The organism is Anaerotruncus sp. 1XD42-93, from assembly GCF_009917605.1.
In the GTDB taxonomy this organism is placed as follows: Bacteria; Bacillota; Clostridia; order Oscillospirales; family Ruminococcaceae; genus Anaerotruncus.
On record NZ_QZEG01000007.1, the window covers coordinates 1 to 57,671 of the forward strand.

At 54.7% G+C, this 57,671-nt stretch carries 48 protein-coding genes and 1 riboswitch (1 of these 49 running past the window's edge); of the genes, 25 read left to right on the forward strand and 23 right to left on the reverse strand.

The features are described from left to right. Positions 1-347: 347 nt before the first annotated feature. The 5 genes from metG to D5269_RS04390 all read right to left on the reverse strand — a co-directional run bounded on the left by metG (position 348) and on the right by D5269_RS04390 (position 8,271). A complete protein-coding gene (metG, locus tag D5269_RS04370; protein WP_120483773.1) occupies positions 348-2,336 on the reverse strand; it encodes a methionine--tRNA ligase in 1,989 nt (662 codons plus the stop codon). An 86-nt stretch (positions 2,337-2,422) separates the two neighbouring features. Further along, a complete protein-coding gene (gene rimI / locus D5269_RS04375; RefSeq protein WP_243150716.1) occupies positions 2,423-2,884 on the reverse strand; it encodes a ribosomal protein S18-alanine N-acetyltransferase in 462 nt (153 codons plus the stop codon). Positions 2,885-2,923: 39 nt separating this feature from the next. Beyond that, positions 2,924-5,500 (reverse strand): DNA polymerase I, encoded by a 2,577-nt coding sequence (polA, locus tag D5269_RS04380; RefSeq protein WP_120483774.1) that lies wholly within the window; start codon positions 5,498-5,500, stop codon positions 2,924-2,926. Positions 5,501-5,953: 453 nt separating this feature from the next. Next, positions 5,954-7,555 carry an ABC-F family ATP-binding cassette domain-containing protein gene (locus tag D5269_RS04385; protein WP_120483776.1) on the reverse strand — a complete coding sequence of 534 codons (1,602 nt, stop codon included), beginning with the start codon at positions 7,553-7,555 and terminating at the stop codon, positions 5,954-5,956. Positions 7,556-7,797: 242 nt separating this feature from the next. Beyond that, positions 7,798-8,271 carry a metallophosphoesterase gene (locus D5269_RS04390; RefSeq protein WP_016314984.1) on the reverse strand — a complete coding sequence of 158 codons (474 nt, stop codon included), beginning with the start codon at positions 8,269-8,271 and terminating at the stop codon, positions 7,798-7,800. A gap of 127 nt (positions 8,272-8,398) precedes the next feature. Between D5269_RS04390 and D5269_RS04395 the strand changes: the two genes are divergently transcribed. From D5269_RS04395 to D5269_RS04405, 3 genes are read left to right on the forward strand one after another with little or no spacing between them, the layout of a single operon-like run. Further along, entirely contained in the window at positions 8,399-8,650 is a 252-nt protein-coding gene (locus D5269_RS04395) for a hypothetical protein (RefSeq protein ID WP_016314983.1), read from the forward strand. A gap of 25 nt (positions 8,651-8,675) precedes the next feature. Further along, the gene (locus D5269_RS04400) at positions 8,676-9,164 is read left to right on the forward strand and encodes a hypothetical protein (protein WP_120483777.1); all 489 of its coding nucleotides are present in this window, start codon (positions 8,676-8,678) and stop codon (positions 9,162-9,164) included. Further along, positions 9,161-9,592: a hypothetical protein gene (locus tag D5269_RS04405; RefSeq protein ID WP_120483778.1), complete on the forward strand. Its 432-nt coding sequence runs from the start codon at positions 9,161-9,163 to the stop codon at positions 9,590-9,592. Before D5269_RS04400 ends, D5269_RS04405 begins: the two co-directional genes overlap by 4 nt. A 192-nt stretch (positions 9,593-9,784) precedes the next feature. Here the strand turns inward: D5269_RS04405 and D5269_RS04410 are convergent, their stop codons facing one another. Then, positions 9,785-10,081, reverse strand: coding sequence for a hypothetical protein (locus D5269_RS04410; protein WP_166545137.1), 297 nt, complete (start codon positions 10,079-10,081; stop codon positions 9,785-9,787). A gap of 12 nt (positions 10,082-10,093) precedes the next feature. On the opposite strand from D5269_RS04410, the gene D5269_RS04415 reads away from it, so the two are divergent. The 14 genes from D5269_RS04415 to rfbC all read left to right on the forward strand — a co-directional run bounded on the left by D5269_RS04415 (position 10,094) and on the right by rfbC (position 26,941). Further along, complete coding sequence (locus D5269_RS04415; protein WP_347707285.1) at positions 10,094-11,608, forward strand: flagellin; 1,515 nt, start codon at positions 10,094-10,096, stop codon at positions 11,606-11,608. Between the two features lie 152 nt (positions 11,609-11,760). After that, positions 11,761-13,647: a glycosyltransferase family 2 protein gene (locus D5269_RS04420; RefSeq protein ID WP_166545138.1), complete on the forward strand. Its 1,887-nt coding sequence runs from the start codon at positions 11,761-11,763 to the stop codon at positions 13,645-13,647. After that, positions 13,644-14,423 (forward strand): glucose-1-phosphate cytidylyltransferase, encoded by a 780-nt coding sequence (gene rfbF / locus D5269_RS04425; RefSeq protein WP_016314978.1) that lies wholly within the window; start codon positions 13,644-13,646, stop codon positions 14,421-14,423. Before D5269_RS04420 ends, rfbF begins: the two co-directional genes overlap by 4 nt. 15 nt (positions 14,424-14,438) lie before the next feature. After that, entirely contained in the window at positions 14,439-15,515 is a 1,077-nt protein-coding gene (locus D5269_RS04430; RefSeq protein WP_016314977.1) for an NAD-dependent epimerase/dehydratase family protein, read from the forward strand. Beyond that, a complete protein-coding gene (locus D5269_RS04435; RefSeq protein ID WP_016314976.1) occupies positions 15,512-16,750 on the forward strand; it encodes a nucleotide sugar dehydrogenase in 1,239 nt (412 codons plus the stop codon). The genes D5269_RS04430 and D5269_RS04435 overlap by 4 nt, the downstream gene beginning before the upstream one ends. A 19-nt stretch (positions 16,751-16,769) precedes the next feature. Then, positions 16,770-18,083 (forward strand): glycosyltransferase, encoded by a 1,314-nt coding sequence (locus D5269_RS04440; RefSeq protein ID WP_120483782.1) that lies wholly within the window; start codon positions 16,770-16,772, stop codon positions 18,081-18,083. A 43-nt stretch (positions 18,084-18,126) separates the two neighbouring features. Then, a complete protein-coding gene (locus D5269_RS04445) occupies positions 18,127-19,542 on the forward strand; it encodes a glycosyltransferase family 2 protein (RefSeq protein ID WP_166545139.1) in 1,416 nt (471 codons plus the stop codon). Positions 19,543-19,568: 26 nt separating this feature from the next. Beyond that, a complete protein-coding gene (locus D5269_RS04450; RefSeq protein ID WP_158604853.1) occupies positions 19,569-20,513 on the forward strand; it encodes a glycosyltransferase family 2 protein in 945 nt (314 codons plus the stop codon). Between the two features lie 11 nt (positions 20,514-20,524). After that, a complete protein-coding gene (locus D5269_RS04455) occupies positions 20,525-21,682 on the forward strand; it encodes an FkbM family methyltransferase (RefSeq protein WP_158604854.1) in 1,158 nt (385 codons plus the stop codon). Between the two features lie 118 nt (positions 21,683-21,800). Continuing rightward, positions 21,801-22,961 (forward strand): FkbM family methyltransferase, encoded by a 1,161-nt coding sequence (locus D5269_RS04460; RefSeq protein ID WP_120483786.1) that lies wholly within the window; start codon positions 21,801-21,803, stop codon positions 22,959-22,961. A 14-nt stretch (positions 22,962-22,975) separates the two neighbouring features. After that, on the forward strand, positions 22,976-24,361 hold the full coding sequence (locus tag D5269_RS04465; RefSeq protein ID WP_120483787.1) for a radical SAM protein: 1,386 nt from the start codon (positions 22,976-22,978) through the stop codon (positions 24,359-24,361). Further along, positions 24,358-25,428: a CDP-glucose 4,6-dehydratase gene (rfbG, locus tag D5269_RS04470; RefSeq protein ID WP_120483788.1), complete on the forward strand. Its 1,071-nt coding sequence runs from the start codon at positions 24,358-24,360 to the stop codon at positions 25,426-25,428. The genes D5269_RS04465 and rfbG overlap by 4 nt, the downstream gene beginning before the upstream one ends. A 2-nt stretch (positions 25,429-25,430) precedes the next feature. Next, entirely contained in the window at positions 25,431-26,366 is a 936-nt protein-coding gene (locus D5269_RS04475) for an NAD(P)-dependent oxidoreductase (RefSeq protein WP_158604856.1), read from the forward strand. After that, the gene (gene rfbC, locus D5269_RS04480; RefSeq protein ID WP_016314968.1) at positions 26,363-26,941 is read left to right on the forward strand and encodes a dTDP-4-dehydrorhamnose 3,5-epimerase; all 579 of its coding nucleotides are present in this window, start codon (positions 26,363-26,365) and stop codon (positions 26,939-26,941) included. The genes D5269_RS04475 and rfbC overlap by 4 nt, the downstream gene beginning before the upstream one ends. Before the next feature lie 105 nt (positions 26,942-27,046). Here the strand turns inward: rfbC and D5269_RS04485 are convergent, their stop codons facing one another. The 8 genes from D5269_RS04485 to D5269_RS04520 form a co-directional block, all read right to left on the reverse strand. Next, on the reverse strand, positions 27,047-28,003 hold the full coding sequence (locus D5269_RS04485) for a DUF975 family protein (protein ID WP_016314967.1): 957 nt from the start codon (positions 28,001-28,003) through the stop codon (positions 27,047-27,049). Between the two features lie 138 nt (positions 28,004-28,141). After that, entirely contained in the window at positions 28,142-29,914 is a 1,773-nt protein-coding gene (locus D5269_RS04490; RefSeq protein ID WP_120483790.1) for an aminopeptidase P family protein, read from the reverse strand. 72 nt (positions 29,915-29,986) lie between these two features. Next, a complete protein-coding gene (locus tag D5269_RS04495; RefSeq protein ID WP_243126626.1) occupies positions 29,987-31,453 on the reverse strand; it encodes an ABC transporter permease in 1,467 nt (488 codons plus the stop codon). Continuing rightward, positions 31,446-32,546, reverse strand: a complete 1,101-nt coding sequence (locus tag D5269_RS04500; protein WP_120483792.1) for an ABC transporter permease — start codon at positions 32,544-32,546, stop codon at positions 31,446-31,448. The genes D5269_RS04495 and D5269_RS04500 overlap by 8 nt, the downstream gene beginning before the upstream one ends. Then, positions 32,539-34,152: a sugar ABC transporter ATP-binding protein gene (locus D5269_RS04505; protein WP_120483793.1), complete on the reverse strand. Its 1,614-nt coding sequence runs from the start codon at positions 34,150-34,152 to the stop codon at positions 32,539-32,541. The genes D5269_RS04500 and D5269_RS04505 overlap by 8 nt, the downstream gene beginning before the upstream one ends. Before the next feature lie 215 nt (positions 34,153-34,367). After that, positions 34,368-35,591: a DUF3798 domain-containing protein gene (locus tag D5269_RS04510; protein ID WP_120483795.1), complete on the reverse strand. Its 1,224-nt coding sequence runs from the start codon at positions 35,589-35,591 to the stop codon at positions 34,368-34,370. A 95-nt stretch (positions 35,592-35,686) separates the two neighbouring features. Then, the gene (locus D5269_RS04515; protein ID WP_016314961.1) at positions 35,687-36,784 is read right to left on the reverse strand and encodes a M20/M25/M40 family metallo-hydrolase; all 1,098 of its coding nucleotides are present in this window, start codon (positions 36,782-36,784) and stop codon (positions 35,687-35,689) included. A 316-nt stretch (positions 36,785-37,100) separates the two neighbouring features. After that, on the reverse strand, positions 37,101-37,478 hold the full coding sequence (locus D5269_RS04520; protein ID WP_016314960.1) for an MmcQ/YjbR family DNA-binding protein: 378 nt from the start codon (positions 37,476-37,478) through the stop codon (positions 37,101-37,103). Positions 37,479-37,723: 245 nt separating this feature from the next. Here D5269_RS04520 and D5269_RS04525 point away from each other — a divergent pair, with 245 nt between their 5' ends. Then, positions 37,724-38,779: an FIST N-terminal domain-containing protein gene (locus tag D5269_RS04525; protein ID WP_120483796.1), complete on the forward strand. Its 1,056-nt coding sequence runs from the start codon at positions 37,724-37,726 to the stop codon at positions 38,777-38,779. 13 nt (positions 38,780-38,792) lie between these two features. Beyond that, entirely contained in the window at positions 38,793-39,731 is a 939-nt protein-coding gene (locus D5269_RS04530; protein WP_016314958.1) for a methyl-accepting chemotaxis protein, read from the forward strand. A 149-nt stretch (positions 39,732-39,880) separates the two neighbouring features. Here the strand turns inward: D5269_RS04530 and glyA are convergent, their stop codons facing one another. The 9 genes from glyA to D5269_RS04575 form a co-directional block, all read right to left on the reverse strand. Next, a complete protein-coding gene (gene glyA, locus D5269_RS04535) occupies positions 39,881-41,131 on the reverse strand; it encodes a serine hydroxymethyltransferase (RefSeq protein WP_016314957.1) in 1,251 nt (416 codons plus the stop codon). Positions 41,132-41,240: 109 nt separating this feature from the next. Then, positions 41,241-42,638 carry a dihydrolipoyl dehydrogenase gene (gene lpdA / locus D5269_RS04540; RefSeq protein ID WP_120483837.1) on the reverse strand — a complete coding sequence of 466 codons (1,398 nt, stop codon included), beginning with the start codon at positions 42,636-42,638 and terminating at the stop codon, positions 41,241-41,243. A gap of 176 nt (positions 42,639-42,814) precedes the next feature. Beyond that, positions 42,815-43,816, reverse strand: coding sequence for a lipoate--protein ligase (locus tag D5269_RS04545; RefSeq protein ID WP_120483797.1), 1,002 nt, complete (start codon positions 43,814-43,816; stop codon positions 42,815-42,817). 249 nt (positions 43,817-44,065) lie between these two features. Next, positions 44,066-45,502, reverse strand: a complete 1,437-nt coding sequence (gene gcvPB, locus D5269_RS04550) for an aminomethyl-transferring glycine dehydrogenase subunit GcvPB (protein WP_120483798.1) — start codon at positions 45,500-45,502, stop codon at positions 44,066-44,068. After that, entirely contained in the window at positions 45,493-46,815 is a 1,323-nt protein-coding gene (gcvPA, locus tag D5269_RS04555; protein ID WP_120483799.1) for an aminomethyl-transferring glycine dehydrogenase subunit GcvPA, read from the reverse strand. The genes gcvPB and gcvPA overlap by 10 nt, the downstream gene beginning before the upstream one ends. 4 nt (positions 46,816-46,819) lie before the next feature. Beyond that, positions 46,820-47,197: a glycine cleavage system protein GcvH gene (gene gcvH, locus D5269_RS04560; protein ID WP_120483800.1), complete on the reverse strand. Its 378-nt coding sequence runs from the start codon at positions 47,195-47,197 to the stop codon at positions 46,820-46,822. 52 nt (positions 47,198-47,249) lie between these two features. Beyond that, the gene (gene gcvT, locus D5269_RS04565; protein ID WP_120483838.1) at positions 47,250-48,335 is read right to left on the reverse strand and encodes a glycine cleavage system aminomethyltransferase GcvT; all 1,086 of its coding nucleotides are present in this window, start codon (positions 48,333-48,335) and stop codon (positions 47,250-47,252) included. A 163-nt stretch (positions 48,336-48,498) separates the two neighbouring features. Beyond that, positions 48,499-48,584: riboswitch (glycine riboswitch) on the reverse strand. Between the two features lie 142 nt (positions 48,585-48,726). Continuing rightward, complete coding sequence (gene yiaK, locus D5269_RS04570) at positions 48,727-49,737, reverse strand: 3-dehydro-L-gulonate 2-dehydrogenase (RefSeq protein WP_120483801.1); 1,011 nt, start codon at positions 49,735-49,737, stop codon at positions 48,727-48,729. Between the two features lie 247 nt (positions 49,738-49,984). After that, the gene (locus D5269_RS04575; protein WP_120483802.1) at positions 49,985-50,971 is read right to left on the reverse strand and encodes a LacI family DNA-binding transcriptional regulator; all 987 of its coding nucleotides are present in this window, start codon (positions 50,969-50,971) and stop codon (positions 49,985-49,987) included. 263 nt (positions 50,972-51,234) lie between these two features. On the opposite strand from D5269_RS04575, the gene cas3 reads away from it, so the two are divergent. The 6 genes from cas3 to cas1c all read left to right on the forward strand — a co-directional run. Beyond that, complete coding sequence (gene cas3 / locus D5269_RS04580; RefSeq protein ID WP_120483803.1) at positions 51,235-53,394, forward strand: CRISPR-associated helicase Cas3'; 2,160 nt, start codon at positions 51,235-51,237, stop codon at positions 53,392-53,394. 14 nt (positions 53,395-53,408) lie between these two features. Continuing rightward, positions 53,409-54,062 (forward strand): type I-C CRISPR-associated protein Cas5c, encoded by a 654-nt coding sequence (cas5c, locus tag D5269_RS04585; RefSeq protein WP_016314947.1) that lies wholly within the window; start codon positions 53,409-53,411, stop codon positions 54,060-54,062. Next, on the forward strand, positions 54,059-55,849 hold the full coding sequence (gene cas8c / locus D5269_RS04590; RefSeq protein WP_120483804.1) for a type I-C CRISPR-associated protein Cas8c/Csd1: 1,791 nt from the start codon (positions 54,059-54,061) through the stop codon (positions 55,847-55,849). The genes cas5c and cas8c overlap by 4 nt, the downstream gene beginning before the upstream one ends. Continuing rightward, on the forward strand, positions 55,846-56,736 hold the full coding sequence (cas7c, locus tag D5269_RS04595; RefSeq protein ID WP_016314945.1) for a type I-C CRISPR-associated protein Cas7/Csd2: 891 nt from the start codon (positions 55,846-55,848) through the stop codon (positions 56,734-56,736). The genes cas8c and cas7c overlap by 4 nt, the downstream gene beginning before the upstream one ends. 1 nt (position 56,737) lies before the next feature. Continuing rightward, the gene (gene cas4, locus D5269_RS04600; protein WP_120483805.1) at positions 56,738-57,388 is read left to right on the forward strand and encodes a CRISPR-associated protein Cas4; all 651 of its coding nucleotides are present in this window, start codon (positions 56,738-56,740) and stop codon (positions 57,386-57,388) included. Positions 57,389-57,568: 180 nt separating this feature from the next. After that, a protein-coding gene (gene cas1c / locus D5269_RS04605) for a type I-C CRISPR-associated endonuclease Cas1c (RefSeq protein ID WP_120483806.1) crosses the window boundary here: on the forward strand, positions 57,569-57,671 show its 5' end (the start). It continues 929 nt past the right edge of the window; 103 of the gene's 1,032 nt are visible here — the first part of the coding sequence; its start codon is at positions 57,569-57,571; its stop codon lies off the right edge, out of view.

Below are 57,671 nucleotides of genomic sequence, written 5' to 3' on the forward strand. Positions count from 1 at the left end.
AAGCGCGGCATACGCCGCGACGCCCCCTCAGTTTGCCTTACGGGCGAGGGGTCGGTGACCCCTCCCCGTAGACCCCTCCCTTCCGGGCCGGGTGCCGCTTTTTCCCAAAACTAAAGTTTTACTCGATTTTTTTCAAAAAATCGCGGTTTCCAAAGGCAGCGCCTTTGGCCGCGCTCCGCAGAGCGCGGAACACTTTATCCTGTGAAGCGCTTTTTTCGGGTGAATTGCCGCGAAGCGGCAAGAGGGGGCTTTTTGCAAGAGAAAAAGCCCCCTGCAAAAAATTTGAAATAGGATTCTCCTCAGGAGTAACAGACTCCGGGGATGGCATGAGCCATCCCCGGAGTTCATTACCGAACTACCGAACCGCAGGGGACCGAAGCATCCACAAAGATCACTTTGACCTCGTTCTCCCCTGCGTCTGCCGCAAGGATCATCCCGTTAGACTCGACCCCACGCAGTTTGGCAGGCTTCAGATTCGCCACGACAATCACTTTTTTACCCATCAGCTCATCCGGCTCATACCATGGATGAATCCCCGAAACCACCTGCCGGGGAGTTCCTGAACCATCATCCAGCTGGAGCCGGAGCAGTTTGTCCGCCTTGGGCACCGGCTCACAGGCGGTCACCTTCGCCACCCGCAGCTGCACCTTGGCAAAGTCGTCGATTGTAATGAGCGATGCCACCCCTTCGGCCGGATGGGGCTGCTCCTTTTTCGCCGGAACAGATTTTTTCTCCTCTTTCGGCGCTTTCTCCGCTGCCTTTTCTTTGGAGGCTTCCAGCGCGGCAAGCTCTTTGGCCACGTCGATCCGCGGGAACAGTCCTTCGCCCTTGTGGACGGCCACATCCGCGGGTAGCAGACCATAGGTCCCCGCCGACTCATAATTTGTGATTCCTGCATCCGCACCGATCTGCTCGAAGATTTTCGGCGCAGTGGAAGGCATAAACGGGGTGAGCAGGATGCCCGCGATCCGGACACACTCGAGCAGATTGTAAAGCACCGACGCGAGCCGTGGGCGGTTGGCCTCGTCCTTGGCGAGCACCCAGGGCGCGGTTTCATCAATATACTTGTTGGTGCGGGACACCAGCTTGAAAATCTCGATCAGTGCGTTCTGGAACGCAAATGCTTCCATCTGGGTTTCATAATTCTGTTTGAGGGATTTTGCAATCGCGATCACCTCATCGTCGAGCGGTTCCGCATGACGCTCGGCGGGCAAGGTCCCATCAAAATATTTCCCAACCATCGCAGCCGAACGGGAAACCAGATTTCCCAGGTCGTTGGCAAGGTCGGCGTTGATCCGGGTAATCAGGCTTTCATTGGAGAACAGTCCGTCCGAGCCGAACGGGAACTCCCGCAACAGGAAATAGCGGATCGCGTCCACCCCGTACCGCTCAACCAGCACCACCGGATCGACCACATTGCCCTTGGATTTGGACATTTTGCCCCCCTCGAGCAGCAGCCATCCATGCCCATAGACCTTTTTCGGCAGCGGCAGATCGAGTGCCATCAGCATCGCCGGCCAGATGATCGTGTGGAACCGCATGATCTCCTTGCCGACAAAGTGCACATCGGCGGGCCAGTACTTCTCAAAATCGTGGTACTGCTCATTGCCATAGCCGAGCGCAGTGATATAGTTGGAGAGTGCGTCCACCCAGACATAGACAACATGCTTCGGATCAAAAGTGACCGGAATCCCCCATTTAAAAGAGGTGCGGGAGACGCACAGGTCTTCCAGACCCGGCTTGATGAAGTTGTTCACCATCTCGTTCAGGCGGCTCTGCGGCTCCATAAAGAGCGGGTTTTCTTCGTAGAGTTTGACCAGCCGGTCGGCAAATGCAGACAGCTTGAAGAAGTACGCTTCCTCTTCCGCATCGATAACCTCCCGCCCGCAGTCGGGGCATTTCCCGTCCTTGAGCTGGCTCTCGGTCCAGAACGACTCGCAGGGGGTGCAGTATTTACCCTTGTAGGAGCCTTTATAAATATAACCCTTGTCGTAAAGCGTTTTGAAGATTTTCTGCACCGACTCCTGATGGTAGCTGTCGGTCGTGCGGATAAACCGGTCGTTCGAAATGTTCAGCAGCTTCCAAAGCTCCTTGATGCCCGCAACCACCTGATCTACATACTGCTGTGGGGTGACGCCGGCAGCTTCTGCCTTCTGTTCGATCTTCTGCCCATGCTCGTCGGTACCGGTGAGGAACAGGACGTCAAACCCCTGCATCCTTTTATAGCGCGCCATGACATCTGTTGCAACGGTGCAGTAGCTATGCCCGATGTGCAGCTTGTCCGACGGATAATAGATCGGTGTTGTAATATAAAATGTTTTTCCCTGACCATTCATCTGGAAAGTCCTCCTTAGCAGGCTTTTTGAACGCCGCTGAAATAGAATAATTTAGTATACCATAGTTTTCCGAAAAAGAACATACCCTATCGCGCGGAATCTGCCGAATTTCCCGACAGGAACAGGGTCATCAGTACCGCGTCCTCCTGCGGCGCTGTGTAAAACCCTTTCCGCCTGCCGACCTCCTGAAACCCGAGCTTTCGATAGAATGAAATCGCGGCAAGGTTTCCTTCCCGCACCTCCAGTGTTACAAACGAGAGCCCGTGTATCTGCGCATCTTCCAGAAGGGTCCGCAGCAGGGCGGTCGCCACGCCCTGACGACGGAACGCCGCATCCACCGCCACATTCGCGATATATCCTTCGTCCAGCACTCGATGCATCCCGGCATATCCGGCCAGCCGCCCCCCTTCGGATGCGGCCCAGAAAGCCGCGCGCGGGTTTTCCAGTTCCTGCGCCAAGGTGCGTTCGCTCCACGGCTCGGAAAAGCACTGCCGTTCGAGCGCGGCAACAGCCGGAACCTGTCCGGCCTCCATCCGGGCGATCTCCATCCTATCCCCCTCTTTCACATCAGCTCTCCGAAAAAAACGCTATTTCGCATCCAGCCAGTTGTCGCCCACGTTGGTATCCGCCTCGAGCGGCACCTTGAGCTGGATCGCATGTTCCATCTCCTCCTTGAGGATGATCGTAGCCAGTGTGATCTCTTCCTCAGGCGCCTCGACCAACAGTTCGTCGTGCACCTGAAGGATCAGCCGGGCGCGCATCTGCTCCTTTTTCAGCCGCTCAAACACCCGGATCATCGCGATTTTGATGATGTCCGCCGCGGTTCCCTGAATGGGTGTGTTCATCGCGACCCGCTCCCCAAATGCCTGCGTCACCTTATTGGACGCGGCCAGCTCGGGCAGATACCGCCTCCGTCCAAACAGCGTTTTGACGTAGCCGGTTTCCCGCGCGGAGCGGATCGTCTCTTCCATATAGCGTTTTACCCCGGCGTAGGTTTCCAGGTATCCTTTGATATACCGGTCGGCCTCGGCGACCGTCACCCCGATGTCCTGCGAGAGGGAGAACGCCCCGATTCCATAAACAATGCCAAAATTGACCGCCTTGGCCCGTGAACGCATCTCGGGCGTGACCATCAGTTCGGGAAGCCCCATCACCTGCGCAGCGGTGCGGGTATGGATGTCCTCCCCACTGCGGAATGCTTCGATCATCTGTGGGTCGCCCGAGATATCCGCCAGCACCCGCAGCTCGATCTGCGAATAGTCCGCGTCGATCAGCCGCCAGCCTTCCCGCGCTTTGAAGAACGCCCGCAGGCGGCTGCCCTCTTTGGTGCGCACCGGGATGTTTTGCAGGTTGGGTTCGGTCGAACTGATCCGTCCAGTGCGGGTTTCGGTTTGCTGGAAGGTGGAGCGCACCCGTCCATCCGGGCCGACTACCTTGAGCAGCCCGTCCACATAGGTTGATTTCAACTTGGACAGTTTCCGGTATTCCAGAATCAGCTCGATGATCGGATGTTTTCCCCGCAGCGATTCCAGCACATCCGCATTGGTTGAATAGCCGGTTTTGGTCTTTTTTTTGGCGGGCAGACCGAGATCCACGAACAGCACATCCCCGAGCTGCCGGGGGGAATTCAGGTTGAACTGGCTTCCCGCATGTTGGAAAATCCCTTCCTGAAGCGACTCGATCCGCCCATCCAGTTCTTCGCCATACGCCCGCAGCGCATCACTGTCAAGCGAAAAGCCTTCACACTCCATCACCGCCAGAACCTGTGCAAGCGGCATCTCAATTTCATGCAGCAGCTTCCCCTGCTCATGTGCAGCAACCTCCGCTTCCAAACGGTCGAAAAGGGTGGGGATTGCCGCAGCCTGCGGCGCAAGCTCTGCATAGTCCCCCAGCAGTACCCCTTCTGCCGGCGGTGCAGGGGTTCCATACTGCGCCGCCAGCCGGAGCGGATCATAAGCTGTACTGGTCGGACTGAGCAGATATGCGGCGAGTTCCCCGTCAAAGGCGATCCCGGCCGGCTCGATCTGGTTCCGGTATCCAAATTTGTAGAGCGGCTTGCTGCTCCAAACCCGAAGCGGCAGGCCCGACCGCAGCAGTTCCGGCAGCTCGGTTCCCCGTGTCAGATAGAGCGTTCCGCCGCACCATGCCGCCAGCGCGGATGGCTCCCCGTCTGCATCCATCCGGACCAGCAGATCCGCCTTTCCATCCTGCGTGATGATCTCCAGAAGGTTATCCGGGTCACAAACCGCCCGCACCGGCTCCAACGGCTCGGCAGCTTCTGCCGGGACGGTCGAACCGTCGATCTTCCAGCGGTCCTGCATGGTGAACATCTCCAGCCGCGCGAAGAGCGAAGCTGCTGCGGGATGGTCGACTTCTCCGCGCAGATAATGGGCCGGTTCGGTGTCGACCGGGGCCTCACAACAGATTTTGGCAAGGGCGCGGCTCATATATGCCGAATCTTTGCCCTCGGACAGCTTTTTACGCACCGCAGGCTTGAGTTCCAGTTCGTCGAGGTGGTCATACAGAAAGTCCAGGTCCTGATACTGTTGGATCAGACTACATGCTGTTTTTTCTCCAATACCTGCTACTCCTGGTATATTATCTGATGCATCCCCCATCAGCGCTTTCACATCGACCAGCTTTTCGGGCGTCACGCCGTATTTCTCCCGCACCGCTTCCGTGTCATAGAAGGTCGAGGATGCCTGGCCCATTTTGGTGGTGGCCAGCCGGACGGTCACATGCTCCCCGACCAGCTGCAGGCTGTCCCGATCCCCGGTCGCGATCACACAGTCGTTCCCTGCGTCCCCACACGCTTTCGCCAGCGTGCCCAGAATATCGTCCGCTTCGTATCCCTCACATTCGACAATGACATAGCCCAGCGCCCGCAAAAGGTCCTTGAGCGGCTGTAGCTGGGAGGCCAGCTCGTTGGGCATCCCTTTTCGCTGGGCCTTGTACCCCTCGTACATCTTGTGCCGGAAGGTTGGGGCGCGCAGGTCGAATGCACAGGCGACCGCATCTGGCTTCACCTCGTCGGTCAGCTTGAGCAGGATATTCAAAAAACCATAGATTCCGTTGGTAAATTCCCCGTTTTTGGTGGTGAGTGCCTTGACGCCGTAATAGGCTCTGTTCAGGATGCTGTTCCCGTCGATTGCCAGCAGCTTCATCTTGTTCTCCTTTCAAACGCAGTATGCTTTGGACCGTAATTGCATCACTGCAAGCACCGGAGCAGCATGAAAGCCGGCAAGGCCGGTTTCACACTGCACAAAGCGCTGCTGCAAACAGTCTTAGAACCTGTATTCATAATCAGGGGATGCCGGGTGGACGAGGGATTTTACTGCCCTGCGAGGCGAAAAAACACAGGCAATACTTTGTATATTGCAAGATTTTTCAACGCGGCAGGCCGGCAAAAGACCCGCTCAGACGGTATCAAATGGTTGTGAATACGGGTTCTTATTGTTCGATCTGTGTTTATTATAGCATGTCCCGCCCGTAAAAAACAGTCCTCTTCCGGCGAATCAAAAAAGGATGCCTTTCCGTATCGGAAGAGCACCCCCAAGAGCCGCCGCCCGAGGAATAGAACGAGGGGGCTTTTCCATCTGCAAAAAGCCCCCCTTTTGTCATTTTTCCTGTGATTTTTTATACTCCAGGTATTCATCGAACGTCATCATCCGGTCGGTAATCGTTCCATCCGCGTGAATTTCAATGATCCGGTTGGCGATTGTCTGGATGAACTGGTGATCCTGTGAGGAGAAAAGCAGGTTGCCCGGGAAATCGGTCAGGCCGTTGTTGACCGCAGTGATCGACTCGAGATCCAGATGGTTGGTCGGCTGGTCGAGCAGCAGCACATTCGCGCCGGTAAGCATCATCCGGGAAAGCATACACCGCACCTTTTCTCCGCCCGAAAGCACTTTGACCTGTTTGTACACGTCGTCTCCTGAAAAGAGCATTCGTCCAAGAAATCCACGCATGAACGTCTCGGTGTCGTCGGGGGAGTACTGCGCAAACCACTGGAGCATAGTCAGTTCACTGTTGTTGAAATATGCGGAATTGTCCTTGGGGAAATAGGAGAAGGTTGCAGTCTGCCCCCATTTGTAGCTGCCGCTGTCTGGTTCCAACTCCCCTGCCAGAATCCGGAACAGAGCGGTCTGCCCCTGCTCATTTTCGCCGACTAGCGCGATCTTGTCTCCACGATTAACAAGGAATGAAACGCGGTCGAGCACCCTGACCCCATCAATCGTTTTGGATACCTCTTTGACCTCCAGGATGTCCTTGCCCACCTCGCGGTCAGGCTTGAAGCCGACCCATGGATACCGCCGCGAACTGACCGGTATTTCGTCTACGGTGAGTTTTTCAAGAAGCTTGCGGCGGGAGGTAGCCTGCTTGGACTTGGACTTGTTCGCTGAAAAACGCGCGATGAAGTTTTGCAGTTCTTTGATCTGGTCCTCACGCCGTTTGTTCTGGTCCTTGAGGATCGACTGCATCAGTTTACTCGACTCATACCAGAAATCGTAGTTGCCGACATACATCCGGCACTGGTTGAAGTCGATATCCACAATGTGGGTGCAGATCGTATTGAGGAAATGCCGGTCATGCGAGACGACAATCACCGTACCGGGGAAATCGAGCAAAAAATCTTCCAGCCAGTCGATCGACCGGATATCGAGGTTGTTGGTCGGCTCGTCGAGCAGCAGGATGTCCGGCTGCCCGAACAGAGCCTGTGCCAGCAGCACCTTGACCTTTTCCCCGCCTTTCAGCTCGCCCATCGGGACGCCGTACAGCTCGGTGGAGATGCCAAGCCCTTGCAGCAGGCGCCCGGAATCCGCTTCGGCCTCCCAGCCGTTCATCTCGGCGAACTCCCCTTCCAATTCGGCGGCAAGCTCCCCGTCCGCATCCGAAAAGTCCGGCTTTTCATAGAGCGCGTCCTTCTCTTTCATCACCTGATAAAGCCGCGGGTTGCCCATGATGACCGTATCAATCACCGGGTAGGCGTCATACTGGAACTGGTCCTGTTTGAGCACTGAAATCCGGCATTTTTCCGGAATGGCCACCTCTCCTGTGGTTGGTTCCAGCTCTCCCGAGAGGATTTTCAGGAAAGTGGATTTTCCCGCACCATTTGCGCCGATGATCCCATAACAGTTGCCGGGGGTAAACTTGAGGTCCGCCCCTGCGAACAGCTTGGTCCCGCCGAACATTAAACTTACATTGCTGACTGTAATCATAAATTCCTCCGGTTTGGTATTTCAATCATAAAACTACGCAGATACAAGGGGCTTTTTTTCTTGCAAAAAGCCCCCTCTTGCCCACCCTCCGGGCGGCAATTCACCCGAAAAAGGCGCTTCTCAGGATAAAGCGTTCCGCGCTCTGCGGAGCGCGGCCAAAGGCTCTGCCTTTGGAAACCGCCACCTTTGAAAAGGTGGACGAAACTTTTGGTTTTTATTCCTTTCGTTTCAGCCGTTCGATTTTACAGTTCGTTGACGAAGCAGACGATCTCCTTTTCGGTAATGTCGATCACCCCATAGCTCGGGTTGTTGCCGCGGGGCATCCCCAAGCTGCCGGGATTCATCAGATGGATGCCATCCCGATAGGTACAGAGCGGGACATGGGTATGCCCAAACAGCACGACGTTCGCCCCGACCTCCTTTGCAGCATCCAAAAGACCGTCCAGATCGTATTTTACGCTGTACATATGCCCATGTGTATAAAAAATCTTGGCGATTCCACAGGAAAAGCACCCTGCCAATGTCGCTTCTACCCCAAAATCGCAGTTTCCACGCACATTCAAAAATTTGTGGTTCGGGTAGAGGGTGACAATCTGCGAAAATTCACTCGCACCATCCCCCAGATGGATAAAGATTTCCGCATCCTGATGCTTTTGCACCAGCTCCTGAATGGCGAAAAAATCGCGGTGGGTATCCGACATCACAATGATCCTCATTCTTCTCTCTCCTCCAATCTCCGCTCCTGAGCGGAGCAAACAGGGCGAATTCCCTGTCACACTTTTGAGAATATCTGCTACTAATATAACATACTATGAATTGAAATGAAACAGGCGGTGAATCAAATTGGGCAACAATTTTAACATTTCCCCCGATCAGATGGACTCTTTGATGCAGATGGCCAGCCAGAAGATGGGAACCGATCCGCAGAAGCTCAAGGAGCAGATGCAGAGCGGCAACATGGATGGTTTGATGCAGAATCTGACCCCCGGCCAACAGGCGCAGATCAACAATCTGATGAACAATCCTGCCGCGATCGAAAAACTGATCGCAAGCCCCAAGGTGCAGATGCTGCTGAAAGGGCTGATGGGGAAATAACCAGCCGGATAAAGGGAGGCTTTGTATGGAAATGGACGATCTGAATTCCACAATCAGCTCGATCCTTGGTGATCCAAGCAAGATGGAGCAGCTCCGCCAGGTGGCGCAGTCGCTGGGCATCAATACCGGAGGTGCAGAACAGTCCCCTCCGGCGGGCGGGGAACAGCCGTCCGGCGGGGGGATCGACCCGGGCGCAATCGCGTCCATCCTGCAAAACTTCCAGAACGCAGGCGGAAACTCTGCCGCAGCCAACGCCGGGAATGCGGGAAGCGCAGGCACAGGCGCGCCAAACCTCGACGCGGTCTCGAAGATCGCGGGGATTATGGGCGCCTTTAACCAGAGCGACAAAAATATCGACCTGCTGCGCTCGCTCAAGCCGCACTTTTCGGAGACGCGTGCAGGAAGGATTGACGATGCGGTGCGGATCATGCAGCTGATGCGCGCATGGCCGGCACTGCGTGACAGCGGACTGCTCAGTGGGCTGGGCAGCCTTTTGGGAGGTGGCCGCAGATGATGCGCTGGAACAGCACAAAGACCTACACCGAAGAAGACATGCTCCGGATGCAGCAGGAAGCTGTGAACCGGGTGCATGAATTCCAGGCGCGGGCGCAGGTGCCAAGCTTCTACGGGGAGGAAACGCCGATCGGTGAGCTGCCTGCAGCCCCGCCGGTGATCGAAGCGCAGTCCCGGGTGGTAGAAGAGCCGGAGCCGGCCACAGGTGCTCCCGCAGAACAGCCTCAGCCGCAACAGGCCCAGCAGCCGTTCCCGCAGCAGAACCTGCCAATACAGAACCAGATGCATCCACAGGACCCGATCAAGGGCCTGCTCGACCGGTTCAGCCTGGACAGCGAAACCCTTTTAATTATGGGGCTGATGTTTGTCCTTTATAACGAGAAGGCGGACAATACCCTGCTTGCCGCACTCGCATACTTATTATTATAGGCACAATTCTGGCTTTCACAAACAAAAAAGGTTCGTCAGCATAGTGCATCTGGCGGCAAAAGGGGGCTTTTTGCGGGAGAAAAGCCCCCTCGTGTTTTTCTCCCGGCAAAAAACTTACATAATCTGTTGTAATATGACGCAATGTGACACAGACCTTTTTTGCATATATTATAACATAGTTCCATATAAATCTCAACGTTTCCGCCCACAGATAAAGGAAAAATTTTTTTGCGGGAAGGGGTTTAGTTTTGGGCGCGGCGTGCGAGTATCAGAGATAGAAGGGCCTGAAAAACCTGAGACAACCAAATCAGAAAGGTATTTTCCCAGGCTGCTTTTTACTTCCGGCAAGAGGCCGGGCGCGCCGGCGTCCAAGAGGGGCGGGGCGTTTGAAAATATGGTTTTCGGATTCTCTGTGCCGCGGAGCAGGGAATCTTGAAAATAAATATTTATTTTCAACGGACACAATGGATGGTGTCCGCGTAATTTCAAGGAGGTATCACCATGGGAATGGTAGTAAGAAGCAACATTATGGCAGTCAACTCTCAGCGTCAGCTGGGCATGAACAACAGTCAGGTTTCCAAAGCTCTTGAGAAACTGTCCTCCGGTTATCGTATCAACCGCGCGGGCGACGACGCTTCCGGTCTGGCGATCTCTGAAAAGATGAAATCCCAGATCAAGGGCCTCGACACCGCTTCGTTGAACGCCCAGGACGGTATTTCTGTCGTGCAGACCGCTGAAGGTGCGCTGACCGAGGTTCACAACATGCTCAACCGTATGACCGAGCTGGCTACCCGTTCGGCGAACGGCATCAACGCAGACCTCAACCGTGAGTCGCTCCAGCAGGAGGTTGACAAGCTGAAAGAGGAAATCGACCGTATCTCCGAGTCCACCAACTTCAACGGCATCAAACTGCTCGACGGTTCGATGGCGACCGGCGTTGGCTCGACCAAGGTTCAGAGTGGTCTGGCTGGTGCTGCGATGAGCGGGGTTACCGCTGCTGGCGGTAGCGCGGCTTCTCAGGCGGCTTCCACCTACAAGTCCAACGGTCTGACCGCGGGCGACAGCTCGTCCCTCGAGATCAAGTATATGACTGCGGACGGCAGCATCAACACGATCTCGGTCAGCGTCACCGACGCCACCAAGCTGGATGCTGAGGTTTCGACCGCGCTTAACGCGAACAAGGATTTCAAAGAGAATGCTACTCTGACTCTGGCCGCCGGTTCAATCACCTGGGCTGGCAAGGATAAGGGTGAGACTCACTTCAAGATTCTTGAGGTCTCCCAGACGGTCAACGGCGTTGCACTCACCTCGGGCGATACCGGCGTTGGCGCGGTTACCGCTGGTGTTGACGACACCTTCGGTATTGATTTCTCAGGCGCAACCGCAGGTTCCAAGAACTACTTCGAGATCGACGGACAGAAGTTCCAGCTTGTCAAAGACGGCGCTGAGGCTGACCTCGGCTACACCGCGATCTACACCCAGGATGGCCTTGTCGCCAACAAAACTGCGGCAGAGCGTGTCGCGAGCCAGCTCCGCGAGAAGGGCTACGATGTTAAGGTCGATGGGAACACCGCAACCCAGCTCAACTTCAAGAAGGGCGACGGCAGTGCTGCTGCGGGCGGCTTGACCCTCCAGATCGGCGACACTGCGGATCACTACAACAAGATCAACGTCGGCGTCAAAGACATGAGCTGCAAGGGCCTGGGCATCGCTTCGCTCGACATCTCGACCAGACCGGGCGCGGCTGACGCGATCGACACGATCCGCAACGCGATCGACAAGGTATCTGAGCAGCGCGGCGTCCTGGGCGCAACCCAGAACCGTCTCGAATACACCATCAACAACCTCGACACCGCGTCGGAGAACCTGCAGTCGGCCAACAGCCGTATCCGCGACACCGACATGGCGAAGATGATGATGGAGTACACCAAAGTCAACGTTCTGACCCAGTCCGCTCAGGCGATGCTGGCTCAGGCAAATCAGCAGCCGCAGAGCGTGCTCCAGCTGCTCCAGTAATTTCACAGCTTCTTTGGAAGCGTCTCATTTCCAATGGAAAGGGACAGACGGGCAGATTGTCTGTCCCTTTCTCTGTTTAAGACTGCTTGGAGATCGGAAAACAGCTCGTTTCCCGGTTTCCAAACAACCTGAAAAAGGAGGCTGTGAAAGGTTTGAAAGCACGCGTAAAGGCACACGGAGGGCAGGAGAAGCTCTGCCTTTCGATCGGCATGATCGTAAAAAATGAGGAGGCAATCCTCGAGAAATGTTTGCAGTCGCTCGAGCCGCTGCGTAAGGCGGTCCCCAGCGAACTGATTATTGCGGATACCGGTTCGACCGACCGCACAATGGAAATTGCGGAAAAATATGCGGATACCCTGTTTCAGATTCCATGGAGCGGGGATTTTGGCGCGGCCAGAAACGAAACCCTCGACCGCGCACAGGGGGAATGGTTCTTCTATATCGACGCGGACGAGGTACTTGACGCCGATTGCGAAGCGCTGATTCATCTTTTGCAGAGCGAGGAAGCGAAAAAATATCAGACGATTTCCATGATCCGCTATGAATATGCCGACAGTACCCGCAAGGAGTTTACCACCACCTATTATATGCGGATTCACCGCCGGATTCCGGGGAACCGGTTCGCCAGAAAGATACACGAAACCCTGATCGCCTATTCCCCGATCGTCCAGCTCCCAACTCTGGTGCACCACAGTGGCTATCAGAAAGAGGTGTTCCGGGAAAAACAGTTGCGTAACCGTCCGCTGCTCGAACAGGAGCCAGGCCCGATGACTCCCCGGCGGCTGCGGGAGCTTTCGGATACCTACGCGTTCGATATTCCATGGGAGGCGGACAGGAAAAAGGAGCTGCTTTATCAGGCGATCGAGATGGAATCGCAAGACCAGAGCCTGGGGATGTATCCATCGGTTTATACGTCACTGGCGAATCTTTGTCTGGCTTTGAAGGAATACGCTGAGGCCGAGCGGATTGCCAAGCAGTATCTTAACGGGCGTGCAGGGAAGCCCCCTCTCATGTCGGATATGGAGATAAATTACATCTTAGGGCTTAGCCTGCACAACCAGGACGCTTTTTCCCGGGCGGTTGCGCCGCTCAAACAGTATCAGGCGCTCTATGAGCAGTACCACGCCGGAAAGCTCTGTACGGAAGATGCGGGCAGCGTTACATTGGCTTCGGCGGGAAAAGGCGAGTGGATGCTCACCAACTTCCTGCTGGCGTTCGGCTATGCCAAGCTGGGGGAATACCAGACAGCGCGCGCCTACCTCGACCGCACCGACCGGAAACTGCTTCTCCCAACCCATTGGAAATTATCGGCAGCGGTGGACGTCATTTATGCCGCCGAAAGCGGTGACGTTTCCCGTCTGTGGGAAACCTGCCATTGGTTGCAGCAGCTCCCCAGCCGGGAACCGCTGGTGGAATCCCTACAGCTTTTCGCCCAGAACGCCGGGCAGCTTGCGCCCGCCTTTGACCGTTATTTTGAGGAATTCCCCGCCCCGCCGAAAGACCCGGGCGTCTGCCGCGCCCAGCTCCAGCTGATTTCCACCCTCTGGGACGTCTCGGACAAGAACCTGCTCGAGGAGCTTTTCCCGCTGGTCTGCCGGTATATCCGCTGGGATGCCCAGTTCTGCCGGCTGCTGTTGCGTCGGGAGGTCTGCACGCCCGAAAACCGGTATCTGCTGCCGGGTGAATATGCCTTTATGCTGGATGCCGAACAAGCGCTCGCGCTCTATGACCGGCAGGATCGCGAGGGGTATTTCTGCGCCTTGCAGGCCCTGCTGAAACAGTATCCTGAGCGCAGCCGGGAGATTTCGGTGCTGCTCTCCCCCATCGACGAGAGCCGCGAACAGGAGCGGAAAAACCGTGAGGAGTTCGAATCTCTCGCACAGGCGGTGAAAACCGCATTTTATAACGCCTTGCAGGATGGAAAACAGGAGGAAGCACAGGAAATCCTGTCCAGATACCAGCAGCTCAACGGGGACGATCCCGAGCTGGCTATGATGCGGATTATGATGGTTCAGCCGCAAGGAGGGGCGCTCTCATGAAAGTAGTCATTCTGGCGGGCGGTCTGGGGACCCGGATTTCGGAGGAAAGCCATCTGCGTCCCAAGCCGATGATCGAGATCGGCGGGTTCCCGATCCTCTGGCATATCATGAAAATCTATTCCCATTACGGGTTCAATGAATTTGTCATCTGCTGCGGTTACAAGGGGTATCTGATTAAGGAGTATTTCGCGCAGTATTACCTGCACTGCTCGGACGTGACCTTCGATTTTTCCGACGGGAACCGGATGACCATTCATAATAATATCGCGGAACCGTGGAAAATTACACTGGTAGACACCGGCCTGCACGCGCAGACCGGCTGCCGGATCAAGCGTGTGCAAAAATATATCGGGGACGAAACGTTCATGATGACCTATGGCGACGGTGTTTCCAATATCGACCTCCATGCGCTGCTGCACCGTCACCGCGATTCCGGCAAGGTGGTCACCCTTACGGCGATCCAGCCGGGCGGACGGTTCGGTGTGCTCCAGCTCGACCATGCCACCGGGAATGTCGATGGGTTCAAGGAAAAGGCCAAGGAGGACGGTGGCTGGATCAGCGCCGGCTTTATGGTGATGGAACCGGAAGTCTTTTCCTATGTGAAAGACGAGGAACCCTGTGTCTTTGAGCGGGAGCCGCTCGAGCAGCTCAGCCGTGAAGGGAAATTGGGCGCCTATGAGCATACCGCCTTCTGGCAGTGCATGGATACCCAACGGGACAAGGGCATGTTGGAATACCTTTGGGGAAACGGGATCGCCCCATGGAAAGTCTGGTAAAGAGAGGAATCTGGAATGACGAAAATTGTTCAGGAAGATATACAGCGGATTTATGCGGGGCTTTCGGATGCCGAGCGGCGTACCCTTTCCGGAAAAACCGTTCTGGTAACCGGCTATGCAGGCTCTTTGGGCTATCTGCTGATGCAGTTTCTGCGGGCTTATGGGGAATCCCTGGAGATTCCCCGCGTGATCGGGATTGATAATTTCCAGTTTGGCAGGCCCGTCTGGGTGGATGAACTGCGGGCAGACCCCCGTTTCCAGCTGATTGAGGGGGATATTACTGTCTGCGGCCTCTCCCCCGCTGCCGATGCGCAGATCATCCTGCATATGGCGTCACTGGCTTCCCCAGTCTACTACCGGCTGCACCCAATCGAAACGATTGATGCGGATGTGATCGGGCTGCGGCGGCTGCTGGACTTCTACAGGGACCGGGAAATCTACAGCCTGCTGTTTTTTTCTACCAGCGAAATTTATGGGAATCCCGCGCCGGATCAGATCCCCACGCCGGAAACCTATTTCGGCTATGTCAATACGTCCGGCCCCCGCGCTTGTTATGACGAGTCCAAACGGTTTGGCGAAACCCTCTGCTATAACTATCACCATCAATACCAGATGCCGGTCACTGTCATCCGCCCGTTCAACAGCTTCGGACCCGGCCTGCGCACCAACGATCAGCGGGTTGTAGCCGATTTTGCGAGCAATGTCCTCAACAAGGAGGATCTTGTTATCTATAGCGACGGAAAGGTCACGCGGACGTTCTGCTATGCTTCGGATACGGTCACCGGTATGCTGAAATGTGCGCTCTATGGCGCTTATGGGATTTTCAATATCGGTTCGGACCAGGAGGAGCTTTCGGTCGCGGGTCTTGCACAGGTTTATCGTGAGGTAGCGGAAAAACAAACCGGCTACAGCGGTCAGATCTGCTACCGTACCCACAGCGATATCCATTACCTGACCGACAATCCGCAGCGGCGGTGTCCGGACCTCTCCCGCGCCAGAACGCTGCTCCACTACGCTCCGCAGATTGACACCCGCCATGGGGTCGGCCGTTATCTGGAGCATCTTCTGGAAATGGAGGAATCACGCATATGATCTCGGTATTTGGGCTTGGTTTCGTGGGATTGACCACTGCGCTGGGGTTCGCACAGCTGGGATTTCAGGTGTACGGTGTGGAGAAGAGCTTGTCCAGACGACAGATGCTCCGCGAAAAAACAATCCCTTTTGCAGAACCATCCCTGCGGGAACAGCTGGAAACGCATCTTGGAGGACCGTTCCAGCTTGTGGATTCGGTGCAGGAGGCGGTAGAAAACAGTGGGATTGTCTACTATTGCGTAGGAACCCCCTGTGGGCCGGATGGGGCGGCGGATTTGACCGACCTGTTCGCGGCGCTGGACGAGACAATGCAATACAAGCAGGAGGGAGAAAAACTCCTGCTTGTGATCAAATCGACGGTCCCACCTGGAACCGTCGAAAACCGCGTCCTCCCTTATCTGGAAGCACAGGGTTGGAAGAATGGCGTAGATTTTTCCCTCGCCAACAATCCCGAATTCCTGCGCGAAGGGCACTGCTGGGAAGACTTTATCCACGCGGACCGGGTGGTGATCGGCTGCTCGGATGACTGGTCGGAACAAAAGCTCAGGATGCTTTATGAAAAACTGGGCGCTCCCGTATGCGCTGTCTCATGTTCCACCGCCGAATTTATCAAATACCTGTCCAATAGTCTGCTGGCCACGATGATCAGCTATGCAAATGAGATGTCCGAGGTTGCCGAGCGGATCGGTAAGATTGATACTGCCGAGGCTTTCCATATCCTACATATGGACCGGCGCTGGGCAGGTGCAGAGATGGCGTCTTATGTATACCCGGGCTGTGGGTACGGTGGTTACTGCCTGCCCAAAGATACCAAGGCACTCTACGCGCTGGCAAACAGCATCGGGCTGCAGCTGCCGCTTTTGGGGAGTGTGATCCAAACCAACGAGCAGATGCCGGAAGTCATCGCCAAGCGGATCATGCAGCGGGTTTCCCAGGAACAGCAGGTCGGTATTCTGGGACTATCGTTCAAGCCAGGCTCCAATGATGTCCGGGACTGCACCTCCGCTAAGGTGATCCGGCTGCTTCTGGAGCATGGCTATCGGCGGATCATCGCCTATGATCCCATCGCAATCCCCGAGTTCCAATCCTGTTACCCGCTGGACATCCAGTATTCCGATTCTCTGGATGAAATCTGCGATCGCTCGGACAAACTGGTGATCCTGACCGGATGGCCGGAATTTAAAGCGGTGAAAGCAGGTACCCCGGATAAGGTGTTGGATTATCGTTATCTTTGATAAGGAGAGGACAAACTGTATGCATCAGGCCAAGGCTGTTTTTATGATGGTTGTCTACGATACGCCCGAGAGTTGGCTTCGTCAGGCAATCGAAAGTGTTTTGCAACAGACCTGTCCGGATTTGTATCTCCTGATTCAGGACAATGGTTCCACCGGTCGAACCGCTGAAATCCTGCGGGAATATGCCGGCAGGGATACGCGGATCGTATTGTTCCGCAACGAGGTAAACAATGCGATGACGCCGGAGGAAAACGCAGCTTGGTGGAACCTGGTCTGCCGGTATACCCTTGAGCTGGAAAGCGAATATTTCGCCGTTCTGGATTCGGACGACAGCTATGCGCCGGATTTTCTCGAGGTGATGTACCAGATAGCAACCGAAAAACAGGCGGATCTCGTTGTATGCGGCACCACAATGGTAGATGAATCCGGAGAAAAAACACTGCGGGAACGGCTTCCGCCTGCACTCGCGCTGGAACGCCGGGAGATGTCTGCAAGCCAGTTTGCGCAGGAATACGGCTCCTTCCGTTCGGTATGGGGGAAGCTGTTCCGCGCTTCCCTTCTCTGGGAGTATGGCAATGGATTTGTGCAGGCCGCTTCCCAACAGGTTCGTAACGGTGCGGATACGTTCTGTATCCTGTATCTGATGCGCAAAATCACCCGGTTTGTTTCGGTCCCCAAAAGCCTGCATACCTACCGGATTCGAAACGCTTCGGTCTATCAGGGCACACAGGGTGAGCTGTCTCCCAACCGCGTCCGAGAGGGGGAACAGCTTTTTCTTGCAGCGTGCCAGACTGCTAAATCGTATACTTGCCTAAATTGGGAGGCCATGCATTTTCTGTACGATGTATACCATTATCATATTCATGACCTGCTCGCTTCCCTTCTGGATAATCCCAGCATGTCGCCGGAGAGCAAGGTATCCTATTTTCGTACAGTGCTGGACGCGCCGCTGTTTGCACAGATCGGTGAAACCTCCAACAGGATGGTGTGGCTGGTGGATCAGATGCTCCTGCGGCTGTTGACACCTGCCCCGCCGCTTCCGCTGGAATACTGTTGTTCCCTGCTCCATCGGAAGGACTCCGCCAAGCAGGATATCGGTAAAAGGCAGCTTCTGGAGCTTTTGGACAGGGATGCGTGGGAACAGGCCCGCAGAGTCGAGGCCGCGTTGGTGGTACAGTGCCCACTGGATGAGGAGCTTCTTTATCTGCGCCTGCGCCGGATGGCAGGCTGCGGAGAAGATTGGGAAAATGCCCGCTATGCCGCACAGATTGCCCGGCTGCTTTATCCTGAGAATACGGCAATCGGAAAGCTGGCCGAAAGTTTGGAGAGCTGATAACGAAGAAGGAGAAGTTTGAATGGGTAGAAGGAAAAGGCGTATGCAGGACGCAAAACGTCCATTGTTGAGCATCTTTGTCTCTGTATATAATCTGGAGAGCTATATTGAACAATGTCTGGACAGCATTTTGCAGCAACCGTTTCAGGACTATGAAATTTTACTGTTCGACAACGGGTCGGTCGACCGCAGCATTGAAATCTGCACAGGCTACGCGCAGAGATATCCCGACAAAATCCGTTATTACAAGCTGCCTCTTCCCACTGTGGTTGGCCGTCCCCACCATCTGGCCTGCACAAGAATGCGGGGGCGCTATTTTATGCAGATAGATGGCGATGATTATCTGGCATCCGGCGCCTTACAACAGATTTCAGATGCTATTCTGAAACATCGGCCGGATATTGTAACCGGCTCTTTCGTTTCCGATGTTGAGCCGAATGCAATTAATAGAAATGATGCCATATTTGAACCTGAAAAAATTAATGATGTCCCTTATGAAGATGCTGTTGCATATCTATCTGAGCTTCCTCAATTTCATATTGCACCTTGGCGCTATATTTTAAAAAGACATATTATTCCTAAATTTGCAACCGGTAAAAGTCGGCTTCATCGAAAAAAAAGAATCAATAAAAAGAGGCAGATTCTTCGCAACAAAAACGACATCCCGCTATACTGTAAAAAACGTTATAATTGGAACCTAAGTGTACATGGAGAGGCCAAACTGATTGTTACCATTTTTGAAAGCGGCCAAAGTATCTACTTTCTGGAAAAACCTTTCTATGTTTACCGGCAAAGAACCGGCAGTATTTCCGCCCTTCCCCTCTCTATGCTTTCGGGAAATCTCCTGGCCGGGGCCAGGCTTCTTACGATCCTGTGGATTGTGAAATGGAACCGATGGGAAAAACACTCTGCATTTCGGAACAAAATATGTATTGAATTTATGGAGCTGTATCGCCAACTCTGTTTTTTAAATACCAGCTATGAAGAGAGCCAAATGGCTGAAGTGATTCGGGCTTACAAGAAGTCTCTGCAACATCTCAAAAATTGTGACACTACCGAATTGCATGCACTCTACGAACAAATCCAGTTGCTTGGAGCGGAACGTGGCCTGGCCTCTTACAGAGAGCAGCAAACGGAAAAACTAATGGTAGGTTGCAAAGGATTTTGCGGAAAGTCTGTCTATGTTTTTCCCACAGGATTTTGTGGGGAAGCGACAGCCGAACTTCTGGCTATCCAAGGTATTTCCGTCACCGGATTTTTGGATAATGATCCTTCTAAAGATGGAATTACTATTCGCGATAAGACATGCTGTATTCCTCAAAAATTGCAGGGATACAGTGACAAAGAAAAAAAGAACACTGCGGTTATAATCGCAACCTCTTATCCGAAGCTTTCTCCTGCTCTACGAGACCAGCTCGTAGAAATGGGAATCCCTGAGGAAAATATTTATATACGTTAACAGAATGGATGCTGCGGAGGAACAATATGAAGGCAAAAATGACTGTGATTATCCTTACCTATAACCGGGCAGAGATGTTAAACCGGGCAGTGGACAGTGTTCTTGCCCAAAGCTTTCAGGAATATGAGCTGCTGCTGATTAACAATGGCTCTACCGACAATACCTCCTCCATCTGCAATGCCTATGCGGAAAAAAACAATTCGGTCCGGGTGTCCACATTACCCGTCAATCAGGGAATTTCCGCAGCCAGAAACTTCGCTCTGGATCAGGTGCGGACAGAGTTCTGCATTTTCATTGATGATGACGATTTTATCGAACCGGATATGCTCGCACATCTTTATGGCATGGTGCAGGATTTTCAGGCCGATATTGCGATCACAGGCTGTGTAGACGAATATCCGGATGGACGGATTGTTCCCAAATATCAGTATGATGAGCGCTATATTCTGAATCGGGAAGAAGGCGTTTCAGAGTTTTTAAAACGGGAAAAATTCCACACTTCCCCTGGCACAAAACTATTCCGTTACCGCCTGTTTGATGGCATCCGCTTTCCGAAAGGCGTGCTGATCGACGACATTCATACCATCTATAAATTGTTTGTCGCAGCCAGCCGGACGGTTGTGCAGGGGATACCGGACTATCATTATTGTAAGCATGTCGGAAATGCTACTGGTTTTCTTTCCGGATCACTTTTGCGTCCGGAAGTTTTGGAAGATTATCTCAATATGCAGGAAGAGCGGATCGCCTACATCTCCGAAAAGCTGCCATCTCTGACGGAACAGACGGTCTACGCAAAATATTCCTATCTGATTTCGATGGTCGAGCGGATCGAAAAGGGGGAAGCGGAACGCTGTGAAGCGTATCTAATCAGAATGAAGAACACCCTGCGGGAGAATGCGGACCGTTTTCTGCAAATGAAATGGGTCACCGAACGCGAGCGCAGGTTAATGGCACAATATATTTTGCATTAGGAGGAAGCCATATGCCGAAACTGATCCAGTTTGATGGGACAAATTTATACTGTGATGGTGTTCCTGCCAATGTATCAAATGAAATCATATCCAGCCACGATAAAAATAAAATCCAAAGCAGGCCTATTATCCTTTATGGCATTGGCACAATTGGTCTCTGCGTTCTGAAAGAATTCGAATACGCAGGAATCCCGATCGCAGCAGTCTGCGACTCCCATAAAACAGAATTTTATTCTGATGGAACCATAAGGCCGGTTGTACCTCTTCCGGAAGCACTTACAAAGTACCCGGATGCTTATGTGCTGATTGTCTCAATGGCTTTTTATGACGAGATCGCTTCAACTGTCCAAGCCTATCTGCCTAAAGACCGCATCCTTGATATTCGGGAATTGGCAAGTGAGTTACCAGACGCAACCGGCCTTATTTACAGGGATTATGTCATTGAGCATCTGGATGCATTCAATTGGCTGGCGGAGCATCTGGAAGATGACCTGTCTCGAGAAGTCCTCCAAGGGGTTTTATTGGGGAGGATCAATAGGGAGCCTTCCTGTTTCAGTCGGATTTCCAGTTCATGCCCCTATTTTACCAGCGATATTGTGCAGCTCCGGGAGGAGGAGACCTTCGTAGATGGCGGCGCCTACATTGGTGATACGATTGCTGACTTTCTAAAAGAATCGAAAGGAAATTTTCGGAAAATTTTTAGCTTTGAGCCAAGTAAAGGGCATTGCGATCAGATTCGCAGCACCTATGCGAATCTGATCGCGCAAGACCGTCTTGCGCTGTTCCAAAATGGTCTTTGGAGTTGCAGGAAGTCTTTTCGCCTTATTGAAGATGACGCAGGCTCCTACCTCGCTACAAATCCCCACAAAGAAGGCTTTGTCGTGGAAACAGCCGCGTTAGATGACTGCATCACGGAACCGGTCAGTTTCATCAAAATGGATATTGAAAGTTCCGAGCTCCATGCCCTGCAAGGCGCCCAACATCTGATCCGCAAATACCGTCCAATTCTCACGATCTGTGTCTACCACAAAAAAGAGGATCTCCTTGAAATTCCCGCTTATATCCATAGCCTGCAGCCCGGATACCGCTATTATCTGAGACATCATAGCAACCGTGCGTATGAAACGGTATTCTACGCAATCCCTGAGGAACGGGTCAAGCATAACTGAAAAAAGAGGTGGTTCATGTGTTCTCCTGAGGGCAGCTTGAAAGAACAAAACAGCCGTCCAGTCTGATAGGATCGACGTAGAAAGATGTCACAATATATTTTGATTAGGAGGGGCTCATATGCCAAAACTGTTCCAGTTTGATGGGACAAATTTATACTGTGATGGTGTTCCTGCCAACACCCCTGATGAAATCATTTCTCACTATTATAAAAACAACCTGAAAGACAGGCCCCTCATTATTTATGGCGCAGGGGAACTAGGAAACTGGTATTTCAAGGAGATGAAACGGCTCCAAATTCCGATTGCAGCGGTTTGTGATACCCATAAGGCGGGGGAGTCCCTTCCCAATGGAATGGGAAAGATACAGTCTCTTTCTGAAGCGCTGGAAAAATATCCTTCTGCTTTTATCATCATCGCTTCCTTTTCTTTTTATGATGAGATAAAATCATCTATCCTATCCGATCTGCCAGAAGAGCGGATTTTTTCTCTTCATGATCTTCTGTTGACTTATCGGCCCATGAGCGTCGGAAGTGCATATCGGAATTATCTGATCGAGCATCTGGACGCATTTAACTGGTTGGCAGATAATCTGGCGGATGATTTATCCCGTAAAACATTTCGTGAAGTCATCCTAGGAAGAATCAACGGGGATATCACCTGTTTTCGTCGGATCACACAACCTGATGAGTATTTTCCAAGTGATCTTATCCAACTTCAAAAAGATGAGGTATTTGTAGATGTTGGCAGTTATAATGGGGATACCATCCAAGTTTTTCTGGAAAAATCAAATAGGAACTTTAAAAAAATATTTGGATTCGAACCGAATAAGGAACAATTCGATCAAATTCATAAAATCCACGCAGATCTGGTTGCACAAGGCCGTCTTGTTCTTTTTCAAAAATGCCTTTGGAATTGTGCGGAAACCCTTTATTTAGTAGAAAATGGAGCTGGGTCTTATCTAACCACTGAAACAGATCAAAAGGACTTTGTTGTGGAGGCCACTGCTTTGGATGACTGTATCCTGGAACCGGTCAGCTTCATTAAAATGGATATCGAAGGTTCTGAATTAAAAGCATTGGAAGGCTCCAAAAATCTAATCTGCAAATACCGTCCTGTACTGGCGATCTGCGTCTATCACAAAAAAGAGGATTTTGTAGAAATCCCTCATTATATTCATAATCTGGGATTAGAGTATCGATACTATTTGAGACATCACAGCGACTATGTGGATCAAACTGTATTTTATGCGGTTCCCATCGAGCGGCTCAAACACATCTAAAAGGAGGCTATTTTATGCGTTCACCAAGTGAGATGCGCATTATTGAAATCGATATTACCAATGCCTGTATCCATCAGTGCTCTAATTGCACGAGATTCTGTGGGCATCATAAGACTCCCTATTTCATGGAATGGGAGATGTTTAAAAAGAGTGTGGACTCCCTTCTCGAATATGGGAGATGCATTGGAATGATGGGTGGAGAACCTACTCTGCATCCGCAGTTTGAACGGTTCGCGCGTTATCTAGCAGAAGTCTATCCTGGACAGCACCATGTCCCCTCCAGTAATCAGCCACTTCCTGTTTTTTCTAACTACATCCGGGATAAAAACTATCTGCAGCACGAATGCCTGAACCGGCATAAAGGCCCCGGCTTGATGAGTGCTACCAGCAAACGATACTTCCAGCATTTTGATCTGATTCAAAAGCTCTTCAGCTATCAGAGCATCAACGACCACAACAATCCCAGCCTGCACCAACCGGTTCTGGTCAGCAGGAAAGACCTTGGGATTCCCGATGAAAAGTGGTTTCCTATGCGGGATAACTGTTTTTTCCAGAACCAGTGGAGTGCTTCGATCACACCAAAAGGGGCTTTCTTCTGTGAAGTTGCGGGTTCCCTGGATATGCTGTTTAACGGGCCAGGCGGCTGGAAGGTGGAGCCGGGCTGGTGGAAGCGTACCCCGGACGAATTCGGTGACCAGCTGCAATGGTGTGAACTTTGCGGCGGCGCGTTATTCCAGCAGGGCAGGCTGGCGAGTGAGGAGATTGACGACGTCTCCCCTTCCCTTCTGAAAAAGCTGGAGGAGGTCGGCAGTCCCAAGCTCCGACGGGGAGCGGTATCGGTCCTGCAAAATCTTACGGGATACGACGGTCAAGAGATGCCAAATACCCGGCGTCGGTACCTCAGTGACTTTACCAAGCGCGTTTCAGCGTGCAATCAGGCCATCTATCCCGACGGGATTTCCACGATTCTGCCTGCCCTAGACTGTGCGTTCGGCGCGCAGATGAACCAGGCGCTTGCACAGGCCGAAACGGGCTGGGTGTATCTGCCTGAAGCCCCGGAATCCCACCTGGGTGAACAGATGGTGGAGCGTCTGAAACAGGTGGTTTTGAATCCGGAAGTGCTTTACCGGATTGACAAAGAAGGCGAATCCGGCTGGCTGTTCCATCGGCGGGCCAAAGCGCTCCGTCAGGCAGGCTTTGACGGAATCGCCCACTGTGTTTCCAGGGAGGCATTCCTTGCTTTTTGGCCGGAGGAACAGGGCTGTGTGCTTGCCAGTGCGTTTGACCAGTTCCAGAATCCGGACTTAGAGGTCTGGGCCGCATATGCACAAAGCGCCGCAGCCGAACATCAGGATGAGATCGAACGATGCCTGAAAAAAATTCGGAGTGATTATCAATGAAGAAAGCGATCGATCGGGACTTTTACAAAGGAAAACGGTTCTTTGTCACTGGGCATACCGGCTTTAAGGGAAGCTGGATGTGCAAGGCTTTACAGATGCTGGGGGCGCAGGTCTGCGGATACGCGCTGGAGCCGCCCACAGAACCCAGTCTGTTCCGAATGTTGGAACCCGGTGCAAATATGGAATCCATCATCGGGGATATCCGGGACAGCACCTCCCTCAAGCAGGCTATGCTGCGGTTCTCCCCTGACTTGGTGATCCATATGGCTGCCCAACCGATCGTACGGGAGGGGTATCGAAATCCGGCCTATACGTATGAAACCAATGTGATGGGTACCGTCCATCTCCTGGAGGCTGTGAGGGAATGCCCGTCGGTGCGGTCATTTTTAAATGTGACCACCGACAAGGTTTATCTGAACCGGGAATGGGAGTGGGGGTATCGCGAAGAGGATACGCTGGATGGATACGACCCCTACTCTAACAGCAAAAGCTGTTCGGAACTGGTAACTGCTGCCTACCGCCGTTCCTTTTTCTCCGGGGAGGGATGTCCCGCGATCTCGACCGCCCGCGCTGGCAATGTGATCGGCGGCGGGGACTTCACCACCGACCGCATCCTTCCAGACTGCTTTCGGGCGGCTTCACAGAAAAGTCCTGTGTCTGTGCGGAATCCCCATTCCTGTCGGCCTTACCAGCATGTACTGGAACCCGTCTTTGCCTATCTGCTGATTGCGCAGGAGCAGTACCGCGATAAAAAACGGTTTGAAGGCTGCTATAATGTCGGCCCCAATCTGAAAGACTGCATGGAGACTGGAGACCTCGTGGACCTGTTCTGTGCCTTATGGGGAGATGGCCTGCACTGGAAATCCCAGCAGGACAGCAATGAGCCTCACGAAGCTAACTTTTTGCAGCTCGACCATTCCCGTATCTCATCCGTTTTTGGTTGGCAGCCCAGGTGGGACATCTCACAGGCCATGCATAAAACCGTAGAATGGTACCGTGTGTACCTGAATGGCGACCCTGTGGAGCCACTAATGAAACAACAAATTCGAGAATATATGGAAATTTGAGTATGAAAAAAGCGATTATAACAGGTGCCAGCGGGTTTCTTGGCGGATGGCTCCTACAAGAACTGTCTGCCAGAGGTGTCCAGACAATCGCTGTCCTGCGGGAGGAAAAAAGCTGCGAATGGGTAAAAACGTATACACCCGGCACCCAGACCCTCATCTGCCCGCAGGAGCAGATCCAGACGCTGCCGGACCTGCTGCCAGACTGTGATGCGGATGTCCTTTTCCACCTCGCATGGGAAGGTTCCACAGGGGCAGAACGGGCAGACACCACCCTGCAGCTGAAAAATGTACAACATACGCTCGATACAGCCAAAGCCGCCGCCAGCTTGGGATGCAGACGGTTTGTGGGGGCGGGCACGCTGGCCGAGCTGGACTGCAACAGCTATATCCCGCTGGATGGCTCTTCCCCCAACCCAGTAAGCTGTTATGGTACCGCGAAGATCACCGCACACTACATGAGCAAAGCCGTCTGTGGGCAGCTAGGGATCGACCATCTCTGGGCCTGTATTTCCAATACTTATGGCGCCGGAAATAAGACACAGAATTTTGTCAATTTTGCGGTCCAGACGATGCTGTCCGGAAAACCGGCCAATTTTACCAGTGGGGAGCAGATGTACGACTTTGTACATGCCTCCGATGTGGCACATGCTCTCTTCTGTATTGGGGAATCCGGACAGAAAAACTATACTTACTATATCGGAAGCACAAAACCCGACCAACTCAAACGGTTCATCGTAAAAATCCGGGACGCCGTAGACCCTTCCATCCCGCTGCATCTCGGGGCAGTCCCGTTCAACGGCATCAGCCTGCCTGCATCGGTGTTCGACTGTTCGAGCCTGTGCAGGGATACCGGGTACAAGCCGCGCGTACCCTTTGAAACAGGCATCCGTGAGGCTGTCGGCTGGCTCAGGAAACAGAAAGAGGAGGGGAACTTTTGACCCGCAAGTTTTCGTTTACAACCACCGAGATTCCGGGTTTGACTCTGATACAGGCGTTCTGCGCGGAGGATGAGCGTGGATACTTCCTGAAAGACTACTCCCGCGAACTCTTCGAGCAGAATGGGATTTCCCACGACCTTCAGGAAGTCTTCTATACCCGCTCACACAAAGGCGTCATTCGTGCACTGCATTTCCAGCGTGAAAAGCAGCAGCCTAAATTGGTCCGGTGCATCGTTGGCAGGATTTACGATGTTGTTGTTGACCTGCGCATGGATTCCCCCATGTTCCAGAAATGGCTCGCGTTCGAGCTGGACGGGGAAACCCATCAGGAACTGCTGATCCCGGCGGGCTGTGCGCATGGATATCTGGTCCTGGAACCGTCCATCGTTTCCTATAAATGCTCCGAACGTTTTTATGCGGAGTACGATGACGGAATCCGCTGGAACGATCCCGAAATCGGGGTGGAATGGCCGCTGGAACGAGTCGGGAATCGGATTATCCTGTCTGAAAAGGACCAGAATTTACAGTCCTTCCGACAGTTTGCAGAACGCTATGGCGGTTTTCCATCGAACTGAAAACCGGTCCGCATCTGTAGACGGTTTCTTCACCTGCAAAAAATCCCTGATGGGATCAGAAAAGCCACTCGTTAAACGAGTGGCTTTCTTTTTCTGCCAAAACCGTCAACGCAGGAAGCCGGGCAGTTCTGTGCGATCGGAAAATCCCATCCCGAACGCCTTTTCCCGCAAAGCGGTATAAAGTTCCGCGTAGCTTGCCTCGATGTACGGCTGCAAAAAGATCCATCCGACACAGCAGCTCAACAGTGCAAGCAGATACCATCCAACAAACGAGAGGTCGAGCAGGAGCATCTTCCACTTTTCCCCGTGTGTCATATCGCGGCTCAGTTCAAACACCCGCTGCTGCGGAAGATCAGGGCGTTCGGAGAGGATATAAGGAACCATACGGTATTCATAATGCTTGATGATCGGGAGAATCGAACAGAGTATTCCGATCGCTGCAACCGGCAGGGCTGACAAAAAGACAGAATATGCGGCCACTGCTCCAAACAGGAACTCCATCACAAACAGAATCAGACAGATGACAACCAGCAGCGACTCCTCCACCAGGAGGACAGCCACGCCCAGCCCCAGCAGGGGACCCATATTCATCCACGAACTGCCGTCCATCATCACCAGAAGAAACGATATGATAACTCCCGGAAGCCGGTTGAGAACCCTCCAGAGGAAGAGTTTGAGATCCCGCATAAAAAGAGTCAGGATAACATTTTTATACCGCTGCCCTCCGCCAGTAAAGGCAAAAAAGAGTTTTTCGAAGATGCTCGGCGCTTCCCGGCTTTCGAGAAAATAACGGTTCCTTCCCATCTCAACCGGGTTGCCCAAAAGGACCTTTGCCGCGAGAGAGAACAGTACCCCGATGGCCCCTGCCCCCAGAACCGCAGACCAGAATACCGGGTTGTAAAGGAGCTCTCCGTCCAAGTCCAGACTGCCGGAAACCCCTCTTGAGGTCCCCCCGGCAATACCGCCTACCAGGTTTCCCACCAGGCAGACGAGCAGCGCCATCCAGTAATACCGTCTCAGTCTGGATTTCGCTTCAGATTTGATCAATGCACGATTCCACATAGAAATCCCCCCTTATCTATATGATACCACAGAATAGCGGAAGATGACAGACCCACAAAGCGTTTTATTTCTTCGCAGCCCTCTTGAATGGACTGCCCCTCCCCCATCGCTGTACGGAACAGGTTCTACATGCGGTGGTCAGATCGGGCGGGTCGCTTCTCTGAGCCAATGCTGTTCCTCCTCGGTCAAGAACGGGCCGATCTGTTCGTATACCCGCTTGTGATAGGCGTTAAGCTGTTCACGCCCACGGGCGTCGAGCAGGGATGGATCGACCGCGTCCAGGTCGATCGGTGCGAGGGTCAGCGTCTCAAACCGCAGGAATCCATCTGTCTCCGCTTCGCGGCATGCAAGCTGATTTTCGAGCCGCACCCCAAACCGGCCGGGCAGATAGACTCCCGGCTCATCCGACACCACCATGCCAGGTGCGAAAGGGGCGGTATCGTTGCGGGCAGTGATCCGCCAGTTGAATCCAATCGGCGGTTCATGCACACAGAGCAGGGAACCGATCCCATGCCCGGTACCATGCCCATAGTCCAGTCCATTGGACCAGAGCGGGCCGCGTGCGAGCACATCCAGATGCCGTCCGCACACCCCAATCGGGAAAACCGCTGCCGAAAGGTTGAGCATCCCCTGTAGGACGAGGGTAAAACACCGCTTTTGCTCGGCGGTGGCAGAACCGATTACGACAGTACGGGTCAAATCGGTGGTGCCTTCGAGATATTGTCCGCCAGAGTCAAGCAGCAGCAGTCCATCCGGCTCGACCGGTACATCGCTTTCGGGCGTCACATGGTAATGGACGATCGCCCCATGCGCTCCAAATCCGCTGATCGTGATAAAGCTCGGCCCCAGGCAGCCCTCCTGCCCGAGACGCAGCGTGTCGAGCTTCTCCGCAATCTGTGCTTCGGTGGGGTGCCCGCCCTCCATACCGGTTTTCAGCCAGCAGAGCAGCTTGGTCACCGCGACCCCGTCTTTTTGGTGGGCTTGCCGCAGATGTTCCAGCTGGACCGCGTTTTTGACCGATTTTCGCAGAATCGACGGGTTTTCCCCTTCGATGATCTGTGCCTTTGCCGCCTCGAGCCGCAGATAAAATGCGTAGCCGACCCGCTCCGGCATCAGCAGGACCCGTTTCCCCGAAAGCACCTGCTCCACCGTTTCCTGCGCTGCCTCATAGGGCAGGACTTCAACACCCAGCCGGTCGAGATGCGCCCGCACCTGTGCATCCAGCTTCGCAGGGTCGATAAAGAGCAGCGCGCGGTCGGGCAGTACTGCCAGATAAGCGAGCGCAACCGGGTTATAGGCGATGTCTCCCCCGCGCAGATTGAGCAGCCATGCAATGTCGTCCAAGGTCGCGATCAGGTGCGCGTCCGCGCGGGCAGCAACCTGCTCCCGCAGCCATGCGAGCTTTTTTTCCGCCGGCTCTCCGGCGTACCGCTCGGACAGCACCCAGACTGGCGCATTGGGCAGCGGCGGACGGTCTTTCCAAAGTTCCCCTGCGAGGTCGCGGTCGAGGAACCGCGCCTGCCCGCCGAGCGAATCGAGCAGTTCAAGCGCCTGCCGCGCGGTGAGGGTCCGCCCGTCCCCGGCGAGCAGGCCGTCCGCCGGCATCCCCTCTTTCAGGTAAGCCGCGACCGTCGGACTGTCCGGATGTCCGGTGTGGAACAGGGTGATCCCGCTTCCCGACAACTCCTGCTTTGCCTGCAAAAAATAACCCTCATCGGTCCAGAGCGCCGCCCGGTCAGGCAGTACCACAAGCGTTGCGGTTGTGCCGGTGAACCCAGTCAAAAAGCGCACCGTCTTAAACGCCTCACCGATGTATTCCGATGCGTGAAAATCTGAATTTGGGGCGATATACGCATCCACGCCACAGGATTCCATCTGTGCGCGCAGCGCCGCAAGCGGCCGATCTGACATAAAAATCCCTCCAAAAACAGCCGCCGGGGCGCATCTGCACACCCGGCGGCCAAACAGTTTTTTGAACCTTTTTTACTGTGCCGCCTCTCCCGCCGGGGAAGCACCTGCCGCAGCGTTCGCTTCGAGTCTGGGTTTGACGACCTTTTTCCACGCATGCATCGCGAGGGACATTGCAATAACGCCATACGAGACAAACACGCGGAAATATTCACCGATCATCGCGTTGCCGAACAGCTCTTTACCAGCCAGCGGCGCAACGATGAAGAGGGTATGGAACAGGATAACACCGATAATCGCCTGTTTATTGGTGGCCTTCTGTACCGAAGCACCGCCAACCACCAGAGACGCGATCGCAAACTGTCCGACTTGGGTATGCGCGCCATAGGTAGAGAAGGTACCGACGTTCTGGAGGAAGATCAGCTGGCCCCAGCTCGCTAGGACGGTCGAAAAGATCATCGCAATAATGCGGGTCCGGTCAACATTGATGCCCGCAGCATTCGCCACAACGCGGCTCTGTCCTACTGTACGCATATTCTGCCCGAGCCGGGTTTTCATCAGCGCAGTGTTGAAGAAACAGAGTGCGGCAATGCAGAGATAGGTCAGCACCGGAAGCTGCACATAGACCAGCACATTATAGATCGCGGGCACATAGGTCAGCGCATAGAGCAGCGCTGCCGCGATGCAGGCCGCGATTGCGCGGTTGCGGGGCCAGTCGGTTTTACGCATCTTGCAGAGCGCAAACTTTACAGCCTGCCAGATGAGCGTCCCGAAACAGGCCAGCTCCACTGCATTGAGCAGGCGCAGACGGTCGGACGAGAGGAACCGCTCGACAGCCGGGATGAAGGTCAGCGCATAGACCACCACCAGTCCAACCAGCGAGACCGCTGTCCGTTTCCAGTTGATCTCCTGTTTTTTGGCCAGCTTGACGACCGCCGAAATGACCGTCACAGCAACCGCAATATAGAACCCGAATTCGATGATGGTCAGCATCGGGACCGTATCCAGCGAGTACTTGATCGTGTCCTTGAGGTCGATCGTATTCTTGACGCCGACCCCAGTGGAAATCATCAGCTTGGGATTGTCAATCGGGATCACGCCGCCGAGAATGAAGAGGAAGAAGAGCTGGTAAAGGCCGTCGGTAAAGTAGCCAAGTACGAGGCCGCCGATCATCTCCGCGCCCTTCATGTTGTTGAACAGCTTACCCACGAGGTAGCCAAAAAAGACTGCCAGAGGGGTGGAGAGCAACGCAGTCAGCAAAAAGCCGCTGACACCCGTGAACCCCCAATGGGTGGTAAAGAAGATCGCGATCTGCGCCGCCATCGCGCCGATGACAATACCAAAGTTGAGTCCCAACCCCGCAAGAACCGGGATAATCAGCGCGAGCACAAGGAAGCTGTTGCGTGCAATACGGGTGAACAGCTCGCTCACAACAAAGTTCATCGACTGCCCGGAAGCAATGGTGCCGCCAATACAGAGGAATACGAACAGGACGACAACCTTGTTTTCGAACAGGAACGTGGTAATTTTGTTTTTAGTCACGGCTCTCACCTCCAGTCTGGGCCAGCGCATAGATGATGATTCCGTTCGAGATAATCAACCGCATGACCTCCGAGAGGTTTCCCTCGGGGATAAACAGGTTGATGACCGGAAGTCCCAGCGCCATAATGCCCTGATAGAGGAAAGTACCGATCAGAACATGCGAAATCTTTGCGCGGGTCGCAGATGCGCCGCCGATCAGCACCGCCGCAACCGAGGTAAAGCCCATCATCATCGGGCCGTTATACAGCTGCATGAATCCGAACCCCTGTGCATAGACGAGGATTCCCACCGCGGCAATCACCGTGGAAAGGGTGGTCCCAATCAACCGCATCCGGTTGACATTGATGCCCGAAGCCTGTGCAAACATCGGGTTTGCACCCGCCGCGCTCATCGCCGCCCCTGTTTTGGAACGCATAAACAGCCAGACCAGCAGGCACATCAGGAAAAAGAAGAGCAGCAGCCCAGTGGGAATTTCGACCTTGCCGAACGGCAGATTGATCGAAAATTTCAAGGTATTGTTCATGACTCCACTATAGGAGGACGCGAGCGAGATGGTGTTGCGCAGACCTTCGCCCGCATTGGGGAAGATCAGTTCCCCGCTTTTGAACGGCAGTATCGTCCACACGATGTTCATAAAGGCGATGATCGAGAAGCCAACATAGGTGGTAACCGTCATCTCCGAGCCTTTGACCCGGTTGAGCAGCAATCCATAGAGCCAGCCGATGCCGGTGGAAAGGACGACGCCGATCACGATAGCGATCAGGACCGCGACCCACATGGCAAAGAGCGGATGGATGGCCACAAGGGAAGGCATCTCAGCAATCTTCCACTCAATGACAATCAGGCCGCCGAGCAGGCCGCCGACAATACCCATCGAGATACCGAAGTTCAGGCCGATGCCGCACTGGACCGCCGGCACCATCGCGAGCGCAAGCACCCCATACATACCCCAGCGGCGGATGATGTCGCTCACAATCTGCATCAGATCCATGCCGAACCCGCTGGCTGTGAACAGCAGCAGCAGGAAAAATCCGCCAATGATGATACGGGGCAATCCGACCTGCCGCACAACCCCTTTGACATTGTCACGCATGCGCTCCGCCCCCTTTCTTCTTGTATGCACCGGACATCGCAAGCCCGTATTCCGCATCCGAGTCATCCGGTTTGAGGATGCAGGCGAGTTTGCCGTCCGAGATAATCGCGATCCGGTCGCTGATCGAACGCAGCTCGACCAGCTCGGATGAGACGATGATGACCGTCATCCCTTCCTCCCGGTTGAGTTTAACCAGATATTCGAGCACCAGCTTTTTCGCGCCGATGTCGATACCGCGGGTCGGCTCCGAGACAAACAGCACATCCGGGCCGAGGGTAAGCGCCCGCGCAAGGCAGACCTTCTGCTGATTTCCGCCCGAGAGCCGCCCAGCCGCCTGCTTGATGCCGGTGCAGCGGATGTCCAGGCGCTTGACCATCTCTTCCGACCATTCGTGCGCCTGTTTGCTGTCATAGAGACGGAACCAGCCGTATTTTTTCAGGAATTTGTTGTTGACCTGCATCGCAGAAAAGACGATATTCTGCTCAATGCTCTCCTCCAGCAGAAGGCCGACACCGCGCCGGTCCTCCGAGACAAACGCCACCCGATGGTTGAGCGCCTCTCCCAGCCGCTTGAGGTTGAGGGTTTCCCCGAAAATCTGTACTTCTCCTTCGGCCGGATAAAGCCCCATGATCCCGTTGGGGATACCCAGTTTACCCTGACCGGCCAGCCCGCCGATCCCGAAAATCTCGCCTTTGCGGATGTCGAGGTCAACCCCTTTGACCGCTTCTCCCGGCATTGCGACCTGGAAGTTGCGCAGCCGCACCGCGAGGTCATCCTCCTTGATCGTGCGGTTGTCCTCGAGGGTATCGTCAACCAGCTTTTCTACCTTGCGTCCGATCATCAGTTCCGCAATCTCGACCACACTGCTGCCCGCAATCTCTTTGCGCGCAACGAACTCTCCATCCCGCAGGATGGTCATGCTGTCGGCAACCTCCATGACCTCGTCCAGACGGTGGGTGATGAAGATAATCGCGATCCCCTGTGAAGCGATTGTGCGCATCGCATCTAGCAGCCGCGCGGCTTCGCTTTCAGTGAGCACAGCGGTCGGCTCGTCGAACACAAGCAGCTGGATACCGGTCTTGTCGATCTCGCGGGCAATCTCGATAAACTGCATGTAACCGACCGGCATTCCCTTAACAAGGCTGTTTTCATCCACCTTGAGGCCGATCGTCTTGAGCGCCTTGCGGGCGTCCCGCGCCATCATGTCGAAATCGAGCAGCTCCATCGAACGGCCTGCCAGCCGGCTGAGGAGGGTGGGATGGCTGATCTCGCGCCCCACCTTGATATTCTCTGTGACGGTAAACCCAGGGATCAACATAAATTCCTGATGCACCATACCGATGCCCAGTTCCATCGCCTTGAGCGGCGTGTCGATCGTAACCTTCTCACCGTTTACCTCAACGCTCCCCTCGAACCCTCCGGTCCCATGAATGACCGGCATACCGAACAGGATGTTCATTAAGGTGGATTTTCCAGCACCATTTTCCCCCATTAGCGCATGAATCTCGCCAGGATGCACGCTCAGGTTGACTCCTTTAAGGACTCGGTTGCCGGAATATTCTTTGACTATGTTCTCCATTTTCAGGATGTAACGGGTAGGGTCCAATCCTATACCCCCTTTATGATATCAGAAAAAACTGTTTTGTTCGTAGCCCGACAGCCGGAAACATCCCGGCAGCCCGTCCTAAAAAGCGTTCCCCTCGCATGGACAGGTATGCAAATGGGAAACAAAAACAAACGCAGCTCCGCCGGCATGCCGGAAGCAAGCCAACGGAGCTGCACACTTGTTTTCAGCGGGTTGCAGCCCGCATTGTTGCTGGATTAGAAGTTGACGAAGTCTGCAGTAACCAGATAATGGTTCTTAACAGCAGCGCCATTCTCCTCGTGGTTGACAAGGGTCATCTCCATGCCCTCGGTGAACTCATTCGCACACTCCTGAATGGTCTCGCGCAGGACAGCGTCATCAAGGACAACGCCATTGGTCTTGCCCTCGAGGACCTTCTTAGCGTACTCAACGCCGGCGGAGATGAAGAGCATGTTGCAGGGAACGCCCCAAGTGGAAACACGGCCCTGCATCCCAGCCTCATCCACCTTGGCCTGGAGCTGCTCCAGCATGTAGCCAACATCCGCCTCGTGGCCGGACATATCAATGTTCAGGGCAGCCGGGAACGCATGGAACGGGGACGGGCAGCACTGCAGGGTATAGATCGCGCCTCCCTCAAAGACTGAACGGATCAGAGGCTCCTGCATACCGCAGTTGGTGGTGAAGAATACGGTGTCCTTGCCGTATTTCTCGATCTGGCGCGGGACATCCTCCAGGATGAACTGCTGCGCGCCGGTGATGCCGGAATCGCCGGTCGGGTCGGGGGCGGTCACATTTTCCAGCTTGATGCCGTTCTCAGCGCAATATTTTTCGAGATTCTGATAACGCGCAACGATCAGGGCATAGCTCATGTGGCGCGGGAACGAATAGTGGATCATGGTCTTTGCGCCCTGCTTTGCAGCCTGGGGCGGGATGGTGATGCCGCAGCCCGGCTCGTCAACCTGCAGAACGATGTCCGCTTTCGGGTCGATAACGCCGGGGTCCTCGCCAGGGGTACCCGCAATGAAGATCATGTCCGGGCGGGTCTCACGCACCTTGTCGATCGCCGCAGAAGTACCGGGGATCGCCTGGCACCAGACAATCGCTTTGACATCCGGGTCGGAAGCCATTGCGACCGCGTTGGAGATAACCGTCTCGGTCTCCTTGTCAAAGTTGTCGGGATAGGTCGAGGTAACGATCATATCACCGTATTTTTCTTTCATCTTGTTCGCCTGGGTGATCTCTTCATCGCCCTGCGAAGCAGTACCAGTGATGATGCCGATCTTGAAGTTTTCCGCCGGAGCTGCCGGAGCCTCACTGCCCGAGGACTCTGCCGGAGCTTCGCTAGAAGCTGCGGGCGCTTCCGGAGCGGAAGAGGACGCCGCCGGCTCAGAACCACGGCATCCTGCTGCACTAATCGTCATCAACGCAGCGAGTGCGAGACACATCAGTCTTCTTTTCATTCGTTTTATTCCTCCTTAATGCTTTTTGTGCGTATGCACTTATTTCAAACGCAAACCCTTTTCCCATAACAGGCTCGCGCAGAAACCATCCACAATCAGGTCTTGGTGAGCATCTCAACCACAAGGCTGGCGGTACGCTCCAAGTCGCTGACCGCAATCAGCTCACTCGTACTGTGCGCATTGGTCATGCCGGTTCCGACGTTCACCGCGTCGATCCCATTGGCAAACAGCCAGGTGGCATCGCAGCCACCGTAGGTGCTTTTGCAGAACGGTTCGGCACCCAGCCTGCGGTAAACCTCAAACAGGTCGGTCACCAGTTTGCAGTCCTCCGGCACATAAAGTACGTCCGAATGACGGTCGAGCGAAAGCGTATATTGTGTACCGAACTTTTCACAGGCATCTTTGACCGCCTGTTCGGTCTCACGCAGATGCTTTTGAAGCGTTTCCTCTTCAAACGAGCGGATCTCCATATCAAAGGATGCCTGCGCGGGCACAACATTGGTTTTGCCCGGCGCGAGGAAGTTCGCCACATTCATCACGGTCAGCTCATCCACATGCCCGCAGGGAATGTGTGAAACCGCCTCAGCCGCAGCCTTGAGCGCATGAATTCCCTGTTCAGGGGCGACGCCCGCATGGGCGCTCTTGCCTTGGAAAGCAATATGCAAAACCACATTGGCTGGCGAACGGTTGACGACCGCACCGTTTGCGCTTGAGTCGAAAACAATCGCCTGTTTGCTGTGGAAAAGGCTGTAATCGGCATATTTCGCGCCGAGCAGACCCAGCTCCTCGCAGATCGAGAAGAGCACCTCAACCGGCCGATGAGCCAGCCCGCCTTCATGAAGCGTCTCGAGCGCTTCGAGGATGGCGGCAACACCAGACTTGTCATCCGCACCGAGGATCGTGTCGCCCGACGAACGGATTACCCCGTCTTCGATCACCGGGCGGATTCCCACACCAGGGGATACGGTATCGAGATGGGCGGAAAGAAGCAGCGGTTCCCCATCGCCGGGCAAAAACGCATAAAGGTTAAAACCATTGGAGCCGCATTTTTCTCCAACCTCCCCGCGTTTGACCTCAAGGCCAAGCGCAGACAGCTCCTGCTCGATCAGCTCGCAGAAACTGCGTTCGCTGCCGGATTCACTGGGACAGTTAATATAGCGTAAAAAGCGGTCGAGTAAACGCTGTTTGTTCATGAGACGGTTCCTTCTCTCCCGGAAAAATTTGTTACATTCTGTTCACTGTTTGTTTATGATGAGTTATTTTATCACATCAAAGCGATGTTGTCTATCTCCATTTTCTGAAAAAGAGAACTTCCAACAAAATCTTCACTAATATTTCTCACATATTTCTCTCCAGAGCGTACTCTATAAAAGAACAATTTTGCCAATTATGTATTTGTTAGAAGGAACAAACCGTCATATTCCACAAATAATTTGGGTTTATAATATGCGATGGCAAAAAAATCCGCTTTTTCGGGAAAATGCAGGGATTTCCGGTCCTCCAGCAGGGCTAGCGTTTTTTTCGAGTCAGCTCAAAGCTGAGGTGCAGAAGGTCGAAAACCTGATCCTCAGGAAGGGAACCATCCAGCAAAATCGTGATCCAGTTGGCTTTGTTCATATGGTAGGCCGGCCGGAACCCACGCTCATGCAACAGCGAGCCGATCAGGATCGGATCACATTTGACATCCAGAATATCCACCATACCTTCTCCCTCCAGACCAACCTTACATCTGGGAACCTCCAAAACCAGTGCATACCACTTCGCATTGTCTCGGTGCCTCAAAACGGCGTCCCGAGGGAATTTCATCCAGAGATATTCCGGCTGATCCCCGAACGCCTCCTCCGCATGGTTCAGAACCGCATCTCGGTCCGGACTTCTAAAATCCATCCTGCATCCCTCCTGTTTTTCATCATTTTATCGGATCGGCTCCAAAATGTCCAGCATAACGCCGCAGCCATACCACCAAATTTTCTCTGTATAGAAAGGAAACTCTTGACCATGTAATAGGATCGGAGTATAATACAAGATGGACTTTTTTACGATCATACAATAGGATAAACATCCTCTAAAAGTCAGGATTTTATGATTCTTTCATTCATAAATTATACGCAACTCAGGAGAGGAGAACCGCAATGAAACAGTTTTTTGGGAGCAGCCAGCGCGGAGACTTGAAAGAGGCCGTCCGGGGGCTGCAAAATCCACAGCTGATTCTGTTGATGTCCAATCAAGAGCAGTTCGAAACACATGTACAGGAACTGGAAAGACTCTATCCCCGTGTCCCAAGCATCGGATGCATTGGCATGAGCTATGATACCAAAATCGTGGAAAAGGGTGTCGGCGTGGTTGCCTTCTGCGAAGGTGTAAGCGCTGTAGCCAATGTGCTGGAGCAGGTGTCCACCATGCCGGTGAAATACATTGAACGGCTGCAGAGGGATGTCAGAATGGTAAGCGCGTCGCAAAAGGACACTATCTGCCTGGATTTCTGCTCAGGGAACGACGCTTGTGTGCTGACTACTATTTATACCGTCCTGAAGCCCCTGCACATTTCCTTGGTAGGTGGGACCGGAGATGGCGGAAGGGTTTCGGCAAACGGCCAGATCTACGAAGACGCGGTTGCTTATGCGCTGGTCAGGAACAACCATGGGAAGATAAAAGCCTATAAAGAGAACATCTACCACCAGATGGGCAACTACCGGTTCATTGCCTCCGCAACCGACAAGTCCAAATACATAATCGGGGCATTGAACGGACAGCCCGCGAAGCAGGTCTACCAGCGGATTCTCCACGTGAGCGAACAGGAAATCCTGACACAGACATTCAAAAACCCGTTTGGGAAGCTCAATGGGGGCGATACCTGCATCGTTTCCATCAAAGAGGTCAATGGCAGCGCATTGGCCTGTTTCCGGCAGGTGAATGATTCGGATGTTCTTGCCCTGCTGGAGCTGGGAGATTACCGGGCCATTGTAAAAGACACCATCCGCGCGATCCGTCAGGACTTCTCCAGAATATCGGCTGTCTTTTCGATCAACTGTTTGTTCCGTTACAAGCTGTTCAGCGAGGATAACTATATGCAGGAATACCTGAAGGAGATGGGTACGCTGGGCAGCCATGCCGGACTCGTGGGGTATGGGGAACATTTTAACAACCAGTTTATAAACCAGTCGATGTCTTGCGTTGTATTTGAGTGAAGGGGGAAGAGAGATGCTCTTTCTGAAAAAAAGCCCGGGGCAGAAACCGCCGCGCAAACAGGCGCGGGCAGAGAAAAATTTATATCCGCTGATCCATGTAACCAACAGTTTGAAAGACTATCAGCAGGAACTTGCCAAAAAGGAAGTGGATTCCCTCCGTGAGTTGGGGCTGATCAGCAGCTCCTTTAACAGCGTTTTGGGGGAAACTGAAAATTTCCAGTCCAGGCTGGAGGATTTCGGGAATCATTTTGCGAGTATCAGCCAGGTTTCGGATGAATTCACAACTGTAAAAACAGAGATTTCCGAGTCGGTGCTTCAGGCGCAGACAGAGGTAGAAGATCTGAAAAATGTCTCTCAGCAGGTGGAAACCCATTTCGGCGAGATGGGCAGCACCTTCTCCGATCTGCAGCGGGACATGGAAAAGATCAAACAGTGCATGAGCAAAATCATCTCCATTGCCGATCAGACCAATATTCTTGCCATCAACGCATCCATCGAGGCGGCCCGGGCAGGGGAACAGGGGAAGGGATTTGCGGTCGTTGCCACAGAGGTAAAAAAGCTGGCGGACGAAATCAAAGGCCTGGTCGCAGAGGTGGATTCGAGTGTCAAAGCGGTGGAGCATGGTACTGACCGGCTGAACGACAGCATCGTCACTTCGCAGCAGACGCTGGGCGAGAGCGTGGAAAAAGTCCGGGAGACATCCGAAATGTTCGATCGGATTATCAAAGCGGCGGATGGCGCTGCTTTTGTCCAGAGCGAAATTTCCGGTGTAATTGAAAAATCCCAGACATCCCTCTCGGCTGTCCGCAGCTTCTTTGAACGGATCAAGGATCGGTATCAGGAGGTCATGAAGCATATCGAGCGGGCCAGCACCCTGGGCACGACCAAAAGCGCCATGTTTGAGGATATTGACAATATGATTTCGCAGATCCCTCCCATCGTAGAGGAATAGCGGAAGCCTGAAAAAACAGAAGCCGGTTGACTGGAATCAACCGGCTTCTGTTTTTTATTTGAAATCTGCTTGCCTCTAGAAGTTTCGCCCGATACGGCTAAAACAGGATAACAGGCGCCTTTTCCGGGGAAAAGGCGCCTGACTGCTTTTTAATCGGTGTAGAGCGGATACTTCTCGCAGATTGCGGTGACGCCTGCGCGGATTTCATCCGCTTTGGTCTCGAACTCGGTTGCCGTCATCCGGATATATTTGGCAATCAGTGCCATCTCATCCTCTTTCAGGCCGCGGGTGGTAACTGCCGGAGTCCCGACACGAATTCCGCTCGTGATGAACGGGCTCTGCGGATCGTTGGGAATTGCATTTTTGTTGGCCGTGATATACACTTCGTCCAAACGTTTCTCCAGATCTTTGCCGGTGATTCCCATATCCCGCAGATCGACCAGCATGAGATGGTTGTCGGTACCGCCCGAAACAAGCCGGAATCCCTCTTTGCACAGGCCATCGGCCAATGCGGCAGCATTCTTCACAATCTGCTGCTGGTATTCCTTGAACGAGGGCTGGAGCGCCTCCCCGAAACTGATCGCCTTCGCCGCGATAATGTGCATCAGCGGGCCACCCTGTGTGCCCGGGAAGATCGCCTTATTGAACTGCTTGCCGAACTCCTCGTCACGGCAGAGGATCAGTCCGCCGCGCGGGCCGCGCAGGGTCTTGTGGGTGGTGGTGGTCACCACATCGGCATAGGGGATCGGGCTCTGATGGAGCCCAGCGGCGACCAGGCCCGCAATATGCGCCATATCCACAAACAGATAGGCTCCGACTTCCTTGGCGATTTCAGCAAACCGGTCGAACTTGATCTCGCGCGGATAGGCAGACGCCCCCGCAACGATCAGCTTGGGCTTGCACTCTTTCGCGATCTCGAGTACCTTGTCATAGTCGATATAACCGGTTTCCTCATCCACGCTGTACGGCACAAAATGGTAGTACTTGCCCGACAGGTTGACAGGGGAACCGTGGGTGAGATGTCCGCCATGCGCAAGGTTCATGCCCATGACCGTATCCCCGGGCTGGATCAGCGCGAAATAGACCGCCATATTCGCCTGTGCGCCCGAATGCGGCTGGACGTTGGCGTACCCAGCGCCGAAAATCTTCTTTGCACGCTCAATCGCGATGTTTTCCACCACGTCAACGCATTCGCAGCCGCCATAATACCGCTTGCCGGGATAGCCCTCTGCGTATTTATTGGTCAGGACAGTGCCCATCGCCGCCATGACCGGCTCGCTGACGATGTTTTCAGACGCGATCAGCTCCAGATTGCGGCGCTGACGTCCACACTCTTTTTCAATCGCGCCGCCGACCTCCGGATCGTATTTGCTGATGAATTCCATCCATTCGTTCACCATAAGAAATTCCTCCTAACTCGGTTTTCTGTGCGGTACATCCGCCCCGCCTCATATGGGATGGGTCTATCATACGACGGATTACGCTCCCTGTCAATGCCGCAGCATCATTTTATCTGCGTTTTGGGGCTGCATGCACCGCATGGCCCAGCACATCTTCGACCGCTTCGGTCACCGCCTCGTTGAAGGTTGGATGCGGGCGGATCACCGACGCGAGCTGCTCGAGAGTCATACCGCCCCGGATCGCGGTGCAGAGTTCACCGATCATGTCGGTTGCGCGGCAGCACATCATCTGTGCGCCAAGCAGACGGTTGGTCTGGCTGTCGAATACCACCTTGATAAACCCGCGGTCAGCCATCTCGATGACTGTTTTTCCGTTCGCGGACATGATGAATTTCCCTGTCCTGACCGGAATGCCTGCCGCCTTTGCGTCGGCTTCGGTCATGCCGACCGAGGCGATCTCCGGGTTGGTGTAGATGCAGGAGGGGACCAGCGAGAGGTCGGTCGAGGGTTGCTCTCCCGCGATCACAGCCGCCACATGCAGCCCCTGTGCCGACGCCACATGCGCAAGCTGGATATTGCCCTTCACCACATCACCGATCGCATAAATCCCCTTGACGCAGCTTTCAAACCGCTCGTCAACCGGGATTGCCCCCCGCTCAAGATGCAGATCCAGCCCCTGCGCAAACAGCCCTTCGGTATTGGCGCGCCGCCCGATCGAAACCAGGACCCCCTCTGCCTGCGCGGCCTGCTCCTTGCCCTTGGCGGAAAAGGTGCACGCAAGCCCGCCTTCCGCCTGTTCGATCCGCTCGACCCGCGCGCCGGTAAAAATTTTCACCCCGCGCCGTTTGAGGATCATCGAAAGGTTCTGGGAAATCTCCTTGTCCATCGTGGGGAGGATCCGATCCATCGCCTCGACGATTGTAACTTCGCAGCCGAGCGCACCATAAACCGTCGCAAACTCGACTCCGATCACGCCGCCGCCGATAATCAACAGCTGTTTATAATCCTGCCCGCCGCCGGTCAAAAGCGCGTCGCTCGTGACTACCCCGGGCAGCTCCAGCCCCGGGATCGGCGGCCGCACCGGCTCGGAACCGGTCGCTATCAGGATGTTTTCGGCCTCAAGGACGGTATCCCCCACTCGGACAGTCCGGGCATCCTCTACAAGCGCCTTCCCGCGCACCAGCGTGATTTTATTTGCCTGAAACAACCCCTCGATCCCGCTCACAAGCTGGGAAACCACCTCGTCCTTCCGGGCGTGGATCGCTGGGAAATCGTAGGAAACCCCTTCTGCCCGGATTCCGAACCGCTCGCTCGCGCGGATCTGCTCGAGCAGCTCCGCCGAATGGAGCAGCGCCTTGGTGGGGATGCATCCGCGGTTGAGGCAGGTGCCGCCTACCGCCCTGTCCTCCACCACCGCAACCCGCAGCCCAAGCTGTGCCGCTCGGATCGCCGCCACATAGCCCCCCGGCCCTGCGCCGATGACAACCAGTTGATATTGCTCTGCCATTTCCTGTTCCTCTCTTTCGGTTTGCTCTAAGGACCTGTTCCGTATCTCGTGCGAGCAGGCTTTTTCTGCTGCAAAAATCCCCTTTGCCCCCTGCAAACGGCCATTCACCGGTGAATATGCCCCACAGAAGAAAGTAAGCCGCCTGCGGCCCGCGTCAACAGCCGTCCTAGGCGGCTCTAACCGGTGCACCGCTCCACGAGCAGCCTTTGTAAGTCCTGCACCATCCGTTCTGCACCGCTGTCCGGCTGCGGGAGCTGCCCCACCGCCTCCGCAAGCGGCGCCCCACCGTACCGGCACCCCTTGAGAAGCCCCGGCAGCGCGGCAACCAGCTCCTGATCCATCGCGTCGGAATAGGCCTGCACATCGGTCACGATCCCGCCGTTGACCGCAAATTGCAGGCAGACCTCCCCCCAATCATACCGTTCCGAAAGCTCGCTGGTAAATGGGATTTTTCGTCCGAACCGCCAATCCCACGAGCGGAAGGTCTCCTCCTGTCGGGAAAGCACCGCCCGGTCGAGCCGTTCCTCGGGGAATCGCTCCGGGGACAGCCCATAGACCTCCCCAAACGCCCCGGCCAGTGCCTGCCGCACCTGCTCGACCGTCACACCAGGGCGGAAATCTGTGAGATTGGCGACCCGGGCTTTCACCGAATCGACCCCTTTCGACCGCAGCTTTGCCGCCGAAACGTTGAGATAGGCCGACAGGCTGGCCTTATCCACGTCGATCAGGATGGTGCCGTGATGATAGCAGTGCCCGTCCGCGCGATAGAACGCATTGCCCGAAATCTTGCGCCCATCGACTGTGACATCATTGCGTCCGGTCTTTTCGGCGTGGATTCCCAGCCGGTTGACCGCCCCGACCAGCACTTCAAGCTGCCGGCTGACATCATAATCCTCCTCGCGCACCAGAAAGGTAAAATTAAGGTTGCCGAGGTCGTGGTAAACCGCGCCGCCGCCCGAGAGGCGGCGGACCAGATGCCCGCCGTCTGCCTCGAGCTGTTCCATGCGGCACTCCTTCCACGCGTTCTGGTTCCTGCCGATCACCACCGTCCGCTGGTTCTGCCACAGGTAGAGGATGCACTCCCCCACCCCCACCGCTTCGAGCAGGCAGGCTTCCCGCGCAAGGTTTCCGTAAGGCAGGGTATTTCCGGCTTCATCCAGATAAATCCGCTCTATCATCCGTTTCCCTGCTTTCTTTTATTTTGAAACAAGGGTGCTTTTTACCAGTGAAAAAGCACCCTCTTGCCGCCTTTGGAGCAGCAAATAACTCGAAAAATGCCTCTTAGGACATGGTCCCCTTATTTCAGAACCCGTATTCACAACCATTTGACACCGTCTGAGCGGGCCTTTTGCCGGCCTGCTGCTTCGCCTTGCAGGGCAGCAAAATCCCTCGCCCATCCGGCATCCCCGGATGATGAGTCCAGGTTCTTACTCTGTAAATTGATAGCGCAGCTTCGGGTTGCGCGCTGCTCCCAGTTCATCCGGCCTGCGGATCGGTGTACGCACCGGCGCTTCATGCAGGCTCTGCGGGTCGGAGAGCGCTGTCTCGTAGATGCTGCGGAAAACCGCTGCCGCCTGATCTAGTGTTTCCTTCGACTCGGTTTCGGTCGGCTCGACCATCAGCGCTTCTTCCACGATCAGCGGGAAGTACATCGTCGGCGGATGGATGCCGTGGTCGAGCAGCGACTTGGCAATGTCCATCGCACTGACCCCGTTCTCTTTCTTGAGCTTCGAAAGGGACATAACAAACTCATGCATACACGGCCCATCATAGGCCATCTCATACAGGCCGGCCAACTCATGCATCAGATAGTTGGCATTGAGCACCGCGTTGGCGGACGCCTCCGGAATCCCTTCGGCGCCCAGCGTGAGGACATAGGTCAGCGCACGCAGCACCACGAGGAAGTTGCCATAGAACGCCTTGACACTGCCGATCGACTGTGCCGGGGTGTCAAACTGGCAGGAATCCCCCTCCCGCACCTGATGGAACACCGGCAGAAACGGCTTGAGCAGCTCCTTACAGCCGACCGGACCGGAACCGGGGCCGCCGCCGCCATGCGGGGTCGAGAAGGTCTTATGCAGGTTGAGATGGATCACATCAAAGCCCATATCGCCCGGACGCACCATCCCCATGACCGCATTCAGGTTTGCGCCGTCGTAGTAGTTCAGCCCGCCAGCGTCGTGGATGATCCGGGTGATCTCAAGGATATTCTTGTCAAAGATGCCGACTGTGTTCGGATTGGTGAGCATCAGGCCCGCGGTGTCCTCACCGACCGCTGCACGCAGCTTTTCCAGATCGACACAGCCTTCGCTGTTCGAGGGGATACTGACCACCTCGTACCCGACCATCGACGCGCTCGCCGGGTTGGTTCCGTGTGCCGCATCCGGCACGATGATCTTGGTGCGTTTTTGGTCCCCGCGCGATTCATGGTACGCCTGAATCAGCATCAGGCCGGTGAATTCCCCGTGTGCGCCCGCTGCGGGCTGGAAGGTCATCCCATCCATGCCGGTGATCTCGCAGAGCAGCTCTTCCGCCATGCAGAGCGCTTTCAGACATCCCTGCACCGTATGTGCCGGCTGGAGCGGATGGATCTTGGAAAAGCCCGGCAGGCCGGCCATCTCGTCGTTGATTTTGGGGTTATATTTCATCGTGCAGGAGCCGAGCGGATAAAACCCGTCATTGACCCCATGGGTGCGCTTCATCAGCGCGGTATAATGGCGGCTGATGTCCACCTCCGCAATCTGGGGAAGATGGAGCTTCTTGCCGCGCCGCAGTGCTTCCGGCAGTTCGGCGGCCGGGACATCCAGCCCTGGCAGGATCGCGCAGCCGCGGCCCTCTCTGCTCCGTTCAAAAATCAGTTCCATGTTGCACGCACCTCCTGAATAACCGATACCAGCCTGTCAATCTGCGCCTTGGTGTTCATCTCGGTGACGCACCAGAGAATACCGCCTTCGACCGGATAGCCTCCCAGAATCCCCTCGCCCTCCAGCCTGGAAAGCAGGGCCTGCGGGTCACCCGGACAGCCGGTGACAAACTCATGGAAAAACGGTCCCGTATAGGCCAGTTCAAACCCGCTGATCTTTCCCAGCTCCGCCGCCGCATAATGCGCCTTGGAATAGCACAGCTCCGCGACCTGCTGCATCCCCTGTGCGCCCATCGCAGTCATGTAGGCCGACGCGGTCAGTGCGCAGAGCGCCTGGTTCGAGCAAACGTTGGAGGATGCCTTTTCCCGGCGGATATGCTGTTCACGCGCCTGCAGGGTCAGTACAAATGCGCGGTTCCCCTCCGAATCGGTGGTTTCCCCGACGATCCGTCCGGGCAGTTTGCGCATCATCGCGCTGGTGCAGGCCATAAACCCGAGGTACGGGCCGCCGAACGAAAGCGGCATTCCGAGCGGCTGCCCCTCGCCGACCGCGATGTCCGCGCCCGACTCAGCCGGGGTTTTGACCATCGCACAGGCAATCGGGTTGACCCCCATGACGTATTTGGCGCCCGCACTGTGCACCAGCTCCCCGAGGGCGTCCGCGTCCTCAAACTGGCCTAGATAGTTGGGCTGCTGGAGATAGAAACAGGCGGTCTTTGCATCCAGCATCGAAACCAGCGCGTCCTTGTCGGTCACACCATCCTTCATCGGAACGATCTCCACTTCCACATGCGCCGCGTGGCAGTAGGTCTGGATCGTGCGGATCACCATTGGATGTGCCGCCGCGGAGACCAGAACCCGGCCGCGTCTGCGGTCACGGCACATCGCAACCGCTTCCGCTGCCGCAGATGCCCCGTCATAGACCGACGCGTTGGAGACGTCCATACCGGTCAGCTCACAGATCATCGTCTGGTACTCGAAGATCGACTGCAAAATCCCCTGGCTGATTTCCGCCTGATAGGGGGTATAGGCGGTGACAAACTCTTCTTTGGAGGTCACGCTTTTAACGATCGAGGGGATATAGTGGTTGTAGGCGCCCGCGCCGCGGAAGATCACCGGGAACACCCGGTTTTCCGCAGCGAGTGAGCTCACCAGTTCGCTGACCTCAAGTTCGGATTTTCCCTGTGGGATATGAAGTGCTTTCAGCTTCATCCCAGCCGGGACGTTCGCAAACAGCGCGTCGATGCTGTCCGCACCGATCTTTTGCAGCATCTGCGCGCGTTCCTGCCGGGTGGACGGAACATAGCTTCCCATCTGCTTATTCCTCCTCGGCGCAGAACGCCTCATAAGCTGCCGCATCGAGCAGCTCTTCCTTATCAGAAATGCTGCCCACCTCGAACAGCCACGCCTCATAGGGCGACTGGTTGATCAGCTCGGGCTGGTCGAGCAGGTCCTCATTGATCGCGGTGACCTCCCCGGAAACCGGACAGTAGACGTCCGAAACCGCCTTGACCGATTCAACGTCTGCACAGGCTTTCCCCTTCTCGACCCCGTCCCCCACCTCCGGCAGGTTGACAAACACCAGTCCGCCCAGTGCATTCTGGGCAAAATCGGTCAGGCCGACCTTTGCGGTATCCCCACTGAAGGCAACCCATTCGTGCGACTTGGAATAAAGCAGTTCTTTCGGTGTATTCATGATTATTTCCTCCTAATAATATGCTTTTTATGGAAAAACACAGATGTATTTATTATGCGCGTTTATAGAACGGAAGTTTGACAACTTCGGCGGCAATCCTGCGCCCGCGGACTTCAGCCTCCACCTGGGTGCCCGGCTCGGTATAGGCGATCTCGAGCAGCGCCATTGCGACCGGATGCCCCAGATACGGACAGTGGGTGCCCGAGGTGGTCTGCCCGATCTTCTTCCCATCCGCGTAGACGTCCGCATGTTCACGGATGATCCCGCGTCCGGTCACCTTCAGCCCTACCCGCTTGCGGGTCAGCGCGCCCTTGGCTTCGATCCCCTTCTTGCCAATAAACGCCTCTTTTCCCATCTTCACGCCAAAGCCCAGGCCGGTCTCGAGCGGGTCGATCGTTTCATCCATTTCATGTCCGTAGAGCGGCATCCCGGCTTCCAGACGCAGGGTATCGCGTGCGCCCAGGCCGCAGGGAATCAGCCCTTCCGGCTTTCCGGTTTCCAACAGCAGGTTCCAGAGCTTCGGGGCGTCCTCGTTCGAGAGGTAGATCTCGTATCCATGCTCGCCGGTATAGCCGGTCTGGGAGATCAGGCAGTCGAACCCGCCTACCTTCCCCTGCCGCACAAAGCTGTAATATTTCGCCGGGATATCCTCGGCCGACGTGAGCTTTTCCAGAATCGCTTTGGCGTTCGGCCCCTGTAGGGCAAGCTGCGCCACGCGATCCGAAATATCCTCAATCGTGCACTCTCCGAACAGGTGCTCCTTCATCCACGCGACATCTTTGTGGCGGTTGGACGCATTCACTACGATCAGATAGCTTTCCGCGGTAATCCGATAAACAATCAGGTCGTCCACCACGCCGCCATCCTCGTAACACATCACACTGTAGCGGACCTGCCCGTCATACATATTGGTAAAATCATTGGTCAGCAGGTGGTTCAGGTTCGCCAGCGCATCCCTGCCCTTATAGATCACCTCACCCATGTGGGAAACATCGAACAGCCCTGCTTTGGTGCGGACCGCCATATGCTCCTCGATCACGCCTGTGCCGTACTGTACCGGCAGCAGATAGCCCGCAAACGGGACAATCTTGCCGCCATATGCGGCGTGGCAGTCATAGAGTGGTGTTTTCAGTTCCAACTTGCATCCCTCTTTCCTTTCCGATTTTGCTGCGCCATATAAAAAACGGAGACGTACTCGTTTTACCCGTAGTACGCCCCCGTCATTCATACCTGAAAGATTCTCCTCGCAATGAGGATTGCTTCTTCGGTGCCAGACAGCCTTGCCCAGCTTTCCAGAGTTTCGTCCGAATCCGGTTCTTTTGCCTGAGAGTTTATCGCGACTTCACCTTCGGCGCCGCATTGAAGCGGTCTCTCCCGGACCCATCTTCCGAAAAATATTCAGTTTGATTACCGCTAGTATACCGGCTTCACCCGTTTTTGGCAACCCCCTTTTCAAAATTTCTGCAAAAAGCCCAAATTTATTTTCTCTTTCCAGGCATTTTGAACAAATATGGGGATTCCAAATCTTTTCAGGCTTTCAAACTCTGGATCGTCTCCCAGACCTCCTCCAGAACCGGTACACCGTTTTCGATGTTTTCCCTGCGGGTCACCAGCTCGAGTTCTCCCGGATAAAAGATTTTTCCGTCCGGCGTGGTCGGTTCAGCCGTTTTGATGTCCTCCACAACCGTTTTGATGATGTTGTCGGTGAGCGCTGCAGTGTTCATATGCCTGGGATCAATCGCAATCATCACCTGTGACAGCCCAACTTCTTCGGTATATTTCCGGCCGATGTCGGTGACGGTGTTGGCCCCTGACAGGATCGCTGCCACCAGATCGAGCGCGATCGAAAGCCCGCTGCCCTTCCAGTAACCGATCGTCAGAACACGCTGGGTCTTTTCGATTTCGGCGGGATCGGTGGTGATGTTGCCTTCGCTGTCCCAGCCGCCCGGAACCGGGAGCTGTTCCCCTTTCATCCGGGCCATCTCGATCTTCCCATACGCAAACTGGCTCATCGCGCAGTCGATCACCACATGTTTTCCCTCGCTCTGCGGAACCGAGAGGATAAACGGGTTGTTTCCGATCTTTGCTTCCTTGCCGCCCCATGCCGGGGTATTGGGCATCGTGTTAGTCCAGCAGATTCCCACACAGCCCCGGTCCGCAGCCTGCCACCCATAGGCGCCGCCCCGCATCCAGTGATTGGTGTTGCCGATCGCCACGATGCCGATTCCATGTTCCTGCGCTAGCTCGCATGCCCGGTCCATCGCGAGTCGGGCGTTGGCATTCCCGAGACCCATATGCCCATCCCAGCGCTCGAAACCGCCCATTTTTGCGGTGCACTCGGGTTTTGCTTTCCCATCCACCACCCCTTTGTCCAGGTAGCTGATGACCCGGGGGAACCGGTTGACGCCATGGCTATAGACGCCATCCACACTGGTATCCGTAAAATTCTGGGCGGCAGCCTCCGCAATCACCGGATCGACCCCACGTCCAAGCAGGATTTCCTGAAAGGTTGCCTTTAATTCCTGTGCCGGGATACGCATTTTGCAACACTCCTTCTTAAAAAATCATCTAAAATATCGTTCGCAGTTTTTATGAAAGCGCTTTTCTATAATCAGTATAGCAAATCTCTTTCAAAAGTCAAGATGCTCCTATTGCCCTTTCTCTAATTTGTCATAATTTATAATTCTAATGTTATTTCAAGCGTTTTAATAGTGCAAAAAGCTGCAATCCAATCAAATCTTTCGATTGGATTGCAGCTTTATTTTTAAAAAATATAAAAAAGCGCTTTTATGAGCTTCTTCCAAGCACAAGCTGCGGCTGCACCACCATAGAGGCATAATGCTCCCCTTTTCGGATCAGCGTCTCCAAAAGCTGCACGCTCAGCCCTCCCACCAGTTCAGCTTTGTTGTCAACCGTAGTCAGCTCCGGTTCACAGACCTTTGCATAATCAGAATGGTTGAAACCGGTCACCGCAATCTCTTCCGGCACCTTGATCCCCGCACATTTTAAGCCTTTGAGCACGCCAACCGCAGTCAGGTCCTCCCCACAGACGATCGCGCTGACCTCCACTTCCGAATCCAGAAGCCGCTGCACCGCCTGCATTCCGCCCTGTAGGCCAAATTCGGTCTCCCGGATATGCGACGCCCCGTCCAGCCCCAACCGTTTCATCGTTTCCAGAAAGCCGGCCTGCTTGCGCTGTGCACTGTCTGTATCCATGTCCTTCAGATAAAAAATCTCCCGATGGCCCTTCTGGTAAAGGTGGTCAACCGCCAAGGAGATTCCCAAACGATCGTCCACCAGAACCGAGTAGCAGCCGGGCAGATTCAGCTGACCGTTCGCCACCACAACCGGTGTATGCTTCAACAGGGACGCGACCCGCTCATCCAGCTCGATCCGGTTGAAGATCGAGCCTACCAGGACCACACCATCCACCTGCTTGCTGGTGACAACATCCAGATACTGTACCGCCTCTTCCAGGTCTCCGCCAGTGTTGCAAAGCTGGACATTATACCCCCGTTTGCTGAATTCCCGCTCAATCGTATAGGCAATACGCGAATACTGCGGCACCCGCACATCGACTGTCAGGATCGCCACTGTTTTCATCGATTTGGAAACCATCCCCCGCGCAATCCCGCTTGGGACATAGTCATATTTTTTGAGAATTTCCTCCACCTTACAGCGGGTCTCCTCATTGACATTCTCTTTCTTGTTCAATACCCGTGAGACCGTAGAGATCGAAACCCCGGCTTCTTTCGCAATATCGTAAATATTCATCTTTTTTCCGCCCCTCCTTCTATGCAAAATGGTTGAAAGCCCTTTCAAAATTGTATCCGTTTTAGCGGCAGCTGTCAAGATTTTTGCAGAAGAACGAGCTGCCTCACCGATGGCACAAAACCGGTTGTTCCTTCTTGCTTTCTGTATGAGCCGCCAAACATCCCTTGGAATTTTCGTCCAATATACCTATTGAATTTGCACAAATAATTTTATTAAAATAGATTGTATAAAATGACAAAACTCGACAGATTGGTGGTGATTTTTTGGACTACATCGCTCACTATCGCGAACAGGACCAGGTTGCGCAAACGGTAAAAGAACATCTGGACGGAACCGCAAAGCTCGCTGAAAGATTTGCAGCCCCTTTCCAGAGCAGCGAGCTTGCAGGGCTTTGCGCCCGGATGCACGATATGGGGAAATATTCCGAAGCCTTTCAAAAACGTATCCGGGGCGGGAAGCTGCGTCCGGACCATTCAACAGCCGGCGCGCAGGCGCTTTTCCGGCAAAATCCGAAGATCGGAAAGCTGCTCGCTTATTGTGTGGCGGGGCACCATGGCGGGCTGCCGGACGGCGGGGATCAGGCCGATACCGAAGCTGACACCACCCTGGCAGGGAGGCTGCTGCGGAAACTGGAGCCTCACGACGCTTTTTTTGCCGAGAATGACCTGCCCGCTATTCCCACGCAGCCGTTCGCGCTCCAACCCGCCTCCCGTAAGTCGATCGGCTTTACCCTTTCCTTCTACATCCGGATGCTCTACTCCTGCCTGGTGGATGCAGACTTTCTGGATACCGAGCGGTTCCAGTCGAATGGCACTATTGACCGGGAAATCCCCTCTGATCTGGAGCTGCTGTCGCATAGGCTCGACCAAAAATTAGAAACATTCGGGCACAGTGGCCGGCCGATCGACCAGAAACGGTGCGCCATCCTGCGGGACTGCATCGACGCTTCCGTCCATCCACGCGGGCTGTTCAGCCTGACTGTACCGACCGGCGGCGGAAAAACCCTTTCTTCCCTCGCTTTCGCGCTCCGCCATGCCCTGAAAAACGGTTTGGATCGGGTCATCTATGTGATTCCCTATACCTCGATCATCGAACAGAATGGAGCTGTTTTTTCCGAACTATTGGGAGCGGAATCGGTATTGCAGCACCATTCCAACTTTGACTTTTCCGCTGACGACGAACACGGAATCCTGAAAAAGCAGAAACTTGCTTCCGAAAATTGGGATGTGCCGCTGATTGTGACCACCAATGTCCAGTTTTTTGAATCCCTCTTCTCCAACCGCCCCTCCCGCTGCCGCAAGCTGCACAACATTGCCAACAGCGTGATCCTGTTCGATGAGGCACAGATGCTTCCCACCGAATATCTGCGTCCCTGCACACAGGCGATCTCCGAACTGGTGCGCAACTACCGGTGTACTGCTGTCTTATGCAGCGCGACCCAGCCTGCGCTTGGCCGTTTTTTCCCTCCCAGTGCAATACAGGAAATCTGTAAGGATACCGACGGCCTTTACCGGTTCTTCCAGCGGACCCGGATGGCGCTCCGCGGAGAACTCTCAAATGACACCCTCTGCGAGGAGCTGCAAAGGCTTTCACAGGTGCTTTGCATCGTCAATACCCGTTCCCATGCGCGGGCGCTCTATCACGCCGTTGGCGGCAGCGACTCTTTTCACCTCTCTACACTGATGTGCCCCATCCACCGCAAAGCGGTCATTGATGAGATCCGTCGAAGGCTGCGCGCAGGGACCGACTGCCGGGTCTTTTCCACCCAGCTCATCGAAGCGGGCGTGGACGTGGACTTCCCCGTCGTCTACCGCGCGATGGCTGGGATAGATTCGCTCGTGCAGTCGGCTGGGCGCTGCAACCGTGAGTACAGGCACTCGGTCGGCGATGTATTCGTTTTTGAACCGGAACCTGCCTACCAGCCCCGTTCACACTCCTTGCGGCGTCCGGCTGAACTGGCACGTAATATCCTCCAAAAGCATCCCGATCCCCTTTCCCTCGAGACGATTCACACCTACTTCACCCGGCTTTATGAGGTCTCCGGGGACGATAGCCTGGATATAAAAGATATCTGCCGCAAACTGGAAGCGAGTGTGACCGCATACAGTTTTCCCTTTTCTGAGATTGCACGATCGTTCGAGCTGATCGGGCAGGCTACCCGTCCGGTTGTGATCCCATTCGATCAGCGGGCTGAACAGCTCATCGCCAAACTGCGCAGCGGTCCCCCACAGCGCGACCTCATCCGCGCGATGCAGCCTTATACAGTTTCGGTCTATGAACCGGAATACCGGGCACTTCAGGCGGATGGGAAGCTGGAACAGCCCTGCGACGGATTGTCCATACTCGCCGACCCGGAAGGGTATCATCCGCAAACCGGTCTGATTCTGTCGGAGGGTTCCGGCGGACAGGGCATCTTTTTCTGAAAGGAAGTGGTCTTTTGGGCTATGGAATCAAGCTGGAAGTCTGGGGCGATTATGCGCTTTTCTCCCGTCCGGAGATGAAGGTCGAGCGGGTGAGTTACGACATAATTACCCCTTCCGCCGCGCGCGGTATTCTGGACGCAATCTATTGGAAACCTGCAATCCGCTGGGTGATCGACCGCATCCAGGTGTGCAGTCCGGTTGTTTTCACCAATATCCGGCGCAACGAGGTCAGCTCCAAACTCTCACACAGTACCGCCTGGTCGGTGATGAACGGTTCCCGAAAACCGCTCTATATCAACACCTCAGCGGACATCCAGCAGCGTGCTTCCCTGCTGCTGCGCAACGTCCGCTATCTGATCGAAGCGCACTTCGAGATGACCGACAAGGCCGGCGAGCGGGACGACGAGAAAAAGCACTATAATATTGCGCTGCGCCGGATGCGGGAAGGGCAATGCTTCCACCAGCCCTGCCTGGGCTGCCGGGAGTTCCCCGCACAGTTCCGGCTGGTCGAAGATGATCCGCCGGCCCCGCTCCCCGAAACCCGCGATCTGGGTTACATGCTCTACGACATGGACTTCAGAGATCCGGAAAATATCCAGCCGATCTTTTTCCGGGCGCGGATGGAGAACGGTGTGGTCGATCTGACCGACTGTGAGGTGGTACGATGATTCTGCAATCGCTCCTTCGGTATTACGAAATTCTCGCGGACGATCCCGAAAGCGGGATCGCGCGTCCGGGCTGGGCGTATGTCAAAGTTTCGCTGATCGCCTCCCTCTCCCCCGAAGGGGAGCTGCTCGGCCTGATCCCCTGTAAAATCCAGCAGCAGCGCGGGAAAAAGCTGGCCGAGGTCCCGCAGTTGATGCTGATGCCCGAACCGGCGAAAAAAGCATCAGGGGTGCGCGCCAACTTTCTTTGTGAAAACGCAGAATACGTCTTTGGTTTGGATACCAAAGGCAGGCCGGAACGCACCCGGAGATGTTTCGAAGCATTCCGGGAAAAACATCTGCGGCTCCTCGGGCCGCTCGAAGTCCCGGAAGCCAGGGCGATCTGTAGATTTGTCTCCCGCTGGAACCCGGATACCGCCGCACAGCACCCGCTATTGCAGTCCAGCCTTGATGATCTGTCTGCCGGGGCCAACATCGCCTTCCAGCTTGAGGATGGCAGACTGCTCCACAAGGTGCCGGAAATACAGGCAGCATGGGAAGCCGACCGGGAGGCTGGCAGCAGCACTGTGCGAGGACAATGCCTTGTCAGTGGGGAGCTGCGTCCGATCGCGCGCCTGCATCCCAGTATCAAAGGAGTGCAGGGGGCGCAGGCGGTTGGGGCTTCGATCGTCTCGTTCAATGCACGTGCCTACGAATCCTACGGTAGGGAGAATGGACAGGGATTGAATGCGCCGGTCAGCGAGTATGCTGCATTCGCCTACACGACGGTGCTGAACCGCCTGCTCGCCGACTCCGCCTATCGGATGCGGCTCGGGGACGCAACCGTCGTCTACTGGGCAGAAGCGCCCGGCACCGCTTATCAGGAGGTCTCTCAGCTGTTTATGAATCCGCCGATGGATGAGGGGGGAACCAATGCGGTGCAGGACACCGCCACCGAATCTATGATTGGACGGGCGATCGGAAAGGTCGCTTCCGGGCTGCCGGTCGCCTCCGCTTTTCACCTTGATCCCAATGTGCAGTTCTGCATCCTCGCGCTCTCTCCCAATTCGGCGCGGCTTTCTGTGCGTTTTTTCCTGCGGGACAGCTTTGGAAATTTCCTGGAGCGGATCACCGCCCATTATCGGGACTTGCAGCTTGCACATGCACCGTTTGAGCCAGAGGTGTTCCCCCCATGGAAGCTGCTGGCAGAAACCGTTTCTCCCGCTTCCCGGGACAAGTCCGCTTCCCCGCTGCTCTCCGGCGCGGTGATGCGTGCGATCCTCACCGGTTCCCCTTACCCCGAATCACTCGCTTCGGCAATCCATCTGCGCATCCGCGCGGAACATGAGGTCAGTTATTACAAGGCGGCGATCTTAAAAGCCTGCCTTCTCCGCAAACGTCTCAAACCATCTGATCGGGAGGTATTGACTGTGTCACTCAACGAACAATCCACCAACAAAGCCTATGTGCTCGGGCGGCTGTTCTCCGTATTGGAAAAGGCCCAACAGGACGCCAGTCCCGGGATCTGCACCACCATTCGGGACCGCTATTTTGCTTCCGCCTGTGCCAACCCTTCTTCGGTCTTTCCAACCCTCCTACGGCTCTCAATGGCGCATATTTCCAAGGCAGAGTACGGCACGACCAGCTATAACAGGATTGACAGCCTGCTCGGCAAACTGGAGGTAACGGATGATCCGTTTCCGGCGCAGCTTTCGCTTGACGAACAGGGCATCTTCATCCTTGGGTACTACCATCAAAATCGTGCTAATTATGCCAAAGCTGAGAAGAAAGAGGAGGAACAGCAACTATGAGTGAAGCCATTAAAAATCGATACGAATTTATCATCCTGTTCGATGTAGAGAACGGCAATCCCAACGGCGATCCGGATGCAGGCAACCTGCCGCGCGTCGATGCAGAGACCGGACATGGCCTTGTAACCGATGTATGCCTCAAACGCAAGATCCGCAACTATGTCGAGACCGTAAAAGAGAGTACACCTGGTTTTCAAATCTACATCAAAGAGAACGTTCCCCTCAATACCAGTGACCAGAAAGCGTTTGCACATGAAGGGGTGGAGGAATCCCAGCTCAAGGAGCTGAAAAAAGACCGCCCTAATATTGATGCGGCGATCCGGGACTATATGTGCCGGGAGTTTTATGACATACGCACCTTTGGCGCGGTAATGACCACCTTCGTGAAAGCAAAACTAAACTGCGGTCAGGTACGCGGCCCGGTACAGATCGGATTTGCGCGCAGCATCGACCCGATCTTCTCCAAAGAGGTGACCATTACCCGTGTTGCGATCACAACCGAAGAGGATGCACTGAAAAAAGGGACCGAGATGGGCCGCAAATACATTGTTCCGTATGCGCTCTACCGCGCGGAAGGATATGTCTCGGCCAACCTTGCCCGCAGATTTACCGGTTTCTCGGAGGAGGACCTGGAACTGCTTTGGGAAGCGATCATCAACATGTTCGAGCACGATCACTCAGCCGCGCGCGGCAAGATGGCGGTGCGGGAGCTGATCGTCTTCCGCCACGAGAGCGAACTGGGCAATGCGCCTTCCCACAGACTGTTCGATCTGGTGCAGGTGCACCGCCGTGAGGGCGTACAGGCTCCTCGGGCCTATACCGATTATGAGGTACGGATTGATGAGGCCGCAGTGCCGGCCGGCGTCACCTGTATCCGCAAGGTCTGACATGGAGTATCGGGAAGAAGACTTTCTCAGTCTGTCCGGATTACAGCATTTTTCCTTCTGTCGGAGACAATGGGCGCTGATCCATATTGAACAGCAGTGGCAGGAGAACCTTCGCACCGTCGAGGGGGCTCTTCTGCACCAGAAAGCCCACGGCCCATTCGTCACCGAGAAGCGAGGCGATCTGCTGATCTCCCGTGGGATGCCAGTTTTCTCACGTTCCCTCGGGGTCAACGGTGTATGTGATGTGGTCGAATTGCGTGCCGCTCCGGATGGTGTGCCAATCGCCGGACGGGACGGACGCTATCTGCCCATGGCAGTAGAGTATAAACGCGGTTCCCCGAAAGAGGACGATTGCGACCGGCTCCAAGTCTGCTGCCAGTCGCTCTGTCTGGAGGAGATGTTTGGATGTGAAATTCCAGAAGCAGCTCTCTATTATGGGGAAACTGGGCGCCGCACCCGTGTTCCCTTGGGAGAAGACCTGCGCTGTCGGGTACGGGAGATGCTCAATGAAATGCATACGCTGTTTTCCCGCCGGTACACCCCCAAGGTCAAGCCTGCAAAACACTGCAACGCGTGTTCCCTGAAAGAACTTTGCTTACCCAAACTTTATCGGAAAAGCTCGGTCCAACCCTATCTCCAAAGATATTTATGATTGAAATGCCCCAAAAGGATCCAACCATTTTTTTGCGGCAGCGGCCTTTTGGACGCAGTCGCAAAAGGCCGCTGTTTCACATCACATGATCAACAAACACGCTGCATACTTGCAGGCAATACCTGCCGCTCAAAAATAAAGTCATTTTTTAAGCAGGCTGACCATATAGGAGGAACCATCATGAGAAAGCTGGGCAATACCCTTTATGTTACCCTGCCGGACGTCTACCTGTCTCTGGACGGGGAAAACATCGTTGTCCTGCAAGATGGTAAGGAAGTGAGAC

What these genes read in the sequence shown, in the direction of transcription:
- D5269_RS04500 (WP_120483792.1), bottom strand. Translation starts at nt 32,546, where the DNA reads ATGCGTGACAATGTCAAAGGGGTTGTGCGGCAGGTCGGATTGCCCCGT.
- cas8c (WP_120483804.1), top strand. Translation starts at nt 54,059, where the DNA reads ATGATTCTGCAATCGCTCCTTCGGTATTACGAAATTCTCGCGGACGAT.
- D5269_RS04415 (WP_347707285.1), top strand. Translation starts at nt 10,094, where the DNA reads ATGGGAATGGTAGTAAGAAGCAACATTATGGCAGTCAACTCTCAGCGT.
- cas7c (WP_016314945.1), top strand. Translation starts at nt 55,846, where the DNA reads ATGAGTGAAGCCATTAAAAATCGATACGAATTTATCATCCTGTTCGAT.
- D5269_RS04545 (WP_120483797.1), bottom strand. Translation starts at nt 43,816, where the DNA reads ATGATAGAGCGGATTTATCTGGATGAAGCCGGAAATACCCTGCCTTAC.
- glyA (WP_016314957.1), bottom strand. Translation starts at nt 41,131, where the DNA reads ATGGTGAACGAATGGATGGAATTCATCAGCAAATACGATCCGGAGGTC.
- yiaK (WP_120483801.1), bottom strand. Translation starts at nt 49,737, where the DNA reads ATGCGTATCCCGGCACAGGAATTAAAGGCAACCTTTCAGGAAATCCTG.
- metG (WP_120483773.1), bottom strand. Translation starts at nt 2,336, where the DNA reads ATGAATGGTCAGGGAAAAACATTTTATATTACAACACCGATCTATTAT.
- D5269_RS04455 (WP_158604854.1), top strand. Translation starts at nt 20,525, where the DNA reads ATGCCGAAACTGATCCAGTTTGATGGGACAAATTTATACTGTGATGGT.
- gcvPB (WP_120483798.1), bottom strand. Translation starts at nt 45,502, where the DNA reads ATGGAACTGATTTTTGAACGGAGCAGAGAGGGCCGCGGCTGCGCGATC.
- D5269_RS04515 (WP_016314961.1), bottom strand. Translation starts at nt 36,784, where the DNA reads ATGAACAAACAGCGTTTACTCGACCGCTTTTTACGCTATATTAACTGT.
- rfbF (WP_016314978.1), top strand. Translation starts at nt 13,644, where the DNA reads ATGAAAGTAGTCATTCTGGCGGGCGGTCTGGGGACCCGGATTTCGGAG.
- D5269_RS04440 (WP_120483782.1), top strand. Translation starts at nt 16,770, where the DNA reads ATGCATCAGGCCAAGGCTGTTTTTATGATGGTTGTCTACGATACGCCC.
- D5269_RS04460 (WP_120483786.1), top strand. Translation starts at nt 21,801, where the DNA reads ATGCCAAAACTGTTCCAGTTTGATGGGACAAATTTATACTGTGATGGT.
- gcvPA (WP_120483799.1), bottom strand. Translation starts at nt 46,815, where the DNA reads ATGGGAAGCTATGTTCCGTCCACCCGGCAGGAACGCGCGCAGATGCTG.
- D5269_RS04575 (WP_120483802.1), bottom strand. Translation starts at nt 50,971, where the DNA reads ATGAATATTTACGATATTGCGAAAGAAGCCGGGGTTTCGATCTCTACG.
- D5269_RS04445 (WP_166545139.1), top strand. Translation starts at nt 18,127, where the DNA reads ATGCAGGACGCAAAACGTCCATTGTTGAGCATCTTTGTCTCTGTATAT.
- D5269_RS04530 (WP_016314958.1), top strand. Translation starts at nt 38,793, where the DNA reads ATGCTCTTTCTGAAAAAAAGCCCGGGGCAGAAACCGCCGCGCAAACAG.
- D5269_RS04435 (WP_016314976.1), top strand. Translation starts at nt 15,512, where the DNA reads ATGATCTCGGTATTTGGGCTTGGTTTCGTGGGATTGACCACTGCGCTG.
- gcvH (WP_120483800.1), bottom strand. Translation starts at nt 47,197, where the DNA reads ATGAATACACCGAAAGAACTGCTTTATTCCAAGTCGCACGAATGGGTT.
- D5269_RS04475 (WP_158604856.1), top strand. Translation starts at nt 25,431, where the DNA reads ATGAAAAAAGCGATTATAACAGGTGCCAGCGGGTTTCTTGGCGGATGG.
- rimI (WP_243150716.1), bottom strand. Translation starts at nt 2,884, where the DNA reads ATGGAGATCGCCCGGATGGAGGCCGGACAGGTTCCGGCTGTTGCCGCG.
- D5269_RS04400 (WP_120483777.1), top strand. Translation starts at nt 8,676, where the DNA reads ATGGAAATGGACGATCTGAATTCCACAATCAGCTCGATCCTTGGTGAT.
- D5269_RS04450 (WP_158604853.1), top strand. Translation starts at nt 19,569, where the DNA reads ATGAAGGCAAAAATGACTGTGATTATCCTTACCTATAACCGGGCAGAG.
- rfbG (WP_120483788.1), top strand. Translation starts at nt 24,358, where the DNA reads ATGAAGAAAGCGATCGATCGGGACTTTTACAAAGGAAAACGGTTCTTT.
- D5269_RS04430 (WP_016314977.1), top strand. Translation starts at nt 14,439, where the DNA reads ATGACGAAAATTGTTCAGGAAGATATACAGCGGATTTATGCGGGGCTT.
- D5269_RS04510 (WP_120483795.1), bottom strand. Translation starts at nt 35,591, where the DNA reads ATGAAAAGAAGACTGATGTGTCTCGCACTCGCTGCGTTGATGACGATT.
- D5269_RS04525 (WP_120483796.1), top strand. Translation starts at nt 37,724, where the DNA reads ATGAAACAGTTTTTTGGGAGCAGCCAGCGCGGAGACTTGAAAGAGGCC.
- D5269_RS04405 (WP_120483778.1), top strand. Translation starts at nt 9,161, where the DNA reads ATGATGCGCTGGAACAGCACAAAGACCTACACCGAAGAAGACATGCTC.
- D5269_RS04520 (WP_016314960.1), bottom strand. Translation starts at nt 37,478, where the DNA reads ATGGATTTTAGAAGTCCGGACCGAGATGCGGTTCTGAACCATGCGGAG.
- D5269_RS04485 (WP_016314967.1), bottom strand. Translation starts at nt 28,003, where the DNA reads ATGTGGAATCGTGCATTGATCAAATCTGAAGCGAAATCCAGACTGAGA.
- D5269_RS04385 (WP_120483776.1), bottom strand. Translation starts at nt 7,555, where the DNA reads ATGATTACAGTCAGCAATGTAAGTTTAATGTTCGGCGGGACCAAGCTG.
- cas4 (WP_120483805.1), top strand. Translation starts at nt 56,738, where the DNA reads ATGGAGTATCGGGAAGAAGACTTTCTCAGTCTGTCCGGATTACAGCAT.
- D5269_RS04465 (WP_120483787.1), top strand. Translation starts at nt 22,976, where the DNA reads ATGCGTTCACCAAGTGAGATGCGCATTATTGAAATCGATATTACCAAT.
- D5269_RS04490 (WP_120483790.1), bottom strand. Translation starts at nt 29,914, where the DNA reads ATGTCAGATCGGCCGCTTGCGGCGCTGCGCGCACAGATGGAATCCTGT.
- lpdA (WP_120483837.1), bottom strand. Translation starts at nt 42,638, where the DNA reads ATGGCAGAGCAATATCAACTGGTTGTCATCGGCGCAGGGCCGGGGGGC.
- D5269_RS04390 (WP_016314984.1), bottom strand. Translation starts at nt 8,271, where the DNA reads ATGAGGATCATTGTGATGTCGGATACCCACCGCGATTTTTTCGCCATT.
- polA (WP_120483774.1), bottom strand. Translation starts at nt 5,500, where the DNA reads ATGAAGCTGCTGGCAATCGACGGGAACAGCATCCTGAACAGAGCCTAT.